General features: G+C 41.4%; 55 protein-coding genes, 1 pseudogene, 1 CRISPR repeat array and 1 riboswitch (2 of these 58 only partly in view). Of the genes and pseudogenes, 44 read left to right on the top strand and 12 right to left on the bottom strand.

The genetic code is table 11. The features are described 5' to 3' along the window. The 14 genes from atpA to FXF36_RS05895 form a co-directional block, all read left to right on the top strand. Positions 1–572 carry the end of a F0F1 ATP synthase subunit alpha gene (gene atpA / locus FXF36_RS05955; RefSeq protein ID WP_151622922.1) on the top strand. Its footprint begins 1,444 nt before the window's first position, so only the last 572 of its 2,016 coding nucleotides appear in the window; the start codon falls outside the window, past its left edge; it ends in the stop codon at positions 570–572. Positions 573–575: 3 nt separating this feature from the next. After that, positions 576–1,598 carry an ATP synthase F1 subunit gamma gene (gene atpG / locus FXF36_RS05950; protein WP_151622921.1) on the top strand — a complete coding sequence of 341 codons (1,023 nt, stop codon included), beginning with the start codon at positions 576–578 and terminating at the stop codon, positions 1,596–1,598. A gap of 3 nt (positions 1,599–1,601) precedes the next feature. Continuing rightward, positions 1,602–3,002 carry a F0F1 ATP synthase subunit beta gene (gene atpD / locus FXF36_RS05945; protein WP_151622920.1) on the top strand — a complete coding sequence of 467 codons (1,401 nt, stop codon included), beginning with the start codon at positions 1,602–1,604 and terminating at the stop codon, positions 3,000–3,002. Positions 3,003–3,005: 3 nt separating this feature from the next. Further along, entirely contained in the window at positions 3,006–3,431 is a 426-nt protein-coding gene (gene atpC, locus FXF36_RS05940; protein WP_151622919.1) for an ATP synthase F1 subunit epsilon, read from the top strand. Positions 3,432–3,739: 308 nt separating this feature from the next. Further along, positions 3,740–4,684 carry an alpha/beta fold hydrolase gene (locus FXF36_RS05935; protein WP_151622918.1) on the top strand — a complete coding sequence of 315 codons (945 nt, stop codon included), beginning with the start codon at positions 3,740–3,742 and terminating at the stop codon, positions 4,682–4,684. Between the two features lie 49 nt (positions 4,685–4,733). Next, a complete protein-coding gene (locus FXF36_RS05930; RefSeq protein WP_151622917.1) occupies positions 4,734–5,777 on the top strand; it encodes a DUF6709 family protein in 1,044 nt (347 codons plus the stop codon). A 3-nt stretch (positions 5,778–5,780) separates the two neighbouring features. Beyond that, positions 5,781–6,539, top strand: a complete 759-nt coding sequence (locus tag FXF36_RS05925) for a class I SAM-dependent DNA methyltransferase (protein ID WP_151622916.1) — start codon at positions 5,781–5,783, stop codon at positions 6,537–6,539. Then, positions 6,539–7,408, top strand: a complete 870-nt coding sequence (gene hslO, locus FXF36_RS05920) for an Hsp33 family molecular chaperone HslO (protein ID WP_151622915.1) — start codon at positions 6,539–6,541, stop codon at positions 7,406–7,408. The genes FXF36_RS05925 and hslO overlap by 1 nt, the downstream gene beginning before the upstream one ends. A 114-nt stretch (positions 7,409–7,522) precedes the next feature. Continuing rightward, positions 7,523–9,277 (top strand): L,D-transpeptidase family protein, encoded by a 1,755-nt coding sequence (locus FXF36_RS05915; RefSeq protein ID WP_167511303.1) that lies wholly within the window; start codon positions 7,523–7,525, stop codon positions 9,275–9,277. A gap of 131 nt (positions 9,278–9,408) precedes the next feature. Beyond that, positions 9,409–10,458: a histidinol-phosphate transaminase gene (gene hisC, locus FXF36_RS05910; RefSeq protein WP_151622913.1), complete on the top strand. Its 1,050-nt coding sequence runs from the start codon at positions 9,409–9,411 to the stop codon at positions 10,456–10,458. A 108-nt stretch (positions 10,459–10,566) separates the two neighbouring features. Next, on the top strand, positions 10,567–11,073 hold the full coding sequence (locus tag FXF36_RS05905; RefSeq protein ID WP_167511302.1) for a COG2426 family protein: 507 nt from the start codon (positions 10,567–10,569) through the stop codon (positions 11,071–11,073). Continuing rightward, on the top strand, positions 11,073–11,249 hold the full coding sequence (locus FXF36_RS16240; protein WP_167511301.1) for a hypothetical protein: 177 nt from the start codon (positions 11,073–11,075) through the stop codon (positions 11,247–11,249). The genes FXF36_RS05905 and FXF36_RS16240 overlap by 1 nt, the downstream gene beginning before the upstream one ends. Beyond that, a complete protein-coding gene (locus FXF36_RS05900; protein WP_151622912.1) occupies positions 11,237–11,431 on the top strand; it encodes a DUF6472 family protein in 195 nt (64 codons plus the stop codon). The genes FXF36_RS16240 and FXF36_RS05900 overlap by 13 nt, the downstream gene beginning before the upstream one ends. Before the next feature lie 192 nt (positions 11,432–11,623). Then, a complete protein-coding gene (locus FXF36_RS05895; protein ID WP_151622911.1) occupies positions 11,624–13,090 on the top strand; it encodes a GH25 family lysozyme in 1,467 nt (488 codons plus the stop codon). Positions 13,091–13,930: 840 nt separating this feature from the next. Here the strand turns inward: FXF36_RS05895 and guaB are convergent. Then, a complete protein-coding gene (gene guaB / locus FXF36_RS05890) occupies positions 13,931–15,388 on the bottom strand; it encodes an IMP dehydrogenase (protein ID WP_151622910.1) in 1,458 nt (485 codons plus the stop codon). A 295-nt stretch (positions 15,389–15,683) separates the two neighbouring features. Between guaB and nifJ the strand changes: the two genes are divergently transcribed. The 14 genes from nifJ (at position 15,684) to FXF36_RS05820 (ending at position 29,281) form a co-directional block, all read left to right on the top strand. Further along, positions 15,684–19,217, top strand: coding sequence for a pyruvate:ferredoxin (flavodoxin) oxidoreductase (nifJ, locus tag FXF36_RS05885; protein ID WP_151622909.1), 3,534 nt, complete (start codon positions 15,684–15,686; stop codon positions 19,215–19,217). A gap of 356 nt (positions 19,218–19,573) precedes the next feature. Further along, on the top strand, positions 19,574–20,026 hold the full coding sequence (nrdR, locus tag FXF36_RS05880) for a transcriptional regulator NrdR (protein WP_028248409.1): 453 nt from the start codon (positions 19,574–19,576) through the stop codon (positions 20,024–20,026). Positions 20,027–20,130: 104 nt separating this feature from the next. Continuing rightward, complete coding sequence (locus tag FXF36_RS05875) at positions 20,131–20,424, top strand: hypothetical protein (protein WP_151622908.1); 294 nt, start codon at positions 20,131–20,133, stop codon at positions 20,422–20,424. Between the two features lie 171 nt (positions 20,425–20,595). Next, complete coding sequence (locus FXF36_RS05870; RefSeq protein WP_151622907.1) at positions 20,596–20,805, top strand: hypothetical protein; 210 nt, start codon at positions 20,596–20,598, stop codon at positions 20,803–20,805. Between the two features lie 72 nt (positions 20,806–20,877). Then, positions 20,878–21,393 carry a YqeG family HAD IIIA-type phosphatase gene (locus tag FXF36_RS05865; RefSeq protein ID WP_151622906.1) on the top strand — a complete coding sequence of 172 codons (516 nt, stop codon included), beginning with the start codon at positions 20,878–20,880 and terminating at the stop codon, positions 21,391–21,393. Beyond that, positions 21,393–21,839 carry a ribose 5-phosphate isomerase B gene (gene rpiB / locus FXF36_RS05860; protein ID WP_151622905.1) on the top strand — a complete coding sequence of 149 codons (447 nt, stop codon included), beginning with the start codon at positions 21,393–21,395 and terminating at the stop codon, positions 21,837–21,839. The genes FXF36_RS05865 and rpiB overlap by 1 nt, the downstream gene beginning before the upstream one ends. A gap of 100 nt (positions 21,840–21,939) precedes the next feature. Next, a complete protein-coding gene (gene tig, locus FXF36_RS05855; RefSeq protein ID WP_151622904.1) occupies positions 21,940–23,274 on the top strand; it encodes a trigger factor in 1,335 nt (444 codons plus the stop codon). Between the two features lie 135 nt (positions 23,275–23,409). Further along, positions 23,410–23,997 carry an ATP-dependent Clp endopeptidase proteolytic subunit ClpP gene (clpP, locus tag FXF36_RS05850; protein WP_151622903.1) on the top strand — a complete coding sequence of 196 codons (588 nt, stop codon included), beginning with the start codon at positions 23,410–23,412 and terminating at the stop codon, positions 23,995–23,997. A gap of 43 nt (positions 23,998–24,040) precedes the next feature. Further along, on the top strand, positions 24,041–25,336 hold the full coding sequence (gene clpX, locus FXF36_RS05845) for an ATP-dependent Clp protease ATP-binding subunit ClpX (RefSeq protein WP_151622902.1): 1,296 nt from the start codon (positions 24,041–24,043) through the stop codon (positions 25,334–25,336). Between the two features lie 2 nt (positions 25,337–25,338). Further along, positions 25,339–25,959: a ribosome biogenesis GTP-binding protein YihA/YsxC gene (yihA, locus tag FXF36_RS05840; protein ID WP_151622901.1), complete on the top strand. Its 621-nt coding sequence runs from the start codon at positions 25,339–25,341 to the stop codon at positions 25,957–25,959. Between the two features lie 6 nt (positions 25,960–25,965). Further along, complete coding sequence (locus tag FXF36_RS05835; RefSeq protein ID WP_151622900.1) at positions 25,966–27,024, top strand: metal ABC transporter substrate-binding protein; 1,059 nt, start codon at positions 25,966–25,968, stop codon at positions 27,022–27,024. A 179-nt stretch (positions 27,025–27,203) separates the two neighbouring features. Continuing rightward, complete coding sequence (locus FXF36_RS05830) at positions 27,204–27,977, top strand: metal ABC transporter ATP-binding protein (RefSeq protein WP_151622899.1); 774 nt, start codon at positions 27,204–27,206, stop codon at positions 27,975–27,977. Next, on the top strand, positions 27,970–28,770 hold the full coding sequence (locus FXF36_RS05825; RefSeq protein WP_151622898.1) for a metal ABC transporter permease: 801 nt from the start codon (positions 27,970–27,972) through the stop codon (positions 28,768–28,770). Before FXF36_RS05830 ends, FXF36_RS05825 begins: the two co-directional genes overlap by 8 nt. Before the next feature lie 16 nt (positions 28,771–28,786). After that, the gene (locus FXF36_RS05820) at positions 28,787–29,281 is read left to right on the top strand and encodes a shikimate kinase (protein ID WP_151622897.1); all 495 of its coding nucleotides are present in this window, start codon (positions 28,787–28,789) and stop codon (positions 29,279–29,281) included. On the opposite strand, the gene FXF36_RS05815 is transcribed toward FXF36_RS05820, so the two are convergent. The 4 genes from FXF36_RS05815 to FXF36_RS05800 form a co-directional block, all read right to left on the bottom strand. Further along, positions 29,264–31,324 carry a transglutaminase-like domain-containing protein gene (locus tag FXF36_RS05815; protein ID WP_167511300.1) on the bottom strand — a complete coding sequence of 687 codons (2,061 nt, stop codon included), beginning with the start codon at positions 31,322–31,324 and terminating at the stop codon, positions 29,264–29,266. The genes FXF36_RS05820 and FXF36_RS05815 overlap by 18 nt on opposite strands. Before the next feature lie 139 nt (positions 31,325–31,463). Beyond that, positions 31,464–32,534 carry a DUF58 domain-containing protein gene (locus tag FXF36_RS05810; RefSeq protein ID WP_151622895.1) on the bottom strand — a complete coding sequence of 357 codons (1,071 nt, stop codon included), beginning with the start codon at positions 32,532–32,534 and terminating at the stop codon, positions 31,464–31,466. Next, complete coding sequence (locus tag FXF36_RS05805; protein ID WP_151622894.1) at positions 32,515–33,453, bottom strand: AAA family ATPase; 939 nt, start codon at positions 33,451–33,453, stop codon at positions 32,515–32,517. Before FXF36_RS05805 ends, FXF36_RS05810 begins: the two co-directional genes overlap by 20 nt. Positions 33,454–33,664: 211 nt before the next feature. Beyond that, a complete protein-coding gene (locus FXF36_RS05800; protein WP_243143584.1) occupies positions 33,665–34,369 on the bottom strand; it encodes a hypothetical protein in 705 nt (234 codons plus the stop codon). Between the two features lie 200 nt (positions 34,370–34,569). On the opposite strand from FXF36_RS05800, the gene FXF36_RS05795 reads away from it, so the two are divergent. The 10 genes and pseudogenes from FXF36_RS05795 to cas2 all read left to right on the top strand — a co-directional run bounded on the left by FXF36_RS05795 (position 34,570) and on the right by cas2 (position 44,345). Next, the gene (locus FXF36_RS05795; RefSeq protein WP_151622893.1) at positions 34,570–35,814 is read left to right on the top strand and encodes an Ig-like domain-containing protein; all 1,245 of its coding nucleotides are present in this window, start codon (positions 34,570–34,572) and stop codon (positions 35,812–35,814) included. Between the two features lie 145 nt (positions 35,815–35,959). Beyond that, positions 35,960–36,670 carry a zinc metallopeptidase gene (locus FXF36_RS05790; protein ID WP_151622892.1) on the top strand — a complete coding sequence of 237 codons (711 nt, stop codon included), beginning with the start codon at positions 35,960–35,962 and terminating at the stop codon, positions 36,668–36,670. 2 nt (positions 36,671–36,672) lie between these two features. After that, on the top strand, positions 36,673–37,419 hold the full coding sequence (locus FXF36_RS05785; protein WP_151622891.1) for a GNAT family N-acetyltransferase: 747 nt from the start codon (positions 36,673–36,675) through the stop codon (positions 37,417–37,419). Continuing rightward, entirely contained in the window at positions 37,410–38,237 is an 828-nt protein-coding gene (locus FXF36_RS05780; protein WP_151622890.1) for an AraC family transcriptional regulator, read from the top strand. Before FXF36_RS05785 ends, FXF36_RS05780 begins: the two co-directional genes overlap by 10 nt. A 270-nt stretch (positions 38,238–38,507) precedes the next feature. Continuing rightward, positions 38,508–38,642 (top strand): hypothetical protein, encoded by a 135-nt coding sequence (locus FXF36_RS16725; RefSeq protein ID WP_263008655.1) that lies wholly within the window; start codon positions 38,508–38,510, stop codon positions 38,640–38,642. A 114-nt stretch (positions 38,643–38,756) separates the two neighbouring features. Next, positions 38,757–39,116, top strand: coding sequence for a type II toxin-antitoxin system RelE/ParE family toxin (locus tag FXF36_RS05775; RefSeq protein ID WP_151622889.1), 360 nt, complete (start codon positions 38,757–38,759; stop codon positions 39,114–39,116). A gap of 5 nt (positions 39,117–39,121) precedes the next feature. Then, positions 39,122–39,403, top strand: coding sequence for a helix-turn-helix domain-containing protein (locus FXF36_RS05770; protein ID WP_151622888.1), 282 nt, complete (start codon positions 39,122–39,124; stop codon positions 39,401–39,403). Positions 39,404–39,427: 24 nt separating this feature from the next. Beyond that, positions 39,428–43,045 (top strand): type V CRISPR-associated protein Cas12a/Cpf1, encoded by a 3,618-nt coding sequence (gene cas12a, locus FXF36_RS05765; protein WP_151622887.1) that lies wholly within the window; start codon positions 39,428–39,430, stop codon positions 43,043–43,045. A gap of 115 nt (positions 43,046–43,160) precedes the next feature. Then, positions 43,161–44,066: pseudogene (cas1, locus tag FXF36_RS05760) on the top strand (type V CRISPR-associated endonuclease Cas1); the annotation flags it as partial. Positions 44,067–44,069: 3 nt separating this feature from the next. Next, complete coding sequence (gene cas2, locus FXF36_RS05755; protein WP_151622885.1) at positions 44,070–44,345, top strand: CRISPR-associated endonuclease Cas2; 276 nt, start codon at positions 44,070–44,072, stop codon at positions 44,343–44,345. A 128-nt stretch (positions 44,346–44,473) separates the two neighbouring features. Beyond that, a CRISPR array of direct repeats spans positions 44,474–45,010; the repeat unit is 36 nt; unit sequence GCTTAGAACCTTTAAATAATTTCTACTATTGTAGAT. A 78-nt stretch (positions 45,011–45,088) separates the two neighbouring features. Here the strand turns inward: cas2 and FXF36_RS05750 are convergent. Genes FXF36_RS05750 through FXF36_RS05730 form a run of 5 tightly spaced genes read right to left on the bottom strand, consistent with a single transcriptional unit; the run spans position 45,089 to position 49,930 of the window. Continuing rightward, on the bottom strand, positions 45,089–45,718 hold the full coding sequence (locus FXF36_RS05750) for a response regulator (protein ID WP_151622884.1): 630 nt from the start codon (positions 45,716–45,718) through the stop codon (positions 45,089–45,091). Then, positions 45,715–46,704, bottom strand: coding sequence for a sensor histidine kinase (locus tag FXF36_RS05745; RefSeq protein ID WP_151622883.1), 990 nt, complete (start codon positions 46,702–46,704; stop codon positions 45,715–45,717). Before FXF36_RS05745 ends, FXF36_RS05750 begins: the two co-directional genes overlap by 4 nt. Continuing rightward, positions 46,694–47,857, bottom strand: coding sequence for an ABC transporter permease (locus FXF36_RS05740; protein WP_151622882.1), 1,164 nt, complete (start codon positions 47,855–47,857; stop codon positions 46,694–46,696). The genes FXF36_RS05745 and FXF36_RS05740 overlap by 11 nt, the downstream gene beginning before the upstream one ends. Then, positions 47,844–48,989: an ABC transporter permease gene (locus FXF36_RS05735; protein WP_151622881.1), complete on the bottom strand. Its 1,146-nt coding sequence runs from the start codon at positions 48,987–48,989 to the stop codon at positions 47,844–47,846. The genes FXF36_RS05740 and FXF36_RS05735 overlap by 14 nt, the downstream gene beginning before the upstream one ends. Then, positions 48,989–49,930 carry an ABC transporter ATP-binding protein gene (locus tag FXF36_RS05730; RefSeq protein ID WP_151622880.1) on the bottom strand — a complete coding sequence of 314 codons (942 nt, stop codon included), beginning with the start codon at positions 49,928–49,930 and terminating at the stop codon, positions 48,989–48,991. Before FXF36_RS05730 ends, FXF36_RS05735 begins: the two co-directional genes overlap by 1 nt. A 184-nt stretch (positions 49,931–50,114) precedes the next feature. Further along, a riboswitch (FMN riboswitch) is annotated at positions 50,115–50,229 on the top strand. 137 nt (positions 50,230–50,366) lie between these two features. On the opposite strand from FXF36_RS05730, the gene ribD reads away from it, so the two are divergent. After that, positions 50,367–51,464: a bifunctional diaminohydroxyphosphoribosylaminopyrimidine deaminase/5-amino-6-(5-phosphoribosylamino)uracil reductase RibD gene (ribD, locus tag FXF36_RS05725; RefSeq protein ID WP_151622879.1), complete on the top strand. Its 1,098-nt coding sequence runs from the start codon at positions 50,367–50,369 to the stop codon at positions 51,462–51,464. After that, a complete protein-coding gene (locus FXF36_RS05720) occupies positions 51,464–52,066 on the top strand; it encodes a riboflavin synthase (protein WP_151622878.1) in 603 nt (200 codons plus the stop codon). The genes ribD and FXF36_RS05720 overlap by 1 nt, the downstream gene beginning before the upstream one ends. Here FXF36_RS05720 and FXF36_RS05715 read toward each other — a convergent pair. Together FXF36_RS05715 and FXF36_RS05710 are read right to left on the bottom strand one after the other, a co-directional pair. Further along, positions 52,063–52,956, bottom strand: coding sequence for an IS3 family transposase (locus FXF36_RS05715; protein ID WP_151622877.1), 894 nt, complete (start codon positions 52,954–52,956; stop codon positions 52,063–52,065). The genes FXF36_RS05720 and FXF36_RS05715 overlap by 4 nt on opposite strands. 8 nt (positions 52,957–52,964) lie before the next feature. Next, positions 52,965–53,264: a transposase gene (locus tag FXF36_RS05710; protein WP_151622876.1), complete on the bottom strand. Its 300-nt coding sequence runs from the start codon at positions 53,262–53,264 to the stop codon at positions 52,965–52,967. Positions 53,265–53,392: 128 nt separating this feature from the next. On the opposite strand from FXF36_RS05710, the gene FXF36_RS05700 reads away from it, so the two are divergent. The 4 genes from FXF36_RS05700 to xylB all read left to right on the top strand — a co-directional run. Beyond that, the gene (locus tag FXF36_RS05700; protein ID WP_151622875.1) at positions 53,393–54,589 is read left to right on the top strand and encodes a bifunctional 3,4-dihydroxy-2-butanone-4-phosphate synthase/GTP cyclohydrolase II; all 1,197 of its coding nucleotides are present in this window, start codon (positions 53,393–53,395) and stop codon (positions 54,587–54,589) included. 17 nt (positions 54,590–54,606) lie between these two features. Next, on the top strand, positions 54,607–55,071 hold the full coding sequence (gene ribH / locus FXF36_RS05695) for a 6,7-dimethyl-8-ribityllumazine synthase (RefSeq protein WP_151622874.1): 465 nt from the start codon (positions 54,607–54,609) through the stop codon (positions 55,069–55,071). A 168-nt stretch (positions 55,072–55,239) separates the two neighbouring features. Next, complete coding sequence (locus tag FXF36_RS05690; protein ID WP_151622873.1) at positions 55,240–56,724, top strand: L-fucose/L-arabinose isomerase family protein; 1,485 nt, start codon at positions 55,240–55,242, stop codon at positions 56,722–56,724. A 229-nt stretch (positions 56,725–56,953) separates the two neighbouring features. Continuing rightward, positions 56,954–57,671, top strand: the 5' end (the start) of a protein-coding gene (gene xylB / locus FXF36_RS05685) for a xylulokinase (protein ID WP_151622872.1). It continues 740 nt past the right edge of the window; 718 of the gene's 1,458 nt are visible here — the first part of the coding sequence; it begins with the start codon at positions 56,954–56,956; the stop codon falls past the right edge of the window.

Below are 57,671 nucleotides of genomic sequence, written 5' to 3'. Positions count from 1 at the left end.
CAATCACAGCTCTTCCTATTATTGAAACACAGGCAGGCGATTTGTCTGCATATATTCCTACAAACGTTATTTCAATCACTGATGGTCAGATATTCCTTGAGTCACAGCTTTTCAATGCCGGTCAGCGACCAGCCGTTAACGTTGGTCTTTCAGTATCCCGTGTAGGTGGTGCTGCCCAGACAAAGGCTATGAAGAAAGCAGCAGGCTCAATTCGTATCGACCTTGCACAGTATCGTGAGATGGAAGTTTTCACACAGTTCGCATCAGATCTTGATGAGGCAACAAAGAAGCAGCTGGCCCACGGTCGTGTTCTTATGGAGCTCTTAAAGCAGCCACTTAACCGTCCATTCACAATGGCAGAGCAGGTTGTAATTTTGGTTGTCGCTAATGCTCATATCTTCAGTGATTTAAAGGTAGAAGAGGTTAAGCAGTTCAGAGCTGACATGCTTGATTACTTTGCAGAGAGTCACGCATACATTTTGAATTCGCTTACTCAGTCAAAGGAATTGTCTGACGATCTTAAGGCAGCTATCATTGGTGCTGCAAATGATTTCAAGAAAAGTCGGGAGTAAAGTATGGCAAGTACAAAGGAAATCCAGAATAGAATAAATAGTATTCAGGATACCATGAAGATTACAAATGCCATGTACATGATGTCTTCCATGAAGCTTCGAAAGGCTAAGTCAAAGCTTCAGGCTACTGAGCCTTTCTTCGAAGCGGTTCAGCGAGGCCTTGCAGAGAACCTGGCACACTTCCCTGACATCAGACACCGTTACTTCGATAACAATGTTGAGGACGAAAAGTCACAGTTCAAAAAGCGTGGCTTCATCGTTTTCACAGGTGATAAGGGAATGGCTGGTGCCTACAACCACAACGCAATCAAGATGACGCTTGAGCGTATCTCAGACCTTAAAGATGATGAGTACGAGCTGTTTGTCGTAGGTGAGGTTGGACGAGCATTCTTTATAAATGGTGGATACAATGTGGATGAGGATTTCCATTTTTCTTCAAACAATCCATCAATGCATAGAGCTCGTGTAATTGCCGAATACATGATCCACAAGTACAATAATCGCGAGGTGGACAGAATTGATGTCATCTACACAAAGATGCTTAATTCAGTTACCGAGGAGACTTGCGTTGAACGACTTCTTCCATTGAGAACTCACAAGTTCATTAAGGATAAGGTTAAGGAAATTCAGGAGGACGTTGAGGGAACAGGAAAGGCAGCAGCAGAGATGAAGGCTGGTGTTAAGCACGTTCACTCAATCAACAGCTACGAGATGGAGGCCTTCGCACAGGGTGGTGATAAATGGTTCCCATTCTTCCCATCATTGAAGGAAGTTCTCGAGCAGCTGGTGCATAATAACTTCACAGGTTTCATGTATGGTGCGCTCGTTGAGTGCTCAGCCAGTGAGGAAAATGCCCGAATGATGGCCATGCAGGCCGCGACAGATAATGCAGAGGCAATTCTTCGTGAATTATCTATTGAATACAACAGAGTGCGTCAGGCACAGATTACTCAGGAAATCACTGAGGTAATCGGCGGTGCCAAGGCGCTTAAGAAGAAAAAAGCAAAGAAACAGGCAGTGAGGTAAAAAATGTCAAAGTTAAAAGGAAAAATCGTACAGGTTTCAGGACCTGTAGTCGATGTAGAATTCACAGATAATGACTTACCTGCCATTAGAGATGCCCTTTACGTTATGGTAGGGGAAGAAAAAAGAGTAATGGAGGTTTCTCAGCATATCGGTCTGGGCGTTGTGCGATGCATTTTGCTTGCGCCTTCTGAGGGACTTTGCCGAGATATGGAGGTTATCGCTACAGGCGAGAGTATCACTGTGCCAGTTGGCGAGGGAACTCTTGGAAGACTGTTCAATGTCCTGGGTGATACTCTTGATGGCGGAGAGTCTCTTGAGAACGAGGAGCATTGGAGCATTCATCGTGAGCCACCTACATTCGAGGATCAGAGCCCAGTTGTTGAGATGCTTGAGACAGGTATCAAGGTTATCGATCTTCTTGCCCCTTATGCAAAGGGTGGTAAGGTCGGACTTTTCGGTGGTGCCGGTGTTGGTAAGACAGTCCTTATTCAGGAGCTTATTCACAATATCGCTACTGAGAGTGGTGGTTATTCAATCTTCACAGGTGTTGGAGAGCGTTCCCGCGAGGGTAATGACCTCTGGACAGAAATGGCAGAGTCAGGCGTTCTTGATAAGACAGCCCTTGTGTTTGGTCAGATGAACGAGCCACCTGGAGCACGTATGCGTGTTGCTGAGACAGGACTTACAATGGCAGAATACTTCCGTGATGTTATGCATCAGGATGTGCTTCTTTTCATTGATAATATTTTCCGTTTCGTACAGGCAGGTTCTGAGGTTTCAGCCCTCCTTGGTCGTATGCCATCTGCTGTAGGTTATCAGCCTACACTTGCTAATGACCTTGGTGAGCTTCAGGAGCGAATCGCTTCTACAACTAGCGGTTCTATTACTTCTGTTCAGGCTGTTTATGTTCCAGCCGACGATTTAACAGACCCTGCTCCAGCTACAACATTCTCTCACTTGGATGCAACAACAGTTCTTTCACGTAAGATTGTTGAGCAAGGTATTTATCCAGCGGTTGATCCACTTGAGTCTACATCACGTATCCTCGAGCCAGATGTACTTGGTGAGGAGCACTATAGTGTAGCCCGTGGAGTTCAGGAAATCCTTCAGAAATATAAGGAGCTCCAGGATATCATCGCTATCCTTGGTATGGAAGAGCTTTCAGATGCAGATAAGCTTACAGTTTATCGTGCACGTAAGGTTCAGCGTTTCCTTTCACAACCATTCTCAGTTGCTGAGAACTTCACAGGTGTAAAGGGACAGTTCGTACCAGTTAAGGAGACAATCCGTGGCTTTAAGGCTATCCTTAATGGTGACATGGATCAGTATCCAGAGGCTGCTTTCTTTAACGTTGGAACTATCGAGGATGTTAAGGCAAAGGCTGAAACCCTTGCAAAGGAGTAGCTTATGGCATCATTATTTAATTTGAAAATTATTGCTTGTGATGGCGTCTTCTACGATGGTCCTTGCCAGTTTATCGTAATTCCTGGCCGTGATGGTGAGAAGGGTATTCTCAATCACCACGAGCAGTTTACAGGTATCGTTGAGATTGGTACAGTTCGTTACCAGCTTGAAAACGGTGCCTGGAAATATGGAATCATTTCCGATGGATTGGTTACAGTTTACCCAGGTGGAGATGTTAAAATCGTTGCTTACTCCTGCGAACGTCCGGAGGATATTGATACCTTCCGTGCACAGGAAGCTTTAGAGCGTGCTCAGGAGCAGCTCCAGCAGAAGCAGAGTCACATCGACTACCAGATTTCAAGCAGTAATCTTGCCCGCGCTATGGCTCGACTTAAGGGCGCCGGTGCGAAGAATATGTATAAAATATAACGTCGCGTAGCGTAATATTATACGACATATAAAAGCCTCAGTAGGCAGCAAGCTCTGAGGTGTCTCAGCGAAACATGAGTTGAGCAGAGATACCTCAGGCTTGTAGCCGTAACTGGGGCTTTTTGTAGGTATAGGCTTGTAGCCGTAACTGGGGGATTTTTTAGGTAAGGCTTGTAGCCGTAACTGGGGCTTTTTATGGGTAGAGTCTTGTAGCTGTAGCTGGGGCTTTTTGTTGTTGAATATGGGGATGAAATACTCTAAAATGTAGTTACTCAAAGGGAGTATTAAGTAATTTCGGAGGGAATATTTTGATAAGGCAAGAGGAGTATAATTTTAATTCGGCAGATGGTCATTCGGTGATTCACTGCAGGAAGTGGCTTCCAGAACAGGAGCCAATTGCAGTTTTGCAGATTGTTCATGGAATGGTTGATTATATTGAAAGATATGATGAGTTTGCTACATTTTTGGCTTCAAAAGGCTATGTAGTTGTGGCTCATGATCATATTGGTCATGGTCATTCAGTGGCAAGTGATGATGAGCTTGGAGTTATGACAGGTAAGCATCCTTCAGATGATATGGTGGAGGATATCTACACTCACTATTCCATGACAAGAAAGGCTTACCCAACAATAAAGTATTTTATTTTAGGGCATTCAATGGGCTCTTACATGCTCAGAAAGTTCCTTTCTGTAAAGGCGGCCTATATTGAGAATCTTAGCGGCGCTATCATTATGGGAACAGGCTGGGAGTCACAGGCTCTTTGCAACGCAGGCCTTGCGGTTGTAGCGGTTATTTCGTTCTTCAGAGGAAAGAATTACAGAAGCAAGCTTGTGCAGAGTATGACTTACAGCGCACCTTACAAGAATTACGATTGCTATGGCAAGGATTATGCTAATTCATGGCTTTCAAAGAATATTGAAGGTGTTGAGAAATATTACCATGATAAGTACTGCACATTTATGTTTACGGTAAATGCTTACAAGGGCCTTTCAGAGGCTGTAAAATATGTATGCTCTGAGGAGTGCATTGCAAAGATGCGCAAGAGCATGCCACTTTTAGTGGTTTCAGGTGATGCTGATCCTGTTGGAAATCTTGGACAGGGTACAAAGCAGACAACTGACGCATTCAAGAAGGCTGGCATAAAAGATGTTATTCTGAAATTATATCAGGGTGACCGCCACGAGATTTTACATGAGCTTGATAGACAGACAGTTTATGAGGATATCTATCAGTGGCTTGAAGCACATAGATAATTAGGCTTTTCCTATTTTGAGGAAGTGCGACTAGTACAATGGAGATAATATGGATTCACTGGAGCATTTAATTACAAGGTCAATAAAGACATATTACAAAAATAGGCTTTATGCTCCTATCATATTTCTTGTAATCCTTTTGGTTCTTTCATTTATTTTTCCTGTTTGGCACATGCTTTTTCCAAAGACCTATTCAGAGGACAGTGTGAGTCTTCACGATTTATATAATGATAAGGAAACCTACGCAAAGTTTGATCTATCAAATCTTTATTTTACAGGCTATACCAGTAAATGGCTGGATAATACCAGGGGCTACTATTATTACACCATGATTAATTCCGAGTGCGTAATCGTACTTTTGGATCCAGATACCTGCGAGCAGGGAGCTCCTAACATTGATGAGCTGAAGGTTACAGGAAAGATTCTCTATGAATCACAGGCTGCCAGGACATTGCTATCGAACCTTGCCCATGATTTGAACTGGAGCGAGGAGGGCATTCTGTCGACAGTTTCTTCCTATACTATTTCGGAACCGGACGCTACAGGTTTTGTCACAAGAGCTTTTGAGCTGTTCTTTGTGATTTTTGGAATCTACAGCCTCATTAATATCATTGTGTGTTGTGTTTTCATCGTTTTTCCTGTATTATCAATTCCTGTGCAAAAGACAAGAGCCTACGGAAAGCCTGCGGAGATACTGGCGGAGGCAGAGGAGGAGCTTGCTACATTGCCACAGTTAGCTACTGAGGATATGTTCATTACTGAGCATTATTTCATTGAGACCAGTAGTTATGGCGTGGCTATTGTACCTATTGATGCCATCATATGGATTTACAAATATTCCACAATGCACAAGTTCCTTTGGCATCACTTTTCAATCACCTATACTCTTTATATCACCGCTGGAAAGCGTCACTATATCAAGTGCCCAAAGAATATAAAGAGCGATATCGACGGTATTATGGACTACCTTGCAGAGGCAAACCACGATATATTGGTTGGCTTCTCCGAGGAGAATCGTCTGAAGGTGGAAGAAATTCAAAACGATTTTGCTATAGTTAGAAAGATTACCAGCTTTTTATCTCAGAGGGTTTAACAGATGGAAGCTTATACAGGTTTTGCAACTGTCTATGATATGTATATGGACAATGTTCCGTATGACACATGGACAGAAAATATTAAGACTTTATTCGAAAAATATAATATGCCTATGGAAATCGTGTGTGACCTGGGTTGTGGCACCGGACAGATTACAAGGCGCCTAAAGGCTGCAGGTTATGACATGATTGGCATAGATAACTCCTATGATATGCTTATGGAGGCACAGACACACGAGGATTCCCAGGGAATCCTTTATCTATGTCAGGATATGCGAGAGTTCGAGCTTTACGGCACTGTTGGAGCAGTGGTAAGCCTTTGCGACAGTATCAATTATCTTTGTGATTACGATGAATTGCTGACAGTTTGCAAGCTTGCCAACAATTATTTGGACCCTAAGGGGCTGTTTATTTTTGACGTAAAGACTGAACATTTCTATGAGACGCTTGGATGCAGCACAATTGCGGAAAATCGCGAGACTGGCAGCTTTATCTGGGAAAATGATTATGATGTTGAAACAAGAGACAACTCATATTTTTTGACCATTTATGATGAAAATGAAGAGGGAACCTTCGACAGATATGAGGAGGAGCATCTTCAGCATGCCTTTACAGTTGATGAAATCAAGAAGGCAATCAGTGAGAGTGGACTTGAGCTTCTTGAGGTTCTCGATGTGGCAAGTATGTCTCCGGTAAATGCGCCAGAGGATTTCAAGAATAGTGATAGATTGTATTTTATAGCAAGAGAGGTAACAAAGTAATGAGCGATTATATAGTTAGAGGAACAGCTGCAAATGACGCAATCAGAGCATTTGCAATTACAAGTCGTGAAATGGTTGAAGAGGCGCGAAGCCGTCACAACACATCCCCTGTAGTTACAGCAGCTTTGGGACGTATGCTTTCAGCAGGCTCAATGATGGGTGTTATGCTCAAGGGCGAGGATGACTTGGTTACTCTTCAGATCCAGGGCTCTGGTCCAATGAAGGGCATTACTGTCACAGCTAATAATAAGGGTGAGGTTAAGGGCTTCCCTAATGTTGCAGTTGTTGATTTGCCACCAAAGAACGGCAAGCTTGATGTTGGCGGTGCTATCGACCTTGGAATTCTTCGTGTCATTAAGGATATGGGCCTCAAGGATCCATATGTTGGGACAGTTGAGCTTCAGACAGGTGAAATCGCTGAGGACCTTACATACTACTATGCTGTTTCAGAACAGGTTCCATCATCAGTTGGCCTTGGTGTTCTCATGAACAAGGACAACACAGTTAACTGTGCGGGTGGTTTCATCATTCAGGTTATGCCTTTCACTCCTGACGAGGTTATTACCCAGATTGAGGAGAATCTTAAGACTCTTCCTTCAGTAACAGATATGCTTTCAAGCGGCAAGACTCCAGAGCAGATGCTTGAAACAGTTCTTGCTGGTCTTGATGTTACTTTCATGGAGACATATCCCGCTTCCTACAAGTGTGACTGCTCTAGGGAGCGCGTTATCCGTAGCCTTGCTTCTCTTGGAAAAGAGGATATGGATGATATTATCAATGATGGCAAGCCTGTAGAGGTTAAGTGCCAGTTCTGTAATGAAGCTTATGAGTTCACTATTGATGAGCTTAAGAGCTTTAGGAAAAATTAATGATATCAGGGCTTTTCTACCTAAAACTTTAGTTGTTTTTTAGACTGGATTTCCTGTAAACTATCACTCGGAGTAAGTATGGAGAAATATAGCTTATTTTTAGAGGAACAAAAGATGAGTGGATTAAAAAAGAAGAAAGCTCATAAGAAAAATAAATTTAAAAGATTTTACGTAGACAAAAAGACAATGCTTAAGCTTGAAATTACAGCTGGCATTGTTTTATTTGTGTATTTAGCCGGAAGTATTTATTTCGGAAGTCATTTCTACATCAGAAGCAAGGTCAACGGTGTTGGCGCATCTTTCAGAAATGCTCAGAGTACCTACGATAAAATCCTTACAGATGCTGATAAATATACAATCACCTTTGAAAATGCAGATGGTGATGTTGTCAATGAAGTTAGTGCAGCTGATCTTGGCGTTGGTGTAAATTACGATGTTTCAGAGGTTGAAGCCCTTTTACCACAGCAGTCAGGTTTCAATTGGATCGGTCGTATTTTTGTTCCAGCAGAGTACTACACCAAGACTGGTAATTCCTATGATGAGGCAAAGGTGAAGGCAGTTGCTGAAAGCCTTGATTTCTCTCATCAGAAGGCTACAAAAGAATCTGAGGATGCTTACATCAAGTTCGATGGTAGCGAGTTCGTTATCGTTCCTGAGGTTTATGGTGACAGAATCGATGTCGAAGGTGTTGAGGAAGCTATCATCTATGCAGTTGAGAATCTCCAGACTGTTATTAATCTCACAGATGGTACCTGCTACAACAAGCCTGATGTAAAGGAAGACGATGCAAATATCAAAGCAGCCTGTGAGCAGCTTAACAAATATATGAACACAGCTATTCATTATGACTTGGGTGAGGGCCTTACTGAGGAAATCCCTGCCGAGACTAAGGCTGGTTGGTTCACATGGGATGATTTCAAGGTAGATTTCAATAGAGATGCAATCGGTGAGTATGTTAATGCTATGGGTGACAAGTACAACACCTACGGCAAGAAGAAGGAATTCACCACATCTACGGGTGAGGAAATCACAGTTCCAGCAGGTTCATTTGGTTGGAGAATTGCCTACGAGGGCGAGATTGATGCCATCATTGCTGACTTAAAGGGAGGCAAGGATGTTACTCGTGATTTCACTTATCTTTATCGTGGAACAAGTCATGGCGAACATGATTATGGTACTTCATATGTTGAGGTAAATCTTACTACTCAGCATGTTTACGTTTATAAAGAGGGCGAGATGGTGTTTGATACATCTTGCGTTACTGGAAATGTTTCTAAGGGACATGGTACTCACACAGGTGTGTACCCAATCGCTTACAAGCAGAAGGATGCAACCCTTAAGGGTGACAACTACGAGTCACACGTTAATTTCTGGATGCCTTTCAATTTGGGTGAGGGCTTACATGATGCAACATGGCGTAACAAGTTCGGTGGCACTATCTACAAGACAGGTGGTAGTCACGGTTGTGTAAACCTTCCACTTTCAGCAGCTGAAAAGATTTACGATATTGTTGAGGCTGGCTGGCCAGTACTTGTTTTCTATACTGGTGATACAGAGGAGGAGAACTTCCGACTTCAGAATCCTCAGATTGAGGCTATGAATCTTATCGCAGATATCGAGTCAGTTTCTCTCGAGTCTGAGGCAAAGATTGTTGCAGCTAGACAGAAATATGATTCTCTTACAGAGGAGCAGAAGGCTCTTGTTACTAATTATCAGGATTTAGTTAATGCTGAGCAGGCACTTCAGATATTAAAGGAACAGGCAGCAGCTGCAGCAGCGGCTGCAGGCGAAGGACAGATACCAGCAGACGGAACTGTCCCAGTTACACCAGAAGTTCCAGTTACACCAGAAGTTCCAGTTACACCTTAAGGCTTCCCATTGACGGGGCTAGATGCCAGTGGCATCTGTTCAGCACCGACCGAGGCGGGAGCCGAGAAAAGCTGTCAGCGTTAGCTGACTGATGAGGTGTTAACTGCATGTAAAGACCGGAGGCTAATATAATGACTAGTTGGAAACAAAATGTACGCCAGGTGGTGCCATATACACCAGGTGAGCAGCCAAAGCAGCAAAATATCATCAAACTTAACACTAACGAGAACCCATATCCGCCAAGTCCACGTGTGAGCCAGGCAATCGCAAAGGTGAGTGCAGACTCCCTTCGTAGATATCCTGACCCAACATGTGCCAGCCTGGTGGATGCTATTGCCAAGTATCATGGAGTGGATGCTTCCAATGTTTTCGTGGGGGTTGGTTCTGATGACGTGCTTGCTATGAGCTTCCTGACATTTTTTAATTCCGACAGGCCAATTCTGTTTCCAGATATCACCTATTCATTTTATGATGTTTGGGCAGATTTGTTTAGAATTCCTTACAATCAGAAGCCACTTGATTCGGACTTTAAATTAGTAGCTTCTGACTACGAAGGACCATGCGGTGGAATTGTAATCCCAAATCCAAATGCGCCAACAGGTGTTGCTGAGCCAGTCGAGTTTTTTGAAAAGATTGTTGAATCTCATCCTGAATGTGTTGTAATAATCGACGAGGCTTATGTTGATTTTGGAGCTAAATCCTGCTTGGAATTAGTTCGTAAATACGATAATGTATTAGTTGTTCGTACTTTTTCTAAGTCGAGAGCTATGGCTGGAAATCGTATTGGTTATGCAATTGGAAACGCTGAGTTGATTAAGTATTTGTCTGATTGTAAATTCTCATTCAACTCATATACTATGGATACAATTACTCTTGCTGCAGGTGTTGCTTCAATAGAGGATGATTCATATTTTAAAGAGAAAGTAGATGCGGTAATCGCTACTCGTGAATGGACAAAGGAACAGCTCAAAGGGCTAGGCTTTACATTCCCTGACTCAAAGAGTAATTTCATCTTTGCTAAGCATGAATTCGTAAATGCAGTAAGTATCTTTGAAGAGCTTAAGAAACGAGGCATTTTTGTTCGTCACTTCAGCAAGCCAGAGAGAATTGCTAATTATCTTCGCATTAGCATCGGAACCGATGAGGAGATGTGTTCGTTTATTGAGAAATTAAAAAAATAGTAAACAGTTAGATGATCTGGTAGGTCACAAGCTCTTAAGTCTTTAAATGATGCATGTAGCAGAATGAAAAGACACTGAGGCTTGTGACTGTAACCAGAGGACTATAAAATGGGAGATTATTTAATGAAGAACTATTTCTACGTATTTTTTATTTCAATGGTGCCACTAATAGAGCTTAGAGGTGCCATTCCAGCTGCATATTTTATCAAAGCGAATGACCCTACATTTAATTTATTACTTGCTTATGTTGTTATTGCGATTGGAAATATGCTTCCAATGCCAATCATTTATTTCTTTGCCCGCAAAGTTCTTGAGTGGGGTAAGGATAAGCCTGTTATTGGTGGCTTTTTTACATTTTGCCTTGAAAAGGGTGAAAAGGGTGGTAAGAAGCTTCAGGAGAAAGCAGGACGTGGCCTTTTCGTAGCACTTATGCTTTTTGTTGGTATTCCACTCCCAGGTACAGGTGGATGGACTGGTACACTTGCTGCATCAATCCTTGATATGGATTTCAAATCCACAATACTTGCGGTTGTTTGTGGTATTGCACTTGCAGGATGCATCATTGGTCTGCTTTGCACTTTAGGACTTGGCGCTTACATAGGAGTGGCAGCTTAATGAACACAGCGAATATGCTTATTAATGTTGCGGCAATTCTTGCTGGACTTATGATTTACATTTTTATTTCGAATACAAAATGGGGCAAAGACCATGAGCAGTTTCAGTATGCAATCATGCTGATGGCTATCATGGCTGCTGTGCTCCTTGGAGGGCTGGCTAGATGGCTAATTTAAAGAAAGGCTCTACAGCCTGTGAATACTGCAATAACTTCGTCTGGGACGAAGAGGATGAGCAGTATTATTGTGAAATGGATATGGATGAGGATGACTACGTTAAGCTTGTCACTGGACACTATAGCGAGTGCCCATACTTTGTAAACGGAGATGAGTATCGTGTCGTACGTCATCAGATGTAATTAACTAATTATAGTGCTGGTAGGCTACAAGCCCTGATATTTCTCAAGTGAAGCTTTCTATGCTGAACAGAGAAATCATCAGGCTTGTAGCCGTAACCAGCTCTCTATATTTATAAAAATTTCTAAAATGTTAACAATTTGAGTATTATTATATGCTAAAATTGCTGTAGTATTTTTTGAGGAGGTAGTGTTGTGAAATCTAAAGTATTATCAAGAATTTTAAAATCAGTCACTGCTATTGCTCTTGCAACTGCAATGACTTTTTCTATGCCAATTTCAGCTGTTGCAGCTGGCATTCAGGGTGTTGATGTTTCAAAATATCAGGGTGCAATTAACTGGGCTGCAGTTGCTCAGTCAGGTATGAGCTATGCTTTCATCAAGGCGGGCAGTACCAAGAGCGGAATTGATCCTTATTTTGCAGCAAATGTTACAGGTGCTCAGGCTGCTGGTATTCGTACAGGTGTGTATATTTATTCTTATGCCACAACTGTCGAGGCAGCAGCACAGGAGGCAGCACTTGTTCTTCAGTGGATTGAGCCATACAATGTAAATTTCCCAGTTGCTTTTGATATAGAAGACGGAGTACAGAAGGGCTTGGATGCAAATACTTGTACAGCGATTGCAAACACCTTCTGCAGCGTTATTTCGGCAGCAGGCTATACTCCAATTGTATATACATATGCAAACTTCTATAAGTCACATTTCACTTCAGCACTTTTATATGACAAGTGGATTGCTCAGTATTCAGACCACAACGATATTGCTGGTTGGGCAATTTGGCAGTACTCATCAGGTGGTGCAGTAGCCGGAATTTCAGGACGTGTTGATATGAATATTGCGTCAAAGGATTTCGCAGCATATATTCCACAGGTTGGTCTTTTGGATCTTGGTGGAGGAAATGTATTCTTCTTCAACAATTTCCGTAGACAGTTTGGATGGGTAGATATCAACGGAGTTAAGTATCACACTGATCCAGCCACAGGTATTGTAACAACTGGCTGGTTTGCAGATGAGACAGGCACCTACTATTTCTTACCAGGTGCAGCAAACGCTGTTGTAGGACTTAATACTATCGACAAGGGAATCTACTACTTTAACGAGGCTGCTCAGCTTCAGGTTGGTTGGGTTACTCTTGGTGAAAATACCTTCCTTTTCAATCCAGCAGAGAATGGAAAGCTCTACACTGGATGGTGGAACGATACAGATGGCGTTCGTTATCTTGATACTACAGATGGTCATATGTTAAAAGGCCTTGCTATCGTAGGTGATGCAGTATACTACTTCAACGAGGCTGGACTTATGCAGGTAGGCATCGTTCAGGTAAATGGTGCAACATATTACTTCGGAGCTGATGGTAAGATGCAGACAGGTCTTCAGACCATTGGAGACGGCGTTTACTACTTCGGAGATGACGGTACAATGCAGACTGGAATCATCCAGGCTAAGGACGGCGTATACTACGCAGGCAAGGATGGTAAGCTCGTAGCAGGACAGCCAATCAAAATCGGAAACGACCAGTACCTATTCGGCACAGACGGCAAGCTTGTTGTTAATCAGGTCGTACAGGTTGGCGATATGCTCTATCAGACAAACGAGACAGGCATTATTGTAGCCACAGCGCCAGCTCCTACAGCTACTCCAGCTGCTCCAGCAAAATAAACAACGCAATGATGCGGCTCTTTGGATAAATCCGAGGGGCCGCTTTTATTTTGCCCTTTTATATTTATTGGTCCCACCCAGCCTCAGGACCCTGCCACGCCTCATCTATATGCCTAAGCCCCACCGCCGCCACCATTCGCTCGCCGCCCAGGGGCCCAGTCCAATTCTCAATTGCATCATTGGAGCAAAATTGCAGATTCTCTTAAGCTACAGGTTGAGCTTTCTGTGGGTGTCCTTTTATTGATTTTGCACTTCGAAGCCACTGTATTACACTACACAGACACTTTGTAGTTTATATAAGCTTCTCTGCACAAAGCTTAGGATAATTGCGTTCATACTCCATTCGCTAAGTGGGAAAACGAAATGTGTTTTGTAGATATAGGCACCACTCGGGATTCACGTCCATGTTCAGCCGCTCGTTCTCCTCGCCATCCGTGGCTCGTCGTGCCTATATCTATCAAAACAACATTTCTTTCCCACAAAGCTCATTTCAAAATCACGCTATTACTCCTAAGTTTGTTGCAGAGAAACTTTCTCTATAGTTTATTAGTGTCTGTGCTGTGTATACTGTGGCGTTAGAAGTGCAAAGAATGAAACGGACACCCACAAATAAAGAAAGCGAAACGTAGCTTTAGAGAATCAAATTTTGCGACTGTGCAATGAGAATGGACTGGGCCACCGGGCGGCGAGCGGATGGTGGCGGCGGTGGGGCTAATTGCAGTAAATAGCGGCGAGGCAGGGTCCTGAGGCTGGGTGGGACAGGTGAGAGAGTGGAAAGGGTAAAAGAAAAGCGGCTCCATACACGTAGTATAGAGCCGCATGAAATTGCGTAATTATTTATTAGCCTTCTACAGAGTAGTTAGGAGCTTCCTTGGTGATGTGGATATCGTGTGGATGTGACTCCTTGAGGGAAGCAGCAGAAATCTTTACGAACTTGCCGCGTTCCTGAAGCTCTGGAATAGTAGGGCAACCGCAGTAACCCATACCTGAGCGGATACCACCGATAAGCTGGAAGATAACGTCCTCAAGGCTTCCCTTGTAAGCAACACGTCCTTCGACACCCTCTGGAACGAGCTTCTTTGCACCTTCCTGGAAGTAGCGGTCCTTTGAACCGTTTTCCATAGCAGCAAGAGAACCCATACCACGGTATACCTTATACTTACGACCCTGGAAGAGCTCGAATGAACCAGGAGCTTCATCACAACCTGCAAACATTGAACCCATCATGCAGACAGAACCACCAGCTGCAAGAGCCTTTGTCATATCACCTGAGTACTTGATACCACCATCAGCAATAATTGGAACATTGTATTCCTTAGCTACAGCGTAGCAATCCATAATAGCGGAAATCTGTGGAACACCAATACCTGCAACGACACGAGTTGTACAGATAGAACCAGGTCCGATACCAACCTTAACTGCGTCAGCACCAGCCTCGATAAGAGCACGTGTAGCTTCGCCTGTAGCAATGTTTCCAGCGATAACCTGAAGGTCTGGATATGCAGCCTTAACCTTCTTAACAGCGTCGATGATGTTCTTTGAATGTCCGTGTGCAGAATCCATAACGATAACATCAACCTGCGCATTAACAAGAGCTTCAACACGCTCCATCATATTGCCAGTGATACCAACACCTGCACCACAGAGAAGACGACCCTGGTCATCCTTTGCAGCGTTTGGATATTTGATCTGCTTTTCAATATCTTTAATAGTAATAAGTCCCTTGAGAATGAAGTTGTCATCAACAATAGGAAGCTTTTCCTTGCGAGACTTTCCGAGAATTTCCTTTGCTTCCTCTAATGAAATTCCTTCCTTTGCAGTAACAAGACCTTCTGAAGTCATTGATTCGCTGATTTTCTTTGAGAAATCAGTTTCGAACTTAAGGTCACGATTAGTGATGATACCGATGAGTGTACCGTCCTCTCTAGTGATAGGAACACCTGAAATGCGGAACTTTGCCATAAGATCATTTGCCTCGGCAAGAGTGTTGTTTGGTCCAAGATAGAATGGGTCAGTAATAACGCCGTTCTCAGAACGCTTAACCTTGTCAACTTCCTCAGCCTGCTGAGCGATAGACATGTTCTTGTGGATGATACCAATACCACCCTGACGAGCCATAGCGATTGCCATGCGGGATTCTGTAACAGTATCCATAGCAGCACTCATCATAGGAATGTTAAGCTTAATTTTTGAAGTCAAATTTGTGTGAAGATCAATAAGATTTGGGGTTACTTCCGAATACTGTGGAACCAGTAAGACGTCGTCGAAAGTAATGCCATCACCGATAATCGATGCCATAAGGGGGGACCTCTCTTTCTTTCAATGAAAATCTATAAAAGTTTTTAAAATTATATTTAACAAAATGCCCAATGTCAATGATAGATTTTGTTAAATTTTTACCAATGAAATCAAGAACACATAAAGATTTAACATTTTTGTACCTTATAATGAACAGAATTGCGGCCTAACTTTATTGATTTTTTTTATCAATAGAACTATGATTATGATACGACATTATGGGGGTGGGCATCCGGTTATAAAAAGTCCCACTCTGGTAACTATAAATGTCCCATATAATAAGGAGGATTTAGAAATGCCAAGAGCAAAACAGTCTATGGATGGTAACCAGGCTGCAGCACATGTAGCTTATGCGTTTACAGATGTCGCTGCTATTTACCCTATTACACCATCCAGCCCAATGGCCGATTTCGTTGACCAGTGGTCAGCAGCAGGCCTTGAGAATATTTTTGGAAATCAGGTAAAGGTTGTAGAGATGGAGTCTGAGGCAGGTGCTGCAGGTGCCGTTCACGGTTCACTTGGTGCAGGTGCACTCACAACTACATTCACAGCTTCACAGGGTCTTCTTCTTATGATCCCTAATATGTACAAGATTGCTGCTGAGCAGCTTCCTTGTGTATTCGATGTATCAGCTCGTACAGTTGCTACACAGTCACTTAACATCTTTGGTGATCACTCAGATGTTTACGCTTGTCGTCAGACAGGTTTCGCTATGTTATGCGAGACAAATCCACAGGAAGTTATGGACCTCGCTCCAGTAGCTCACCTTGCAGCTATCGAGGGTAAGGTACCTGTACTTAACTTCTTCGATGGTTTCCGTACATCACACGAAATCCAGAAGATCGAGAAGTGGGATTATGCAGATCTTAAAGAGATGGTTAACATGGATGCTATCAACGAGTTCCGTGCTCGTGCACTTAATCCAGAGCATCCTACAATGCGTGGTTCTCATGAGAACGGTGACGTTTTCTTCCAGCACAGAGAAGCATGCAATACATACTATGATAACTTCCCAGCAGTTGTTCAGAAGTACATGGACAAGGTAAATGCTAAGCTTGGTACAGATTACAAGCTTTTCAACTACTATGGTGCTGCTGATGCTGATAGAATCATCATTGCTATGGGTTCTATCAACGACGTTGCAGAAGAGGTTATTGATTACCTCAACGCACACGGTGAGAAGGTTGGTGTACTTAAGGTACGTCTTTACAGACCTTGGTCTTCAGAGGCATTCCTTGCTGCACTTCCTAAGACAGTTAAGAAGATTGCTATCCTTGATAGAACAAAGGAGCCAGGTGCTCTTGCAGATCCTCTTTACCTTGATGTTGCTACAACACTTCGTGAGGCAGGTCTCAATGACATCACTATCTGCGGTGGTAGATATGGTCTTGGTTCTAAGGATACTCCTCCTTCATCAGTATTCGCTGTATACAAGGAACTTGAGAAGGACGCTCCAAAGGCTAGATTCACAATCGGTATCGTTGATGACGTTACTAACCTTTCACTTCCAGAGGTTAAGCCAGCTCCTATTACATCAGCTCCTGGTACAAAGGAGTGCAAGTTCTGGGGCCTCGGCGGTGATGGTACTGTAGGTGCTAACAAGAACTCTACAAAGATCATCGGTGACCACACAGATAAGTACATCCAGGCATACTTCCAGTATGATTCAAAGAAGACTGGTGGTGTTACTATTTCTCACCTTAGATTTGGTGACAACCCAATCAAGTCTCCATACTATATCAATCAGGCTGACTTCGTAGCTTGCCACAACCCAGCTTACGTTACACAGGGCATGAAGATGGTTCAGGACGTTAAGCCAGGCGGAGTATTCATGATCAACTGCCAGTGGTCAGACGAAGAGCTCGAGACAAAGCTCAACGCTGAGGCTAAGAAGTACATCGCTGATAACAACATCCAGCTTTACACAATCAATGCTATCGATAAGGCTATCGAAATTGGTATGGGTAAGCGTACAAACACAATCCTTCAGTCAGCATTCTTCAAGCTCGCTGATGTAATGCCTATCGATGAGGCTGTTGATTACATGAAGCAGGCTGCTAAGAAGTCATACGGCAAGAAGGGTGACGATGTTGTAAACATGAACTACAACGCTATCGACGCTGGTGTTGATGCTGTACATAAGGTTAACGTTCCAGATTCTTGGAAGAATCCAGCAGCTGATCCTGCTAAGCCAGCACTTGAGGGTCGTCCAGAGGTTGTTAAGATGGTTAAGAACCTCCTTGAGCCTATCTCTAAGATGGATGGAGATTCACTTCCAGTTTCTGCATTCTCAGAGAATCCAAACGGACAGTTCGAGCTTGGTGCTGCTGCTTACGAGAAGCGTGGTACAGCTGTAACAGTTCCTACATGGGATCCAGAGAAGTGTATCCAGTGTAACCAGTGTGCATTCGTATGTTCACACGCTACAATCCGTCCTTACATGCTTTCAGAGGATGAGGTTAAGGCAGCTCCAGCAAACATCAAGCTTGCTGATACAAAGCCAAAGGCTTCAGAGTACAAGTACACAATGTCAGTATCTCCACTTGATTGTATGGGATGCGGCGAGTGTACAACAGTTTGTCCAGTTGGTGCTATCACAATGGTTCCACAGGCAGACGAGGCAGACGAGCAGCCAGTATTCAACTACTTAGTTGCTAACGTTGGACGTAAGGAAGCAGCAGGTTCTGACCTTACAGTTAAGGGTTCTCAGTTCAATCAGCCACTCCTTGAGTTCTCAGGATCATGTGCAGGTTGTGCAGAGACTTCATACGCAAGACTTATTACACAGCTCTTTGGTGAGCATATGTATATTTCAAACGCTACAGGATGTTCTTCAATTTGGGGTGGTCCTGCAGCTACATCACCATTCACAGTTAACAAGGATTCTAAGAAGGGTCCAGCTTGGTGTAACTCACTCTTCGAGGACAACGCACAGCACGGTTTAGGTATGGAAGTTGGTCAGAAGTACCTCCGCGAGCGCGCTATCGAGTCTGCTAAGAAGGCAGCTGAGGCTGGTTCTGCAGAGCTTAAGGCAGCATTTGCTAAGTTCGAAGAGACAATGAACTCTACACGTGAGAACAGTGCAGCAACAGACGTACTCGTAGCTGAGCTCGAGAAGAACGGTTCTGAGGATGCTAAGGCAGCACTTGCTCTTAAGGATTACCTCGCTAAGAAGTCTGTATGGATCTTCGGTGGTGACGGTTGGGCATACGATATCGGATTCGGCGGTCTTGATCACGTACTTGCTTCTGGTGAGAACGTTAACGTTATGGTATTCGATACAGAGATGTACTCTAACACTGGTGGACAGGCTTCTAAGGCTTCTAACATCGGTGAGGTTTGCCAGTTCGCTGCATCAGGTAAGGAGATGTCTAAGAAGTCTCTTTCTGAGATCGCTATGTCTTACGGTTATGTATACGTAGCACAGATCGCTCTTGGTGCTAACATGGCACAGGCTGTTAAGGTTCTTGCTGAGGCTGAGGCTTACAACGGACCTTCACTTATCATCGGATACGCTCCATGTGAGCTTCACGGTGTTAAGGGTGGTATGAACCACTGCCAGGATGAGATGAAGAAGGCTGTTGAGGCTGGTTACTGGAACCTCTTCTCATTCAACCCAGACCTTAAGAAGGAAGGAAAGAATCCATTCACTCTTACTTCTAAGGAAGGTGACTACAGCAAGTATCAGGACTTCCTCAAGAACGAGACACGTTATGCTCGTCTTACAAAGGCATTCCCAGAGCGTGCTGATAGACTCTTCGCTCTTAACGAGGAGACAGCTAAGGAGCGTTACGCTCACCTCAAGAAGCTCGTAGATCTCTACAGCTAAAATAAAGGCTAAGTGACCATCTGGTTACGCTTTCAATCATATATATCCCTCCATCGCGAGATTGGCTCTTGGAGGGACATATATAGATTGACAGCTACCAGATGGTTTTTTTATGTTATGTTTAGCTGTATAAATCTGCTCCACGTGTTGCGTTCTTGTGGTTTAACTGTTAAAATGTTACTAGATGTTGTGGTGTGGCGTAACGAAGTATCAACTCCACATCAGTTGAGTAGAGGTAGCTCAGTAGGTATCAACCTCTGAGTGTTGCATAGCGAGACATTTAGTCGAGCAATGCAATATCTCAGGATTGAGACCGTAACTGAGCGAGATATAAACTACATTTTGTGGAGGAAGATATGAAGTGTCCTTTTTGTGGTAGTCAAGATACCAGTGTAATTGATTCAAGACCGGCAGATGATAATACTTCTATTAGACGTAGACGTTCTTGCCCAGAGTGTGGCAAGCGTTTCACTACCTATGAAAAGGTAGAAACCATTCCTTTGATTGTAATTAAGAAAGATAACAATCGTGAGCCATATGACAGAACCAAGATTGAGAAGGGCGTTCTCATTGCATGTCGCAAGCGCCCAGTTTCAGCCTCACAGATTTCAAAAGTCGTAGATGAAATTGAGACAGAGATTTTCTCACTTGAGGAGAAGGAGATTCCAAGTACTCGTATCGGTGAAATTGTTATGGAGCATCTTGAGAATGTGGATCCAGTTGCTTATGTTAGATTTGCTTCTGTTTATCGTGAGTTTAAGGATGTTAACACTTTCATGGATGAGCTTAAGAGGGTGCTCGACAAATAATAGTGGCGGCTATTTGAGCATTTGATAAAAGATACAAAGGGGAGTTAAGTATTTGTCTTAATGTACGATATATAGTATGTAAAGATTAAATACGAGGATGTTATATGAATATTTCAGGAATTCGCCCATCAGTTGGGTTCTATGAAAACAATCCAATAAAGAATATACCACCGGTCAATCAGGTACCTGTAGAAGAGAAGCAAGCGTCTTTCGGTAGCGAACCTGCGGCAGTGGTTGAGATAAGTGAGGTAGGTCTTGCAGCTTCAAAGCATCAGGTAGCAAAAGCAGTCAGCAATATGGAGCAGGATAAGGCTATCCATCGTTACCAGTATTTCGTTCAGAGCAAGCCAGCTGTTGAGAATACAACTGTCAGGGGCTCAGAAAACTTTGTATTATAATATTTGAATATAGGATTTCTAAAGACTCAGGGTCACCTGAGTCTTTATTTTTGCACGTTTTTGGTCGTTTTTATTAGGCCTTAATGTGAAGGGTAAAATTTTAAGATATTTGTGAACAAACTGTGAAAAATATTCTATTTACTTAACATAAATTTAAATTTAACATTTTCTTTGAGAACTTCTTCTAAGAAGCAGCCTGTAACAGAGGAGAAATCTGAGGAAGAGGTTGTTGATACTGAAGAGGAAGAAACACCAACCTCAGTATTTGAGCAGAAGGAAACTACATTTGCTCAGAAGGTTGCAGCTATCGTGGTTGTACTCGGTGCAATAGCAGCCATTGTTTGGACAACTATCTTAAGAAAGAAGAATTACAAAAAATAAGACAGTGATATAGGCAATAATATTCCAGGGGCGTGGTTTTCATGTCCCTGGTTTTGTGTTACAATCGAGCCTATGAGTAAAAGAAATTTATATCCAAAGGACTATGTCGATAGTACCTATTCTATCGATTTCAAAAAGCTTTATGAGCAGGGCTACAGGGGCGTTATCTTTGATGTTGATAATACTCTTGTTCCACACAATGCCCCTGCTGACGACAGAGCAATCGCTCTTTTCAAGGAGCTTCACGAGCTTGGCTTTCAGGCGTTGCTTCTATCTAATAACAAGGAGCCACGTGTAAAGACCTTCAAGGAGGCAGTTACCTATTGCTCCTATATTTACAAGGCAAACAAGCCTTCTGCCACAGGCTACAGAAAGGCCATGGAGCAGATGGGCACAGACACTACAAACACTATCTTTGTGGGAGATCAGATTCTTACTGATGTGTGGGGCGCCAACAGAGCTGGCATTCGTTCCATAATGGTAAAGCCAGTATTAAAGTGGAAGGAAGAGCCACAGATTATATTGAAACGATTCCTGGAAGCGATAATACTTCTAGGTTATAAAATATATAGAAAGAGGAACAAATAATGAAAATCGTAATCGCAAACGACCATGCAGCAACAGACCTTAAATTCGAAATCAAAGACTACATCGAGTCTTTAGGACATGAGGTTATTAACATCGGAACAGACGATAATGAGAGTTGCCACTATCCAGAGTATGGCGCAAAGGCAGCAAAGATGGTAGCCGCAGGCGAGGTTGATCTTGGTGTTCTCATCTGTGGAACTGGAGTAGGCATTTCACTTGCAGCAAACAAGGTAAAGGGCATTCGCTGTGGCGTATGTTCAGATACAGCAACAGCCCGTCTCATCCGTCAGCACAACAATGCAAACATGATTGCATTTGGTGCCAGAATAGTTGGTTCTGAGCTTGCAAAGGACATCGTAAAATCCTTCTTGGAAGCTGAGTTTGAGGGTGGTGGACGTCACCAGATTAGAATCGATATGATTTCAGCTATTGAAAATGAGCAGTAGTTCTGCTATAATTTTTTGGTCTATGTGAGACTATCACGTAAATAATGGGCCTACAACACAAGGCATACCTATACATAAGTTAGAGGAGGAATATTAGTAAATGAACGTACAGGTAGAAAATCTTGAGAAGAACATGGCAAAGCTTACAGTCACAGTTGACGCAGCTGAGCTCGATAAGGCTATTACAAAGGCATATAACAAGCAGAAGAACAGCATTTCTGTTCCTGGCTTTAGAAAGGGCAAGGTTCCTCAGCACATGGTCGAGAAGATGTACGGTGCAGGTATTTTCTATGAGGACGCTGCTAATATCCTTATGCAGGAGACATACCCACAGGCTTATGATGAGTCAAAGCTTGATATCGTTTCACAGCCACAGATTGACATCACACAGCTTGAGAAGGGTAAGGACTTCATTTATACAGCAGAAGTTGCAGTTAAGCCAGAAGTTAAGCTTGGTAAGTACAAGGGCGTTTCTGTAACAAAGGTTGATTCAAAGGTTACAGCTACAGAAGTTAACAACACAATCAAGGCTGAGCTTGAGCGTGCAGCTCGTACAGTTACAAAGACTGGCAAGGCTTCTAAGGGTGATACAGCAGTTATCGATTTCGAGGGCTTCGTTGATGGCGTTGCATTCGAAGGTGGTAAGGGTGAGAACTATGATCTTGAGCTTGGTTCAGGTTCATTTATCCCAGGTTTCGAGGAGCAGCTTATCGGTCACAAGGCTGGTGAGGATGTAGAGGTTGAGGTTACATTCCCAGAGGAGTATCACGCAGAGGATCTCGCTGGTAAGCCAGCAGTATTCAAGTGCCACATCCACGAGGTAAAGGGCAAGGATATTCCAAAGCTTGATGACGAGTATGTTGCAGATACAACAGAGTTCGAGACAGTAGAAGAGTACAAGGCATCTGTTAAGGAGCGTCTTGAGAACAATAAGAAGGCAGAAGGCCGTCGTGCACAGGAAGACGAAGCTATCGCAAAGATCGTTGAGGATTCAGAGATGGAAATCCCAGACGCTATGCTTGACTACCAGGTAGACAACATGATCAACGACTTCGCTAACAACATGGCACAGCAGGGCCTTTCACTTCAGCAGTACATGCAGTTTACAGGCATGACAATGGATGCATTCCGTGATCAGGTTCGTCCAGACGCACTTTCACGTACACAGTCTTCACTTGTTCTTGAAGCTATCGCAAAGGCTGAGAACATCGAGGCTACAGATGCTGACGTTGATGCTAAGCTTGAGGAGATGTCAAAGCAGTACGGCATGGAGCTTGAGCAGCTTAAGAACCTTGTTGGCGAGAACGAGAAGACTTCTATGAAGAAGGATATCGCTATCGAGAAGGCTATCGAGCTTATCATGGATAATGTTAAGGAGTCAGCTAGAAAGAAGGCTGCAAAGAAGACAGAAGAGGAAGCTAAGGACGCTGAGTAATTCTTTTTGATTCCTCAAAAAAGTATTAAAATTTTGTAAAATCCAACAATTAAGGTATGAAAACCTATATAATAGGCTTGTGCTGTTAATAAGCTAACTGCACAAGCTTATTCTACATTTAAAAGGAGGCATAATATGGCAACAATTCCTTATGTCATTGAACAGAATTCTCGAGGCGAGCGTTCTTATGATATTTACTCAAGATTATTAAAGGATAGAATTGTATTCCTTGGCGAGGAGGTAAACGAGACTACAGCTTCTCTTACAGTTGCTCAGCTTCTTTTCCTTGAGTCAGAGGACCCAAGCAAGGACATCCATCTTTATATCAACAGCCCAGGTGGAAGCGTTACAGCAGGTATGGCAATCTACGATACAATGCAGTACATTAAGTGTGATGTTTCTACAATCTGTATTGGTATGGCAGCTTCTATGGGTGCATTCCTTCTTGCAGGTGGACAGAAGGGCAAGCGTTTCGCTCTTCCAAATGCAGAGGTTATGATTCATCAGCCACTTGGCGGTGCAAAGGGACAGGCTACTGAAATCGAAATCGCTGCTAAGAATATTTTAAAGACTAGAGAAAAGCTCAACCGTATGCTTGCTGCCAACACTGGCAAGGATTACGAGCAGGTTTGCTTGGATACAGAGCGTGATCACTGGCTTGATGCTCAGGAAGCTCTTGATTATGGTCTTATTGATGAAATCATCACAAAGAAAGAGAAATAAGCCGATATATAATATAGGCATTGTTTATTAGATTTAAGAGGTTATTATGGCAAGAAACGATGATAGAATTCGCTGCTCATTCTGCGGCAAGACACAGAACCAGGTTCGCAAGCTTATTGCTGGACCAAACGGTGCTTTTATCTGCGATGAGTGCGTAGATATTTGTCAGGAGATCATTCTTGAAGAGCTTGATGATTTTGCACCAGCAGCTGATGCTGATTCAATCGAAATCAATCTTCAGAAGCCAGAGGACATGAAGGCTTTCCTAGACCAGTATGTTATCGGTCAGGACGAGGCAAAGAAGGTCCTTTCTGTTGCTGTTTACAATCATTACAAGCGCATTATGGCAAATCCTGATGATATCGATGTTGAGCTTCAGAAGAGTAATGTTCTTATGCTTGGCCCTACAGGTTCAGGCAAGACTCTTCTCGCACAGACATTAGCTAGAGTGCTTGGTGTTCCATTTGCCATCGCTGATGCAACTACTCTTACAGAGGCTGGTTACGTTGGTGAGGACGTTGAAAACATCTTACTCAAGCTTATTCAGGCAGCAGAGTTCGATATTAAAAAAGCAGAAATCGGTATTGTTTACATCGATGAGATAGATAAAATCACAAAGAAGTCTGAGAATGTTTCAATCACTCGTGATGTTTCTGGTGAGGGCGTTCAGCAGGCACTTCTTAAGATTATCGAGGGTACTGTTGCAAACGTTCCTCCACAGGGCGGACGTAAGCATCCACAGCAGGAGACAATCGCCATCGATACAAAGAACATCCTATTCATCTGCGGTGGCGCATTTGAGGGACTTGAGAAGATTATTTCTCAGCGTACAAATGTGTCAGCTATCGGTTTTGGAGCAGATGTTAAGGATAAGAACAATCAGAAGATAGATGAGCTTCTTCAGCAGGCTCTTCCACAGGATTTCATTAAGTACGGACTTATCCCTGAGTTCATCGGCCGTGTGCCAATCAATGTTTCATTGAAGCAGCTTACAGAGGATGATATGATTCGCATCCTTAAGGAGCCAAAGAACTCACTCACAAAGCAGTATCAGGCATTGTTCAAGATGGATGGTGTTAAGCTTAGCTTTGAGGATGATGCACTTCGTGAAATCGCAAAGAAGTCTATCGAGAGAAAGACAGGTGCTCGCGGTCTTCGTGCCATCGTTGAGTCTGTTATGATGGACCACATGTATCATGTGCCATCTGACGAGAGCATCACAGAAATCACAGTTACAAAAGACATGGTTGATAACAACCTTCTCCTTATTGACAAGGAAGAAGAGGGCGAGGACGCCAGCGTTGTATCAATCGAAGATAAACAGGAAAAGAGCGCATAGAAATGGTTATCCGTTCATGTAATCTTGAAACAGTGTGCGGGCCTACATCCAAGCTTCCAAAGAACGACCTCCCTGAGGTTGCATTTGCTGGTAAGTCAAATGTAGGCAAGTCATCACTCATAAATGCGGTTATGAACCGAAAATCTCTAGCAAGAGTATCAGCGCAGCCGGGCAAGACTCAGACTATAAATTTCTACAATATCAATGACGAAATTTATGTCGTGGACCTGCCGGGCTACGGCTTTGCTAAGGCATCTGAAAAGGAGCGCGACGCATGGGGCAAGATGATAGAGACCTATCTTAACACCTCAGACATGATTCGAGCAGTGTTCCTTTTGGTAGATATCAGGCATACGCCATCTGCCAACGACAAGCAGATGTTTGAATGGATGGATTATGTTGGTTACGACCCAATTGTCATCGCTACCAAGGCAGACAAGATTAAGCGTAGCCAGCTTGATAAGCAGATTAAAATCCTTCGCGAGGGACTTGGTGCTGGAAAGGATACCATCATTGTTCCTTTCTCATCACAGACCAAGCAGGGCCTTGACACCATCCAGGATTTCTTAGATCAGGTAATAGAGAACGAAGCATCTTTATCGGATGTAGATGATCTAGATTAGGTGTATATGAAAAAAAATAAACTTATATTTGTGCTGCTACTGCTTTGCTCCATTACGGTGGTGAGCAGTGTCGGCACTTTTTTTTATGTAAAACTGAATAATAACCATACAGCTGCGGAAGATGATATCCTTGTTATGACCAGCTGTAATCCAGTATACATTGCTACTTTAAATGTACTTGATGGTGTAGATGGGTACAGGGTTGAGAACCTTTCACAGCCAACTACAGGCTGTCTTCATGACTATACTCTCACAACAGAAGACATGAAGAAGCTTTCAAAAGCAGACATGCTTATTGTAAATGGCGGTGGAATGGAAGGCTATTTGGAGGATGTTATGGAGGCTTATCCAAATCTTCAGATTGTAGATACCTATGAAGATATAGAGCATTCCAATGGGTTCATAGGCATGGACACTTACCTCATTAAAGAAGAGGAAAAGGAACATGACCATGAAGAAGAGAAAGAAAGCCTTCCCCTTGAGGGGAAGGTGGCAGCGGAGCTGACGGATGAGGTGTCAAATGAGGTGTCAGATGAGCATGAGCATCACCATGACCATGGAGCAAACAGCCACATCTGGATGGATGATCGCCTCTTCAAGTGCCAGGTAACTTCTATAGCAAATGCACTGATGGAGCCAAATCGAAATCGTGAGGAGACTCCTATATCTAAGAACTTTTTAGAGTATAGTAACAAGCTTGAAAATGAAATAGATAAGCAAGGTTTGGATAAAACCTTAGCTGGCTCAAATGTAGCTATTCTCCATGAGGCTTTCGCCTACACAGCCCAGTCCCTTGGAGCAAATGTGGTAGCAACTATGGATTTGGATGAAGAGCGACAGGTCAGCGCCGGCGAGGTCAGCGAATTTCTCGATGCAATCCGCGACAACAACGTCGCTATCGTCTTCGCAGAATATGACTACGGTAAATCAATGGGTGACCTCATAGAAGAGCAGACCGACGCAAAAGTCGTCTATCTCGAGACATTGGTTCACGGTTCGTACGACGCCTCTTCGTATATTACAGTGCAGAACAGTAATTTTTCGAAGATAAGAGATATTTTATAAAGCATAAGTGAGCTGGTAGGCATCAAGCTCTTAGGTCTCTGTATGAGGCATGTAGCCGAAATCTGATCCCAAAAGGATGATTGCTTTAGCAATCAACTTTTGTGGTCTAGTAAGCTTTAGCTTACACCAAGGAAGAGACCTAAGGCTTGTAGACGTAACCAGCGGATTTAAGGATTAGAATGAAGAAAATTATTCCATGTGGCTTCCACTGTATTAAGTTTGTAAATTTAGGTGTTTCCTTTGGAGACCAAAAGGTCTTAGAAAACATCAACATGCATATCCACTGTGGCCAGATGACAGCTGTGGTGGGGCGCAACGGCGCAGGTAAATCAACCTTGGTCCGTGCAATTCTCGGTGAAGTCCCATACACAGGAGAAATCCAGTTCAAAAATAAAATGAATAACAACATGCCTAGCCTTAAAATAGGCTATGTGCCACAGACTGTAAACATAGACCGCACAACGCCATTGTCAGTTTATGATTTGTTTCAGTCATTTACTGGTAAGCTTCCAATTTTGTTTAACAGCAAAAAGGAGCATGCTCACGTTCGTGAAGCACTTGCAGAGTTTGATGTGGCAGAGCTTATTGATCAGCCTGTAGGTACACTTTCTGGAGGACAGCTTCAACGTGTTCTCCTTGCCATGGCAGTTCACGATACGCCAAATCTCCTTTTACTAGATGAGCCGGTCTCTGGCATCGATAAAAATGGTATGGATGCCTTTTATGAGAAAATGCGTTATCTGAAGGAGACACATGACCTTGCAATTATACTTGTGAGTCATGATTTGGACTATGTATACAAATACGCTGATAATGTTATACTTATCGATAAGACTGTTACAGCGGCAGGCCGTCCAAGGCTAGTGTATGAGACAGATGCGTTCAAGTCTGTATTTGGCAAGGGTGCAGATGGGAATCTCAACTCAGAAGTGGAGGTGAAAGCGAATGTTTAGTGAAATGTTTAGCTACGCCTTCATGGTACGTGCCACAATTGCAATTCTTCTTATATCACCACTCTTTGGAATGGTTGGCACAATGATAGTTCAGAAGAGAATGGCTTATTTCAGTGATGCTCTTGGACACTCAGCTCTTACTGGTATTGCAGCGGGCGTTATAATGGGAATTGCTAACACTACTATTTCCATGATTATATTTGGAATTTGCTTTGCACTTCTTTTGAATTATATCAGTAGAAAAGGGCTTAGCTCTTCTGATACACTGATATCAGTTTTTGCAAGCTGTGCCACAGCCTTAGGTCTTGCAATATTGTCCAGAGGAGGAAGCTTTAGCAACTATTCGGCGATTTTGGTAGGAGACATTCTTTCTATTACAGTTGCTGAAATAGTCCAGCTTATAGCACTCTTTGCGGTTATCCTTGTATTTTGGTGCATCAGCATCAACAGGCTTACTGCAATAAGCATCCATGCCACTCTGGCCAAGAGCCGAAGCATCTCTGTTCGTGTGATGGAGGATGCATTCGCTGTGCTTATAGCACTGCTTGTAATGCTTTCGATTAAGTGGGTAGGTATCCTGCTAATCAATGCGCTTTTGATTTTACCAGCAGCCAGCAGCCGCAATATCTCTGAGAACTTTAGAGAGTACACATATTTCTCTATCGTATTCAGTGTGTTCTCTGGTGTTTGTGGACTGTTTGTATCTTATTTCACCGACATGGCCACTGGACCTATGATTGTTATCATAGCATCGGTAATCTATTTTGCGACTTATATTTACGGGAAGAAATAAAAATGAGGTATTTGAAATGAATAACATCGTTTTAATCGGTATGCCAGGAGTAGGAAAGAGCACTCTTGGTGTTGTGCTTGCGAAGGAATTGGGCTATGAGTTTGTTGATGCCGATTTGCTCATTCAGAAGCGTGAGAAAAGGCTCTTAAAGGAAATAATTGCGCAGGAGGGAGTAGATGGCTTCCTCAAAATCGAAAACGATGTTAATGCTAGTATTTCAACCACAAAAACAGTTATCGCCACAGGAGGCAGTGTTATCTATGGTGAAGAGGCAATGGCTCATCTGAAAGAAATCGGCACCGTTGTATATCTCAAGCTTGATTACGATACCTTGGATAGCAGATTGGGCAGCCTTAAGGGACGTGGCGTTGTTTTGAAGGATGGTCAGAATCTGAAATCCCTCTACGAGGAGCGCATACCTCTTTATGAAAAATACGCAGATGTAATCGTGGATGAAAAGGGACTTGATTTGGAAGCTACCTTAGCTAAAGTATTAGAAGCACTTTTTTAATCTGTCTCTGACATCTTTTGTAAAGGCACTGTCATCGGCAGAAATGGCACCGCCAGTTTTAGTGCCATAAACCATTCTATAATACATATCAAAGGTCTTCTTTAAGTCAGGCTTAAGCTCCTCGGGAGCAATGGTAAGATAATCAAATAAAAGACCTCTATCGGGAATCTTTTCGGAGAACTTCTTCGAAAGGGTTCCTTTTATCATATCTACATCCATTTTCAGTTTCTGCTCAGGCGGTGCAAAATGATATCGCAATTTCCTGAAACTTATTGAGCCTAGAATAATAATTCCAAGCAAAATCAGTATGCTTACAAGTACCAGCCCAAAAATCTTGAGGAGCTGTAAGCCGCTGACTACAACAGTATCATCTGAAACAGAGGATACAGACACCTCTGGAATGCTAGGGACATAATGAGAAACCTGATGGCTGCTCTTTGAGGATGAGATAGCTGTTTCTTCAATTGTTCTGTGCCAGGTGTAGGCTTCTGCCGTTGAATAGGCGCTTGTCGGTTCAAATGGTACCCAACCTATATTTTTTATGTAGGCTTCTGGCCAAACATGGGCACAGGCACCGGTTACCAAATAGCTGTCCTGTTGGTCGAAAGGAAATGCATATCTGTAGCCCATGGAAGCCCTGGCAGGTATGCCTGAAAGTCGAAGGAGCATCACCATGGAAGCGGTGTAATGAACGCAGTATCCCTCGTTTGTCTCAAAGAGGAATCTGTCTGCTATATCAGCCATTCCATCAGGAGTGGCGATAGTTGAGTTGGCGTCATGACCGCCAGTTGCATCAGTATTATAGGTGTACTGACGCAAATAGGTCTCTATCTGCTTGCATTTATCGAAGTCTGTGCTTGCAGCTGAAGTGATTTCGTTAGCCAGCTTAGTCATTCTTTCACTGGCGTTACCAGCATCAAGATATGAATTCACGTCGCCATTATTCCAAATAGCGAAAGCATATTCATCATATTCCTCCTGGCTAATAATCTCACGTAAATCCACACTATAAAGACTAAACATATAGGAAGCTGCGTCTTTATACGACAGTGGACTTTGGTTATTCACGCTAGTATCATCACAAATCATATCAATCAAATACTGACTGCCATAATCAATATCAAGATAAATGGTTTCAAGCTTGTAGCCCTTCTTATGAGCTCTATCGCTTACGCCTTCAGTAAAGGACTGTTCTCCATCAGACATGGTGATAACACCTGCTGGAGCAATCTCATCAGGTGTGTTTAAGTATACGTATTCAATATTAAGCTTGGAAATTTGTGAGAACAGTGAAGCAGTGTTTCTGTCAATGTAATGGCTATGGAGAAATTGAAGGAAGGCCACCAGTTGTCTGCCATCAACACCCTTGCCACCTGCCAGATATATATTTCTGCGAATTTTACGCTTGCTGTGAGAATCTTCATCCGTATATACGAAGTAAGGTTTTTCAGAAGTGGTGAGTATTAGCTGTGGCTTGTCGGAACGCTCAACCTTTCCACCGGTGACATTAAAGGACCCATAGCCTGTGCTGTAGGTGTTGCTTTTGAAAACATTTTCAAGGAAGTAGTAAGCGCTCTTTGATGAGTCTGCAACCTTTACAAAAACATCCTGCACAGGAGCCCAGTTGATAGGTGTTAATCGAACGGGTATGAATACAATAACGATAGCAAGAACCATGAAAAAGTGAAAAGGGAATGAACTTTGTCCCCGCTCGTAAACCAACTGCTGAAGGGCAGCAAGAGTTAAAGCGATAAGTGCTATGAGCAGTAGCTTGTCACTTAAATAGTTTCCGATGAAGCAGTCGTAGGCACACCACAGGAAAATAGTCAAAGCATCAAGTGGAAAGCAGCCGAAAACAAGCACCTTACTCTTGAATGGAACAAAGGAGAAGAATAATCTGATTACCAAAGCTACCAGCGCAGCCCATGCCAGAATACTCCAATCCTCAATATCTTTAAGTCTAAAGAAAATCAGTAATCCTGGTAGAATCGAAAGTAGTGGAGCAAATCTTGAATCAATAAAAAGACGAATAATTCTTTCCAACAGGCAAAATAGGAAAAACAACAGCATGACCTGCAACACAAAAGAACCCCTCTTTAATTCCAAGGGATTATTCCAAAACATCAGAAGAAGTTCCAATCCAACTACAACTGTAGCCAAGGCATATAGATGAATTTTCGCCTCAGTCACAAATATAGTAGAATGCTTCTCCTGGCTGAGGATCTTCTTTAATGATAATCCAGGTGTCGTTTTCATAAACACTGTCCCTCCGGGTGGTGGCGTATTTCTGGAGCTGATCAAAAATGTTATCGGTACTGTAGAATATTCCGTCAGCTATCATACTGTAAAACTCCATGAAGCTGTTGTAATCATTGACGATGGATTCCTTAATCTGTCCTGAAGGATAAATAAGACGCACTGGAACAGACTGTTTGCCAAAGTGCCATGCGGCAGATATGATGAATTCAAGGAAAAAGTCACGTTTTTTCAGGAAGGTGATGTCGTATTTATCATCAGGATTCTGAGCAGCCTGAAGCAGTATGGTGACTGTGCGTTTTTCCATGCGTTCAGGTAGTCGAACCACAAGCTCTGAAAGTCTGGCGGAAACCTTCCAATTGATAGAATGGAGCGAGTCGCCAGTTTGATAAGGGCGTACGTCACTTCCAGGAATATCTTCTAATAGATGGTCACTTTTCAGACCAGAGTTATTTACAAGATTTTCAATTTCCAAAACTGAATTGGCCGCATCAGTAATAGGAGGATTTACAATAGCTCTGAAGGAGTAAGGGATATCCAAATGCACGGTGTACATACCGAAAGGATCTGACAGGGAAATCTTTTCTATTCCGATGTTGTAAGCACCGGCGTATTTGCAGGTGATGTCGGAGGTGAGCTCCTGCTTCTGAAAGCTGGTCAGGGAAACCTCGATACCATCTGAAATATCATAAAGTGTACATCTGTCATTCAAGAGAAAGATTCCCATTTTATAGATTGGCAGAAAGCCGGAGTTCTCAAGCAAAACGCGGTAATGATGAATTTCACCTCGAGTAAGCTTGTGAACCTCGATTTCCTGATAAATTCGAAGAAAATGATAGTTTAAAAGAGTGTATAAAATAGAAAGTGGAAGAATCAGCAAAAGGGCGTAAAGAACCACAAAAGGTACCGGACCGCCGTAGAAACTGGCGAAAATTAGGCACAGTACCAGAATAAAAAGGTATGCAATTATCCATCGTTTATGAAGAAACAGCTTCATTGCATTGCACCTGCTCAAGTATCCTTCTGACTAAATAATCCTTGGTGGTTCCGTTGATTTTTGCCTCTGTGGTGAGAATCAGGCGGTGAGGCAGGGTGAGATTTGAAGCATGTGCAATATCCTCTGGGATGCAGTAGCTACGTCCACTCATATAAGCTAACGCCTGAGCACATCTGAGAAGTGAAAGCAGAGCTCGAGGTGAAGCACCGCAGGATATTTCAGAATTAGAACGTGTGCCTTCTACAATATTTACAGCATAGGACTGAAGGTTTTCTTTTATTGTGACTGCGTTGACTTCCTTTCGCATAGAAAGAATATCATCACTAGCCAAAACAGGCGCTGTTTTCTCGTGGAGACTTCCAGAGAGGAATCGTTTTGCCATATCCTCAGAGGCTTTTGCATCAGGATACCCCACGCTTAGCTTCATCATAAATCTGTCTAGCTGTGCCTCTGGAAGAGGATAGGTGCCGGCCATCTCGGTTGGATTCTGGGTACCGATTACCATGAATGGTCTTGGAACGGGAATTTCCTTTCCGTCTATTGTAACCTTTTGCTCTTCCATGACTTCCAAAAGGGCAGACTGAGTCTTTGGCGATGTTCTGTTTAGCTCGTCCACAAGGACAATGTTGCTGACTACCGGGCCGGGAACGACCTGAAAAATCTGTTCTTTAGAATTGTAGATAGAAACACCGGTGATATCTGATGGAGTAGTGTCCGGTGTACACTGAACTCGTGCAAATGAAAGGGACATTGAATCTGCCAGTGCCTTTGCAAGGGAGGTTTTGCCAACGCCTGGAACGTCCTCTAAAAGTACGTGTCCTTCCGCTAGAAGAGCAGCGATGACTTTGTCAATCAAATCCCCTTTGCCTACAATACGCTGTTCAATACTGTCCTTTAACTGTCTAACCTTCTCACTCATAATTCCCCCTAAGTACGAAATGACATAAAACCCCTAAAATGTAATTATGAGGATATTATACAATAATCATTTATATAAAAAAAGAGTTCTCTCGGACCTTCCAAATTAATGAAAGGCGAGAGAACGTTATCAATCGTTTATTATAATAACAAATATTTTGCCCAAGGACATTGCTATGGCATAATCTGTCAATTTTCTGGCATAAATGGTGTTATCTCTCAGAAACCTTGCTGTAGCCTGTCTTAACAAGCCATTTCTGATCGATGATTTTAACCTCGTCACCAAAAGCGATATGAAGTCGTACTGAAGAAGGCTGCTGCTCGATTTCCTTAACAGTGCCCTCACCGAACTTAGGATGAGAAACAGTGTCACCAACCTCGTACTTCACCTTTGCGTTTTCCATGTTCTTGTACATGCGCTGAGTGCGGTATGTATCAAGCATCTGAACCTGCTTGTGGTCTACGTTTGGACGAGTGAGAACTGAATCGTAATCTATCTTTTTAATATTTGCATCCTCGATGTAATAATCAGAAGGAATTGCGCCAATAAGTGAACAGCAGTATTTCCATGCACTGCCGTGAACACCTGGCTGCCAATTGTACTTCTCAGGGATGCTGATGTGATGTGCCATGTAATGAGCATATTCGTGCTTGTAGAGGTTAACTCTGTCATTCTTTGAAAGCTGCTCGTTCATGCAAAAACCGATGAAAAATAATGAAAACTGGAATTGCTCCTCGTTATCATAAGATGCTGGAAGATAAGAACCCAAAGCTTTTTCGTCCATGCCGAAGGTGATAGGAACCTCGGCGCCGTGAAGGCCAAGCTTGTGGTCCAAAACAGAATAAAGAGCGGTGATTTCAGCGCGAAGAACTGGTTCCTCTTTGCGCAATAAATTAAGCATATCTTTTTTAGTCATGTGGTACTCCTTAAAAAAACGAAAAACTGTCTTTCAGTATAGCAAGGCAAGGGGGATTATACAATTACCAAACTTTTGAATTCGTGACAAAAAATTTTCACAGGGGTGTTATATATTTAATAAAAATGTCGAAATAGAATTTAAGGGCAGTATTAGCTTTTATTTGAGTGTCTAAATTCAAAAAATAGATGGGGTAGAGTATGAAAAAAAGATTTCGTGTTGGTAGAAAAATTATGGTAGTCGTTCTGGCAGCGGTATTGTGCCTGCCAGTGATTTTAAATCCAATGGAGGCAGAGGCTGCAAAGAAAAAAGGAAACTCTGGGGCCGCAACTTATGCAGTTGGTGATGATGTTGCCTTTGGTTTCTTCGATGGAACAATTCTCAGCTGGACAATTCTCACTTATGATGACACAACAAAGCAGGCTTTGGTGGTAAGTAGAAAGCCACTGAATTCCCGCTCGGTAACAGCATATCGTTTGGCCATCGACCAAATGTATCGCGATAAAAAGACAGAGGCGGGCTATGTACGCTGGTCTGAAAATTATTGGAGAGGATGGCTTAACAAGACCTTCTATGAGACCTGCTTCAATGATGCAGAGCGAGCTATGATTCTGCGTACCACTCTTTCAGAGACTGACGCTAAAAATAGTATCATGAATTATTATCATGACACATCCATGGATGCATACGTGGTTCAGGGAAACAAGAAGAACTCGTTGAACATGGCAATTTATAATTCTCAGACGACGACCAAGGATTATATTTTCTTCCTATCAAGTGATGAATATACAGCGCATAAGGATACTATGAAGAACGAGACAAAGCTTATATTCCCACTTAGAACAAATGCTTATGATGATCCGACACAGGGACTTTTTGGAAATGACACGGACAAGCTTATCTATAGAATGTATTACTACGCAGGCGATTCCATTCGCCCTGCAATGAATATTCAGCTTGGTGAGCCTGAAGCAACAACTGATGATAGCAGCTCCACAACCAAGAGCACAACGAATTCAGCTAACAGCAAAATATCAACTAGTGATACTTCAAAAAGCACCACTAATACAGCAAGTACATCAAACACAAAGGCTACTGCAACGGCCACAAGTGCTACTACAAGCACCGCCACCGCAAGCACAGCTTCAAACTCAAAGAAGTACGCTAATAATGGAACCAACACTGGTGATTTGACTCTTCCGGATGATTCCGAGTACACGACCTCAGTTGGTGCAACAGCCCAGGTGGCAATTGACTTGGAGTACTTAAACAGCACGGAAAAGAACTATACCATCACCTACAAATCATCTGATGCAAGCGTATTCACAGTGGATTCCAGCGGAGTTATTACAGCTGTAGGGAAGGGTAGTGGAACAATTACCGCAAGGATGAAAAAATCAAATGGCAAGACATATACAATGTCCTGTCGTGTGGATGTAAATTAAAACTAAAGACTTAGTTACGACCCTGAGCTATAAATTGGCTCAGGGTTTTTCTTTATTTAATAAATCTTTTAGACTTTTTTATTAGTATTATTGCTCCAAGAGTTTTATACTATTCTCATAGATTTATAAGCGTAGGAGGTGCGCCATGTATTACGGAATGGGATATGGCTATGGTTACGATTGGACAATAATTCTTGTGCTGATAGGAGCAGCGATTAGCGGACTTGCTTCTCTTAATGTGCGTAGGACATACAGCAGATTTAGCAAGATTAGAAATTACAGAGGACTTACATCAAATCAGGTGGCAGAGCAGATTCTTCATTCAGCAGGTATTTACGATGTTCGTATTGAAAGAATCAGAGGAAATCTGACAGACCATTATTCACCAAATGAAAAGGTGCTTCGTCTTTCAGATGCAACTTATGGACAGACAAGCGTTGCTGCCATCGGCGTTGCAGCTCACGAGTGTGGACACGCCATTCAGCATCAGGAGAATTATGCACCACTTAAGCTTCGCGCTGCATCGGTGCCACTTGCAAATATTGGTTCTTGGGTTTCATGGCCGGTTATTTTGATTGGACTTTTAATCGGTTCGACACCGCTTGCTCAGCTTGGAATCATTCTTTTCACATTTGTAGTTGCATTCCAGCTTATTACTCTCCCAGTAGAGTTTGATGCAAGCTCAAGGGCTCTTCGAATCTTGGACCAGTCACACATCCTTGATGGAGATGAGCATGATGGAGCAGCAAAGGTATTAAAGGCAGCTGCCCTTACTTATGTTGCAGCATTGTTCACAACAATTCTTCAGCTTGCAAGACTTATCCTCATTGTAAACGGCAGAAGCAGAAGGGATTAAGCGTGAATTATCTTAAGAGCATTCTTAAAGTTAATAACCTTGCAGATTTACAGCCTGACTATCCAGAGGGCACTTTGGTGCTTTCGGACAGCCAGGCTGTTATTGATGAGTGCGTTTCTAAAGGAATACCAGTGGCAGCCTATGAGCATGATGGAATTAGTGGATTAAAGTGCGACCATGTGCTTATAGATGTGGATGATGTGGATGATGAGGTCTTTGAAAATATCTATCGCAGATGTGTGGATGTGCCATGGGATATTTCAAAAACTGAGCGTACTTATATTAGGGAGTTTTCCATGGACGATTTGGATGACCTCTTTGAATTGTATGCCAAGCCTGGCATGACTCAGTACATGGAACCATTGTTTGAATATGAGGAAGAACGTAAATACGAACTGAATTATATCCAGTATATATATAAACTTTATGGGTTTGGAATGTGGCTTATATATGATAAAATAACGAAGGATTTGATTGGTAGGGCAGGAATTGAGATTCGTGACACCTGCGATGAAAATAATCAGGCAGAGCTTGGCTTTTGCATTGCCTCAGACAGATGGGGGCAGGGGCTAGCCTTTGAGGTCTGCTCTGAAATCATTCGACTGGCAAAGGATGAGTATGGATTATCAAGCTTAATCGCAAGATGTGATCCAGAAAATTTAGCCAGCCGAAGGCTTCTTGAGAAACTAGGATTTCAGTTTAAATGTCATCAAGAAGACGGTGATTGGAGATATATGTTATGGATTTAAAAGATTATCAACACGAAGTAGTAGTGACCGATGCAGGTCTTCCCTTCAAGCTTTTTTCTTTCGAAGGCGCAAACGGCAACTATGTACGTGACAAGCATTGGCACAGAAGTATAGAGATTTTTGCAGTGTGGGAGGGCAAGCTGGACTTCACACTTCACGATAAAAGGATGCCTCTTTCAGCAGGCGAATTTGTTATTGTAAACAGCAACGAGGTTCACAGCATTGTTGCACCAAACCCAAACAGGACAGTGGTGCTTCAGATTCCACAGGATACCTTTGCGGAGTATTTCACAGACGACCAGTTCATCTGGTTCTCCCACGGAGACCGTGAAACTGACCACCGTGTGTTCACGCTCTTGCAAGAAATGTATTTGATTTACACAAATGGGGAAGAGGGCAACAAGCTTCAGGTTCTAAGCCTTTACTACGAGCTTTTGTACATCCTTGTTACCAAGTATCGAAAGTTCAATGTCAATGAAGATATTTTAAAGAGCAATAAGCAGCTGAAGAAGCTTTCAAGTATCACCAGATACATGAAGGATCACTACGCTGAGCCACTTTCACTTGAGATGATGGCAGAGCAGTTTAATTACTCACCATCATACCTATCACGCATGTTCCAGAAGCATGCAGGCATCAATTTCAAGGACTACCTCCTTGGTATTCGTCTCGAGCATGCTGTTCGTGAGCTTGAGGAAACAGGCGGCCAAATTGTGGATATTGCACTAGGCAATGGATTCCCAAACTCTAAGGCTTTCTCCAACGCCTTCCGCGAGAAGTATGGAATGCTACCAAGTGAATATAGGAAGACTAATTAGTATCTGAAATGAAATGACTACATCCCAATGGCTGTAGTCATTTTTTATTTGAAGTCAGCTTCGCTGACGATGCTTACCTCTTTTGGAGGATAAATGCTTGTTCTCATAAGATATCCTTATCGATTATCGCATAATGGCCTGTTAAGCCAATAAAAGCATTTATTTGTGAGAAAGTGCCTCCTTTAAATAAGTCTTTAAATATGGACACCTCCATGGGTTATCATATACACAGTAAAGGCTGTGTAAATGATAACCCATGGAGGTGTTTTTATGAAAGGATATGTTGTTTCAGATGGTTATATGGGATTAGTCGATGGTAAATATGAGCTTTTTGCTACAGAAGATGAGTATTGTGAGGAATATTATGAGTATGTTGCTAACATAAATGACTTAGATGTCCAATAATCCGCAACATGATTTGATATTATCACAAATAAACAAATTGAGGCGCCAATATTGTGGATAATTGATTCTTGAACGCATTGGTGCTATCATAATTTTAAGAAACGAGGTTCTATTATGTTTCAAATTGATTTCTATCGCACGGCTCGAGGTGAGTGCGATATTGAGGAGTTTTTAGAAGGGCTAGAGAAGAAAGCAGACAAGAATAAGGATGCGAGAATCCAGTATAAACAAGCAATACAATATATACAGTTTTTAGAGGATTATGGAACGCAGCTTGGCGAAAATGTGACAAAACATCTTGAGGAAGATATTTGGGAATTGAGACCTGGAAACAACCGAGTGCTATTCTTTTATTTCAGGGACAACACATTTGTTTTATTGCATCATTTTAGGAAGAAAACGCAAAAAACTCCGCGCAGAGAAATAGAAAAAGCAAAAGCTGAACGAAATGATTGGATTTCTAGAAAGGGGTAATTTAAATGAGTGATTGGTCTAATTATAAAGAAAAGGTAAGAAAAACAAATCCTAAGTTAAGCAGGGACATTGATGAAGCAGAGGAAATATCCGCTATCGTGGGGGCAATGATTCAGCAGAGACATAATCTTCATCTGTCACAGAGAGATTTAGCTGCATTATGTGGAATCCCACACTCTTCGGTAGCCAGAATAGAATCAGGGGCAAGCATTCCGAATCTGGCTACCATGCTAAAGATATTTAAGCAGTTGGAATTATCGTTTACTGTTCAACCGATGAGAAAATAAAAATATTAGTAGGAGGAACTATTTATGTATTATCAGGGTTTAACAAAGCTATATCCAATTAGTAAAACTATTAGAAACGAATTAATTCCTGTAGGAAAGACTTTAGAACATATTAGAATGAATAATATTCTTGAGGCTGATATTCAGAGAAAATCAGATTATGAACGTGTAAAGAAGCTAATGGATGACTATCATAAGCAATTAATAAATGAGTCTTTGCAAGATGTCCATTTGTCTTATGTTGAGGAGGCAGCTGATCTATATCTAAATGCTTCTAAGGATAAAGATATTGTAGATAAGTTTAGTAAGTGTCAGGATAAATTGCGAAAAGAGATAGTTAATCTCTTGAAGAGTCATGAAAACTTTCCAAAGATAGGAAACAAGGAAATAATAAAATTACTACAGAGTCTTTCTGATACTGAAAAAGACTATAACGCGTTGGATTCATTTAGCAAGTTTTATACATATTTTACTAGCTACAATGAGGTTAGAAAGAATTTGTATTCCGATGAAGAAAAATCATCCACAGCGGCATATCGATTGATAAATGAAAATTTGCCTAAATTTCTAGATAATATTAAGGCTTATTCTATTGCTAAATCTGCAGGTGTGCGAGCTAAAGAACTGACCGAAGAAGAACAGGATTGTCTTTTTATGACTGAAACTTTTGAAAGGACACTTACTCAGGATGGAATTGATAATTATAACGAATTGATTGGAAAGCTTAATTTTGCGATTAATCTATATAATCAGCAAAATAATAAACTCAAGGGATTTCGTAAAGTACCTAAGATGAAAGAACTGTATAAACAGATTTTGTCGGAAAGAGAGGCATCATTTGTTGATGAATTTGTTGATGATGAAGCATTGCTAACTAACGTAGAGTCTTTTTCTGCACATATTAAAGAGTTTTTGGAATCGGATTCTCTTTCAAGATTTGCGGAAGTCCTTGAAGAATCTGGTGGGGAAATGGTTTATATAAAAAATGATACTTCAAAGACAACATTTTCAAATATAGTATTTGGCTCTTGGAACGTAATTGATGAAAGATTGGCAGAGGAATATGATTCTGCTAATTCTAAGAAAAAGAAGGACGAAAAATATTACGATAAGCGTCATAAAGAACTGAAAAAGAACAAGAGCTATTCTGTGGAGAAGATAGTTTCATTATCAACGGAAACAGAGGATGTGATTGGAAAATATATAGAGAAGCTTCAAGCGGACATTATTGCTATAAAAGAGACGCGAGAAGTTTTTGAGAAAGTTGTTCTTAAGGAGCATGATAAGAATAAATCTCTTAGAAAGAATACTAAAGCCATCGAGGCAATTAAATCATTTTTAGATACAATAAAAGATTTTGAGCGAGATATAAAACTTATTAGCGGTAGCGAGCATGAGATGGAGAAGAATCTTGCCGTTTATGCAGAGCAAGAGAATATTTTATCTTCAATTAGAAATGTGGATTCTCTATACAATATGTCAAGAAATTATCTCACCCAAAAGCCTTTTTCAACAGAAAAGTTTAAGTTGAATTTTAATAGGGCAACATTATTAAATGGGTGGGATAAAAATAAAGAAACTGATAATCTAGGTATTCTTTTGGTAAAAGAAGGAAAATATTACTTAGGAATTATGAATACTAAAGCTAATAAAAGTTTTGTAAATCCACCTAAGCCGAAGACAGACAATGTATATCATAAAGTGAATTATAAGCTATTACCAGGACCAAATAAGATGTTGCCTAAGGTCTTTTTTGCAAAGTCAAATCTTGAATATTACAAACCATCAGAAGACTTGCTAGCAAAATATCAAGCGGGTACACATAAGAAAGGAGAGAATTTTTCTTTAGAAGATTGCCATTCATTGATTTCTTTCTTTAAAGACTCTCTAGAAAAGCATCCAGACTGGTCAGAATTTGGATTTAAGTTTTCTGATACAAAAAAATATGATGATTTGAGTGGATTTTATAGAGAGGTAGAGAAGCAAGGATATAAGATAACATATACGGATATTGATGTAGAGTATATTGATAGTTTGGTTGAAAAAGATGAGTTGTATCTTTTCCAAATCTACAATAAGGATTTCTCGCCATATAGTAAGGGGAATTATAATCTCCACACGCTATATCTGACGATGTTATTTGATGAGCGTAATTTACGTAATGTGGTTTATAAATTAAATGGTGAGGCTGAAGTTTTTTATAGACCTGCTTCAATTGGAAAGGATGAACTAATTATTCATAAATCTGGAGAGGAAATAAAGAATAAGAATCCAAAGAGGGCTATTGATAAACCAACAAGTACATTCGAATATGATATCGTCAAAGATCGAAGATATACTAAGGATAAATTTATGTTACATATTCCAGTAACTATGAATTTTGGCGTGGATGAAACTAGAAGATTCAATGAGGTCGTTAATGATGCTATAAGGGGAGATGATAAAGTTAGAGTCATTGGAATTGATAGAGGCGAGAGAAATTTATTATATGTAGTAGTTGTTGATTCTGATGGAACTATTTTGGAGCAGATTTCTCTTAATTCTATTATTAATAATGAGTATTCGATAGAAACAGATTATCACAAATTGCTGGATGAGAAAGAAGGGGATAGAGACAGAGCACGCAAAAATTGGACTACTATAGAAAATATTAAAGAACTTAAAGAGGGGTATCTAAGTCAGGTAGTTAATGTTATAGCAAAATTGGTTTTGAAATATGATGCTATTATCTGCCTTGAAGATTTGAATTTTGGATTTAAGCGTGGACGTCAAAAAGTTGAAAAACAGGTATATCAGAAATTCGAAAAAATGCTTATTGATAAATTGAATTATTTAGTTATTGATAAGAGTAGAAGCCAAGAGAATCCTGAAGAAGTTGGACATGTCTTGAATGCGTTACAGTTAACTTCAAAATTTACTAGTTTTAAGGAATTAGGTAAACAGACAGGTATTATTTATTACGTTCCTGCGTATTTAACTAGTAAAATTGATCCGACAACAGGTTTCGCAAATCTCTTTTACGTAAAATATGAGAGTGTTGAAAAGTCCAAAGATTTCTTTAATAGATTTGATAGCATTTGTTTTAACAAAGTAGCAGGTTATTTTGAGTTTAGCTTTGATTATAAAAACTTTACTGATAGAGCCTGTGGTATGAGAAGTAAATGGAAAGTATGTACCAATGGTGAACGAATCATTAAATATAGAAATGAAGAAAAGAACAGTTCTTTTGATGATAAGGTGATAGTTTTAACGGAAGAATTTAAGAAGTTGTTCAATGAGTATGGCATTGCTTTTAATGATTGTATGGACCTGACTGATGCAATAAATGCTATTGATGATGCTAGTTTCTTCAGAAAGTTGACTAAATTGTTCCAACAGACATTGCAGATGCGAAATAGTTCGGCTGATGGTTCCAGAGATTATATTATCTCGCCAGTTGAGAATGATAACGGGGAGTTTTTTAACTCCGAAAAATGCGATAAATCAAAACCAAAAGATGCTGATGCTAATGGAGCATTTAATATTGCCAGAAAGGGATTATGGGTGTTAGAACAACTTTATAATTCATCATCAGGAGAAAAGCTTAATTTAGCAATGACAAATGCTGAATGGTTAGAGTATGCACAGCAACATACGATTTAAAAGGAGAGCATATGGATGATGCAATCCTTATTACAGAACTAAATGATTTTATTTTTTGCCCAGTCTCCATTTATTTTCATAAGATGTATAGAGAAATGGATAGAATGACAATCTTGTAATATCAGATTCAGACGGGAAAGTTAAATATCAGCACACGTGCTACAGAATTTTCTGTGTAATTGTTATAGGCGATTGTACTATTACAACAGGTTTACTGCGCCGAGCGAAGAAGTATGCCTTTTCAATTTGCTTTATGACTTATAGCCTGAGAATGTATTCCGTTATTAAGGCTGGACTTGAAGGGAATAACCTACTTCATAAAAAGCAGTACGAGTATAATGGCTTAGGGTTGGCTAGACTCATAATTTATAATAAAATTTTGAACCAGCGCAACACTCTTAATCAAATAAGGAAGAAGACAGATTATCTCAAAGAGGGAATTGCTTTACTTGATGAATATCTTGAAAGATTATCTGCGACTGATGACTGGAATAGAAATACTTTGTTGGGAATAGAAGGGAATGCTGCAAAAGTTTATTTTCCAAGAGTATTTGAAAATACAAAGTGGAAGAGTCGTAAACCTAGAATTAAATTTGATTACATAAATAGTTTGTTGGACATTGGATATACCATCTTGTTTAATTTTATCGATTGTATCCTGAATGTTTATGATTTTGATGTTTATCAAGGTGTTTTACATACCAACTTTTATATGCGTAAATCTTTGGTTTGTGATTTAATGGAACCTTTCAGACCAATTATTGATTGGAGAGTGAGAAAAGGGATCAATTTAGGGCAATTTAAAGAAGAGGATTTTCTTGTAGTAAGTAATCAGTGGCAGTTGGAATATAAAAAATCTAATGTATATTCTATGATTTTTTTGGAAGATTTATTAGAAAACAAGGAATGTATTTTTTTATATTTAAGAAGTTATTATCGGGCGTTCATGAAGGGGAAAGATGCCTCAGAATTTCCAATCTTTGATATTAATTCCAATGATGTTGTTTTAATGGAAGGATAAAAGATGATTATTATTAGCTATGACATTTCAAATGATAAGCTTCGAACTAGATTATCAAAGTATCTTAGTAAATTTGGTCATAGAATTCAGTACTCGGTTTTTGAAATAGATAATAGTGAAAAAATCCTTAATAACATTATGGCTGATATATCAAATAAATATGAAAAGCGCTTTTCACAAGAGGATAGCGTGATTATATTTGTTCTTTCAAGTTCTTGCAAAACTGTCAGATATGGTTATGCTAAAAATGTGGAAAAGGATCTAGTCATGATAACATAATTGCAAACCTGTAATTGAATTTTGATATTAGAGGTTCTAGGTGTAGGATATTGGCAAATTATTGTTAATAAATTATAATAAAATCATAAATCAAGGGACTAAGAATTGTGCATAATAATGACATACGAGCTTAGAACCTTTAAATAATTTCTACTATTGTAGATACCGCGCAATGAATGATTGCAAAAAGCTTAGAACCTTTAAATAATTTCTACTATTGTAGATACATCTACCCAGACGGTAACAGAACAGCTTAGAACCTTTAAATAATTTCTACTATTGTAGATACAGGCTCGCCTTTGCTGTTCTTCCAGGCTTAGAACCTTTAAATAATTTCTACTATTGTAGATGATTGAAATACTCCAATTCGCTATCCGCTTAGAACCTTTAAATAATTTCTACTATTGTAGATCCTGTGTATTTTGCTATTTATAACGATGCTTAGAACCTTTAAATAATTTCTACTATTGTAGATGTTGCCCTCAGCTCTGCTTGGTATTCGCTTAGAACCTTTAAATAATTTCTACTATTGTAGATATTGACGATATCGGTGGATTTTTGCGCGGCTTAGAACCTTTAAATAATTTCTACTATTGTAGATTTGTGCAGGTTCCAAGGGCACAGCCTTTGCTTAGAACCTTTAAATAATTTCTAATATTGTAGATGTTAGTGAGGTAAATTCAAGTTTAACGGATTAGTCATTTACAGTTGCATTAGAACGTTTTAAGACGACAAGCTTATAATTAATGTTTCAAGTAAAATATAGCCAATTGAGTACGATCTCTCAGATTCAGTTTTTCCAGGATGGTGGACAGGTAATTACGCACTGTGCCTTCTGATAGGAAAAGCTTCTGAGAGATTTCTTTGTTTGAGAAGCCATCAGCTACAAGCTGGATGACCTCGTATTCTTTTTCGGAGATATCGTATTTACGATAATCAAATTCATCACTAGCGGAGCCTGCAGACATAAGGTTTGGAAGCTTGTCTATTACAGCACCTCCGAATACACTTTGTCCGTCAATTGCAGCGTGGAGTGCAGCAGGAAGAGATTTGTAGTCCTGCTTTAAAAGGTAGCCTTTTACGCCAAGCTTCAGGGCTTTTACGATATACTCATCATCGGAAAAGGTTGTGAGGAAGAGGATAGTAGCATCGCGGTGCTTGCCTAAGATTTCCTCTGCAGCCTCAAGTCCATTCATGTCTGCCATACGGATGTCCATAAGTAAAAGGTCTGGCTTAAGCTCATCAAAAAGAGCTACGGCTTCACGTCCGCTGCAACCTTTGCCTACTATTTCAAAGTCTGAGTCTGCTGAGATAATCATCTCAAGAGACATTGTAATTAGTTCGTCGTCATCTACTAGTAATATAGATTTCATAGTGGTAACCTCGCAAATATTGTAAATCCATTATCTGTATAGAAATAGGCATCTCCTCCGAGGGAGGTTGCTCTGTTTTTTATATTGGAAAGGCCAATGCCTTCGTAACTGTCGGTGGACAACTTTTCTTTTATACTGTCAGATATTGAACCGTTGTCTGTAATGGAAAGGGTGCAGAAGCTGTAGTTTCGCTGCATGATAATTGAGACCGAATCTCCATTGGAGTGCTTCAAAATATTTGTTACGGCTTCCTTTAAAATTCCAATCAAGGAAAGCTTTACATTTGTAGGAATTGCTTCATCCAAATCTAAATCCGTATTTACGGTAAAACTCTTAAGTTCACCGATTATTTCATCAAAGTTCTTCTGTAAATCAATTGAATCATCATGCAGGTCGTGAACTGAGGCACGCATCTTTGCCATTGATTCATCCAATGTGTCCGCCAACATCTTGAGCTGAGGCTCCAGCCTATCATCTGTATTAACAGTTGAAATTGCTCCAAGCAAAAGGATGGCGCGAGATAGGAGATGCCCTACATTGTCGTGGATTTCTCTTGCGATTCTGTTTCGCTCACCAAGGGTGGCAAGGTGAACCTGCTGGTCCTGTTCAGACATAAGTCTGCGGTTTTTATCCTGCAGGATTTCCTCCAACTCCTTGCTGTCATCCCTGGTACGATGAAGAAGATTTTTATATTTCATCATCTGCTCATAAAGGATGCTGGATACTACTGTAAAGCCAGCCAAAACTAGGATTGCAAATAGTCGAAGCGCAATCCTGTCCTGATTCAAGGTGTAGCAGGTGGAAATAACAAATGGTATGGCTGTAAGCGTGCCGTACACCCATTTATTATCAAACAGCAAACTGACTTCGAGAATCAAAAAAATGTAAATAGACATTACAACCGTAGAGGTTGTAATGCCACTTGCATTTATAATTACTGTTAATCCTGCTGCCGCTAAGAAGCGGATGATTACATCATAAAGCATACTGTTCCTTTTTCCTTGAAATGACCATCCCTGCTGCAAAGAACATTAATGCAAAGAGGATTTCAATCAATAAATATGTGCCGAACTGGCGACTCCAGATGTTATTAATTGGAGTATCATTTATAAATTTGAGTGCTGTGGTGTACCAGTACAATGGCATAAAGTGTGCTGCCTTAACGATAGAATCTGATAAGTACTGAGTATCAACAAATACGCCACATAAGAAGCTCATTGAAAGTACAAACATGTTTGCCACCATGTTTATCAGGTTTTCGTTTGAGGTAATTGAGCAGATGAAATATGCCATTCCAAGTCCTACAAACATTAGGGTGTAGGTATCAATTGCATAGTAAAGGAGCTTATCGTTTGCATATTCCAGTCCCATCAGCTGAATTACCATAATTACAACTGTTGTAATCACAAAACCAATAAAGAATACCGCTGAAATAGTTGCTACGTTTCTAGTGAAGAAATGCATTCCACTAACGGAAATACGGTTGCTAACATCTCTATTCTTCATGAAAGTCAATGTGCAGGCTCCGCAGATGCAAAGGAGCATCATCATTGTATATCCGTTAAAGGTGAACATTCCTGTGTAGAAGGAACGGTGGTTTTCCTCATGCTCATCTATTACGGTGGCCTGTGTCTTGCTAAGCTCTACCATCTGGCCATGTGTAAGAGCAATGGCTTCTTCCTCTGAATAACCACTATTTAAATATACCACAACATCCTGTAAATAGTCATTAAGCTTCTCTGTGAGCAAAAACTGCGATGCTGTTGTTCCTGGAGCAATGTAGGTGAGTGCATTCTCTACATCACCGGACATAATCTGTTCCTCAAATCCTTCTGGAATAATAAGGGCATACTCGTAAATTAAGAATCGCACATTATCATTCATCACCTGAGGATCGTCTGTCTGTGGGTCAACCACTTCCTGAGTTTCGGTAAGATAATCCACCAATGCTTGGCTAAGCTTGGAATCATCATTATCTGTTACTGCTACTTTCACTGTCATTTCTTCAAAGGCATCCTCCTGGGTAGAAACTGTAGCCTTAGCCTGCATATTTCCAAATACTGTGAAAATCGCTAAGTAAACGATGATGGTTGTAATATTTGCTTTTAATGATTTTAGAATTGCATTAAAGACTGACATATTTTCTCCTCCTTAAAAGGATTGCGCTTATGAAAAGACTAACAACAATCATGATGCTCATAAGCATAATATCCTGATAGTACATATCTGTTTTGCCGTAGGTTGCTCTGGTGTAGAGGCAGTCAACTAAAAGTGATGCTGGATTGATTCGATTGAGAATTGGCACTCTGCTTTCAATGTACTGTCTAATCTGATGCCACATAAGACCACTGAAGAATGAACAGGTCATTGTAAAGCAAAGAGGAACCACAATTAATAGTCTTGAATTTTTGATGAATGAACCCATTAATACACCAGCTGAAACACCAAGAACACTTCCAAGTGTTGTGATAGCAATAATGTTTACAAGTGGGGCACCAAAGCTTATCTTTAAAATCTCCTGAACATATATAACAACTACTGCATTCGAGAATGCCTGCATTACCATGGCTGCACATATGCCGGCTACTATTGCCATAAGCTTGTTGGTTGGAGAACACTCAAAACGTTTTCCCTGCTCTGTCATGTTTGCACATATTCCTTCAAGGATAGCGGTGCTAATCCAAGAACTGAAAAGTGATGACATTGCAATCAAAGCGAAGAAGTACTGCACGTATGGCGATGTGTTATTTCCAAAATCATGCTCCTTCATTACCTCGACGTTTTCTGTAATCATATCCAGAGCAGTCTGGATGTTTTCTGGATGATCCTTTGCGATAGTCTCAACCACTGTCTTTTTGTTTTCATATTCCCTAACAATCTGGTTCATTGTTGTAGCATGGTAGCCATTCTTAGGAACGATGGTTTCGATTTCATCACCATCTTCAACATAGAATCCAAATACCTCATCTGAATTCATGGCATCCATGGCAGCTTGCCTGGTATCGTATTTACGAAGTGTAAGGATTGGTACATTGCCATCGGTTTCATCTTCCAGTTGCTCTAGTATCTTTTCAAAATCAGATTCTTCATGATTCGTATTTACGTAGCCTGCCTCGATGGTATGGAAGTTATCAGGATCATCTTTTATAAGATTGCCGAAGCCCATGTAGAATACTGTGGCAAGTACGATTGGGAAGAGGAAATTCCAGCCAACCATATATCGGTTTCGGATTATCTCCTTAAATTTATATACAAAAATTCGTCCGAACATTAGTCTCTGAGCTCCTTTCCTGTGATTTCAAGGAATACATCATTTAATGTAGGAAGTTCTGTTGATACGTGTCCAAATGGAATGTTGTTATCTGTCAGATAACTAAGTACGTGAACCAGATTGTGGTCACCGCCGTCACACTTAATAACCAAATCATCTCCATCTTCCTTCACTTTATAAACGTGATTGATTTCCTTTAGTCCATTGATTACTTCATCAGATTTATTAGGAAGATTTACTCGGATTGTCTCACGGCTCATAAGTGATGCCTTAAGCTCATTTGCTGTTCCGTTTGCAATGTTCTTGCCGTGGTCCATGATTACCACTCGTGAGCAAAGCTCCTCAACCTCTTCCATGTAGTGTGAGGTGTAGATGATTGTTGCTCCATCTCGGTTCATTTTTTTGATTCCCTCGAGGATTGCATTTCGGCTCTGTGGATCTACAGCAACTGTTGGCTCGTCGAAGATGATAAGCTTTGGCTTGTGAGCGATTCCGCAGGCAATGTTAAGTCTGCGAAGAAGACCTCCTGAAAGCTTCTTTGGCTTATACTTCTTGTACTCTGTGAGGCCAGTGAACTCTAATGCTTCCTCAACATACTGCTTACGAAGCTTCTTATCCCTGATGTAGAGGCCACAGAAGAAATCTACGTTTTCATAAACATTCAATGTATCAATAACTGCCACATTCTGAAGTACCACACCAATCTGAGATTTGATATCGTAGGCCTCTGGCTTCATCTCCTTATTGAAGATTGTTACTGTTCCCTTGTCGTACTGGAGAAGTGAGAGAAGACAATTGATTGTAGTTGTCTTGCCTGAGCCATTTGGTCCAAGGAGTCCAAGAATTTCTCCTTCATTTACATTTAATGAAAAGTGATCAACTGCCACCTTATCACCGTATCTTTTTACCAAGTTTTCGATTGATACTACATTTGTACTCATATATCTTTCCCCTTTCGGTTTTGTTTTTGATGTGATTTCCTTATTTCTGAGATTATAATACCCAAATCAATTGTCATGTTACAGTGAAGGGAGTCATTTGGTGATGTGACAAATGTCATGTTGTATGGAGGAAGTTTATTGTTGACAATATACTTCAAGTCATTTAGTATCAAGTCAATTGAATAGTTATCTTCAGGGCAGGGTGCAATTCCCTACCGGTGGTACAGCCCACGAGCCGCAAGGCATGATTCGGTGTAATTCCGAAGCCGACAGTATAGTCTGGATGAAAGAAGATGGTGGATGTTTTTTAGCATCCGGTTTATTTGTAGAATTAATTGGGCTCTGAGATTTTTATATCTCAGAGCCTGTTTTGGTTTTAGGAATGAACTGTTTTTTGCCTTGGAGAAATCCAAGGCTTTTTTATTTGGGAGGAAATATGGAAGACAAATATTATATGGAAAGGGCGCTAGCTCTTGCGGAGCAGGGTGCCGGATTCGTAAATCCGAATCCAATGGTGGGCGCAGTAATAGTAAAAGATAGTCAGATTATTGGCGAAGGCTACCATGAAAAATATGGTGGACTTCATGCAGAGCGCAATGCTCTAAAGGACTGCAAAGAAAAGGGAAATAATCCAAAGGGGGCCACAATGTATGTAACACTAGAGCCCTGCTGCCACTATGGAAAAACACCACCATGCACAGAGGCAATAATTGAAAGTGGCATCGAACGAGTGGTGATTGGAACCCTTGATGTGAATCCCGTAGTAGCAGGGAAAGGCGCCCAGATTCTTAGGGACAACGGAATCAGGGTAGAGGTTGGCATGCTTGAAAATGAATGCAAAAAGCTGAATCGTGTTTTCAACAAATATATGTCGACCAAGCTCCCTTATGTGGTGATGAAATACGCTATGACTGCAGATGGAAAGATAGCAACAGCAAGTGGTGAGTCCAAGTGGATAACCGGCGATGCGGCAAGGGAAAATGTTCACAGACTAAGGAAGAATCTGTCGGGAATAATGGTAGGAGTTTCTACTGTAATCATCGATAATCCATCACTGGATTGCAGACTTGATGAACCATCAAATAATCCGGTACGAATTATCTGCGATTCGTATTTACGAACTCCGATCAATTCCAAAATCGTCGAGACTGCCAGTGAGATTAAGACCATAATTGCGACCTCATCGGAAAATGAAAGTAGAATTGCTGAATACGAAAAGGCGGGATGTACTGTACTTAAGCTGCCACGGACTGAAAATGGAATAGACTTGAATTCTCTGATGGTGGAGCTTGGAAATATGGGAATAGACAGCATCCTGCTGGAGGGTGGTGGAACTATTAACTTCAGTGCGCTGGAAAGCAAAATAGTGGATGAAATTCATATTCATATGGCACCAAAGATTTTCGGCGGAAACAGCAAATCACCTGTGGAGGGGCTTGGAATTTCGGATATTAATGATGCAATTAAGCTAAATCCAATAAATACCACTTGGGCTGGAGATGACCTGATTATAGAAAACGAGGTGATCTACTAATGTTTACCGGGATTATTGAAGAACTTGGAAAGGTTCAAAGAATCACCAGAGGTGGAAAGCAGCAGCGTATTACCATCAGCTGCAGCAAGGTACTTGAGGATATCCATATGGGTGACAGCATAGCTGTTAATGGCGTGTGCCTCACGGTGGTTGAGCATAACGCTAATGGGTTTTCTGCTGATGTTATGAACGAGACCTTTTCACGTTCTAGCTTAGGAGCACTTGGTGTTGGAAGTCCAGTGGATTTGGAAAGGGCAATGGCTGCAAATGGTCGCTTTGGCGGACACATTGTAAGCGGACATATTGATGGCACAGGCATTATAAAAAGCATAAGACAAGATGGCAATGCAGTCTGGTTCGAGATAAGAACTGATGGAAAAATCATGGAAGGTATCGTGGAAAAGGGCTCCATCACTATAGATGGAATCAGCCTGACTGTAGCGGTAGTGAGTTATGACAGTTTTAAGGTTAGTATCATACCCCACACATTAAAGGAGACAGTTTTGGGTCATAAAAAGATAGGGGATGTAGTTAATCTGGAAAATGATGTGGTCCTGTGTCAAGATTTAGTACAAATTAAAATGAGAGGTTCTGCCAGTTAAGCAACTGACGGAGACTTCACCCTTTCATACAACCTTTCATATTCATCAGGAGACATATAGTTACAATGACTATGAATCCTGACGGTGTTATAGAATGCTTCAATGTATTCAAAAACAAGCATGTATGCATGCCTGTAATCGGTAATGGTAAATCTGTTAAGCCATTCTCTTTTTATTAGTGAATGGAAGGATTCGATGCAGGCGTTATCATAAGGATAGCCACTATGAGAGTAGCTACGCTGCATCTTTGCAGTAGCTTCTTGCCAGGCCTTTGAAACATACTGACTACCACGGTCAGAGTGGATAATCAAAGGTAAATCAGTGTCTCGATTAGCCTTAGCTTTTTCAATAGTTTCAATAACAGTAGAAACCTCCATGGTTTCTGCGAGGGTCCAGGCAATGATTTTCCTGGCAAATAAGTCCATGACGCAGTTCAGATAAACAAATCCGTTCTGAGTCCAAATATATGTGATATCAGTACACCAAACAGCATTTGGTCTATCTGGATTGAATTGTTCATCAAGGATGTTGTGAAGCTCTTTGCTAAAATCAGAGTCTCTGGTTGTGGTAGTCCAAGGCTTCACCCACTGGGCTTTAATGCCCATTTCACGCATGTATAAACCTACAGTGCGGTCGGATATAGTTTCTCCAGAATTGCGAAGAGTCTGTGCTATTTTAGGGGCTCCGTAGTTCTGTTTAGAATCATCATAGATGGTCTGGATTTTCTTTTTAACCGCTTCTTTACGTTGCTTAGTAGCAGAAACCTTGCGATTAAGAAAAGAGCGATATCCAGAGCGAGAAACACCTAAAAATTTCAGCATTCCAGAAGTAGAAACACGGTGTCCAGTAACTTTAGATGCCTCTACCTTTGCGGAAACTTCAGTATAGATAGCTTCCGTTAATTTTTCCCCAGAATGCTGATGGCTTTTTTTAACACATCAAGTGCATCCTGAGCATCGCGTAACTCACGTTTCAATCTAGCGATTTCCTTCGCTTCATCTGATTCGTAATTACCCGAACCACGAACAGGAATATCGCCATCGTGGTCTCTGTACTGAGATTCCCAACGGGCCAAGGTGCTGACACCTATTCCTAGGTTCTTGGCACACTCTGATTGAGTGAGATCAGGATGCTCCTTACGATAGTTGATGGCATCCAACTTGAATTGCTTGCTGTGTTGTTTTCTTTGACGTGACATAATGAGTTCCTCCATTTGTTGATTATACAATACTTGAAGGGAATATCTCATTTTGTTTTGTACTATTTAGATGCTAACACTAATGTAGTTGGAAAATATATAAAGAAGTTCATAGGAAGGGAAGAAAAATGCGAAGAGAGTCGATTGAAAGAGCTATTGATGATTTGAAAAATGGTAAGGTCATCATGGTTATGGATGATGAAGGACGTGAGAATGAAGGAGATTTCATCTGTGCAGCAGAGTTTGCTACCACAGAAAATGTAAATCTTATGGCATCAGTTGGAAGAGGTCTTATCTGTATGCCAATGAGTGAGGAGCTTGCATTTAAGCTGGCGCTTCCACCAATGGTAAGCCATAACACAGATAACCATGAAACCGCATTTACGATATCCATTGACCATGTGGATACAACCACAGGTATATCTGCAGCAGAACGAGGAATGACAGCCCGAAACAGTGTTAGGGATGATGTGAGCCCTTTGGACTTCAGACGCCCGGGCCATATGTTTCCACTGGTTGCTAAAGCAGGTGGCGTCATAGAACGTCCAGGGCATACTGAGGCAACAGTGGATTTAATGAAGCTGGCTGGTCTTAAGGAATGTGGCCTTTGCTGTGAAATCATGGCGGAGGATGGAACCATGATGCGAGGCGAGGCACTGCGCAAGCTTGCTGAGGATATGGGAATAACCTTTATTACAATCCCTGAGCTTGTGGAATACAGAAAGGTGTATGACAAGCTTGTGGAGTGTGTATCTATTGCAAAGATGCCAACACGCTACGGCGAGTTCATGGCGCATTGCTATATCAATAAATTGAATGGTGAGCATCACGTGGCGCTTGTAAAGGGAGATATTACAGATGGAAAGGATGTGCTTTGTCGTGTTCATTCTGAATGTCTCACAGGAGATGTGTTTGGTTCCATGAGATGTGACTGTGGACAGCAGTTTGATGCAGCGATGAAGGCGATTGAGGGTGAAGGTCGCGGAGTTCTTCTTTATATGAGACAGGAGGGACGAGGAATCGGTCTTGTAAACAAGCTGAAGGCATACAAGCTTCAGGATGAAGGTATGGATACGCTTGATGCAAATATAGCCCTTGGCTTCCCAGGAGATTTAAGAGAGTATTACACAGGTGCACAGATTTTACGTGACCTAGGAATTCATTCGCTAAATCTTCTTACAAACAACCCAGACAAGGTGTACCAGTTGTCTGATTACGGCATGGAGATAAATTGTCGTGTGCCAATTGAAATACAAGCAAATAAATATGATGTGTTCTATTTAAAAACAAAAAAAGCTCGCATGGGGCATATATTAGCGGTTTAAAAGGAGGATAATAAAAAATGAAAGTTTATGAAGGAAAATTAGTATCAGAAGGTGTAAAGATAGGCATTGTCGTTGCTCGTTTCAATGAGTTCATCACTTCAAAATTATTAGGTGGAGCCATTGATGGGCTTAAGCGAGAGAACGTAAAGGAAGAGGATATCGAAGTGGCATGGGTGCCAGGTGCATTTGAGATTCCTCTTATTGCAAAGAAGATGGCAGAAAGTAAAAAATATGACGCTGTAATTTGTCTTGGTGCAGTGATTCGCGGTGCTACATCACATTATGATTATGTATGTGCGGAGGTTTCAAAGGGAGTTGCACAGGTGAGCATGAGCGCTGGAATACCTGTAATGTTTGGCGTGCTTACTACCGATACTATTGAACAGGCTGTGGAGCGTGCTGGCACAAAAGCAGGCAATAAAGGCTTCGAATGTGCTCAGGGAGCTATCGAAATGGTAAATCTAATTCGAGAAATGAAGTAACTTTTTTGACATAATTAACAAAAGAAAGTCAAAAATAAACCATCACGTAGTAAATTTTTAAAAGTCTCCAAAACGTTTTGTCTGATATTATCATATCATCAAAGAAAACGTTTTAGAGGCTTTATTTTTTTGTGAAAGGGAGCCGGTATTTTAAGGAGGGTAATAACTATGACAAACATGCCAAATGTAAAAATTGGTGTAGTAGCAGTTTCTCGTGACTGCTTTCCAGAAAGCTTATCAGTAGACAGAAGAAAGGCACTTATCGCTGCATATACAAAGAAGTACGGCGCTGAGCATATCTATGAGTGTCCAGTATGTATCGTTGAGAGCGAGATCCATATGGTACAGGCTCTTGAGGATATCAAGAAGGCTGGATGTAACGCACTTTGCGTATACCTTGGAAACTTTGGTCCAGAAATCTCTGAGACACTTCTTGCAAAGCACTTCGATGGACCTAAGATGTTCTGTGCTGCAGCTGAGGAGTCAGGCAACAGCCTTCTCGATGGTAGAGGAGATGCTTACTGCGGTATGCTTAACGCATCTTACAACCTTCAGCTTCGCAATGTAAAGGCTTGGATCCCAGAGTATCCAGTAGGTGATGCTGAGGATTGTGCAGATATGATTCACGACTTCGAGGGGGTAGCTCGTGCCGTAATCGCACTTTCAGATCTTAAGATTATCAGCTTTGGTCCAAGACCAATGAACTTCCTTGCTTGTAACGCACCAATCAAGCAGCTTTACAACCTTGGTGTTGAAATCGAGGAGAACTCAGAGCTTGATCTTTTCGAAGCATTCAATAAGCACGCTGGTGATAGCCGTATTCCAGAAGTTGTTGCAGATATGGAGAAGGAGCTTGGCGCTGGTAACAAGAAGCCAGAGGTTCTTGAGAAGCTTGCTCAGTATGAGCTTACACTTAAGGATTGGGTTCGCGATCACAAGGGATATCGTAAATACGTAGCAATCGCTGGTAAGTGCTGGCCTGCATTCCAGACACAGTTTGGTTTCGTTCCTTGCTATGTTAACTCACGTCTTACAGGCGAAGGAATCCCTGTATCATGCGAGGTTGATATCTACGGATGTCTTTCAGAGTTCATCGGTACAGTTGTATCAGAGGATGTTGTAACACTTCTCGATATCAACAACTCAGTACCAAAGGATATGTACAATGAGGAAATCAAGGGTAAGACAGATTACACACTTGAGGATACATTCATGGGATTCCACTGCGGAAATACATGCTCTAGAAAGCTTGCATTCTGCGAGATGAGAAACCAGAAGATTATGGCTCGTGCACTTCCTGTAGAGGTTACAAACGGAACACTTGAAGGTGATATCGCTCCAGGTGAGATCACATTCTACAGACTCCAGTCTACAGCTGACAACAAGCTTCGCGCTTACATTGCACAGGGGGAAGTTCTTGATGTTCGCACAAAGTCATTCGGTTCAATCGGTGTATTCGCTATTCCAGAGATGGGACGCTTCTACCGTCACTGGTTAATCGAGAAGGGATTCCCACATCACGGAGCTGTTGCATTCGGACACTATGGAAAGGCACTCTTCGAGGTATTCAAGTACATCGGAGTAGAGGTTGATGAGATCGGATACAACCAGCCAGCAGGTGTAAGATACCCTACAGAGAATCCATGGAGATAATTTAAACTGAGATGTGACTGACTTGGAGATTTTCATGCTCCCGCAGGGCACCCCTCATACCTTCGCTAGGCAACTTTCCGCTACGCTATCGCTTCGCGGCGCCCTCCTAGTTCGGTATGATACTTCCCTGCTCGCGCTTGCCGAGGCTTTGAGTCAGTCACTTTTTATTTTACTAGAATATGTGTAATATACGCCCTTTGGGCGTGGTTTACGAAAAGGAGAATAGAAAATGTATTACATTGGTGTAGATCTTGGTACATCAGCTGTTAAGCTTCTTCTTATGGAAGGCAACGGCGATATCAAGAAAATCGTATCAAAAGAATATGCCCTCAGCTTCCCTCATCCAGGTTGGTCTGAGCAGAAGCCAGAGGATTGGTGGACTCAGGTAGTAGCTGGTATCAAGGAGCTTACTTCAGAGGTTGATAAGAGCCAGGTTGCTGGTATTTCATTTGGTGGACAGATGCACGGTCTTGTAACACTTGATGCTGATGATAATGTTATCCGTCCAGCTATCCTTTGGAATGACGGACGTACAGGAAAAGAGACAGAATATCTTAACAACGTTATTGGAAAGGAAAAGCTCTCTGAGTACACAGCAAATATCGCTTTCGCAGGTTTCACAGCTCCAAAGATTCTTTGGATGCAGGAGAACGAGCCAGAGCTTTGGGCAAAGGTTGCAAAGATTATGCTTCCTAAGGATTACATTGCTTACAAGCTTTCTGGAAGCTTCTGCACAGATTATTCAGATGCCAGTGGTATGCTCCTTCTTGATGTTAAGAATCGTTGCTGGAGCAAAGAGATGATGGATATCTGCAAGGTATCAGAGTCTCAGCTTCCAAAGCTTTATGAGAGCTACGAAGTAGTTGGAACAATCAAGCCAGAGGTTGCTTCAGAGCTTGGCTTCACAAACGATGTTAAGATTATTGCTGGTGCTGGTGATAACGCAG

Origin of the sequence: Pseudobutyrivibrio xylanivorans (assembly GCF_008935055.1) — a bacterium.
In the GTDB taxonomy this organism is placed as follows: domain Bacteria; phylum Bacillota; class Clostridia; order Lachnospirales; family Lachnospiraceae; genus Pseudobutyrivibrio; species Pseudobutyrivibrio xylanivorans_A.
Note: the sequence above shows the minus strand (reverse complement) of the source record. Positions and strands in the feature narration are given on the sequence as shown.

What these genes read in the sequence shown, in the direction of transcription:
- FXF36_RS05780 (WP_151622890.1), top strand. Translation starts at nt 37,410, where the DNA reads ATGGATTTAAAAGATTATCAACACGAAGTAGTAGTGACCGATGCAGGT.
- FXF36_RS05720 (WP_151622878.1), top strand. Translation starts at nt 51,464, where the DNA reads ATGTTTACCGGGATTATTGAAGAACTTGGAAAGGTTCAAAGAATCACC.
- FXF36_RS16725 (WP_263008655.1), top strand. Translation starts at nt 38,508, where the DNA reads ATGAAAGGATATGTTGTTTCAGATGGTTATATGGGATTAGTCGATGGT.
- FXF36_RS05730 (WP_151622880.1), bottom strand. Translation starts at nt 49,930, where the DNA reads ATGAGTACAAATGTAGTATCAATCGAAAACTTGGTAAAAAGATACGGT.
- FXF36_RS05900 (WP_151622912.1), top strand. Translation starts at nt 11,237, where the DNA reads ATGGCTAATTTAAAGAAAGGCTCTACAGCCTGTGAATACTGCAATAAC.
- FXF36_RS05790 (WP_151622892.1), top strand. Translation starts at nt 35,960, where the DNA reads ATGTATTACGGAATGGGATATGGCTATGGTTACGATTGGACAATAATT.
- FXF36_RS05925 (WP_151622916.1), top strand. Translation starts at nt 5,781, where the DNA reads ATGGAAGCTTATACAGGTTTTGCAACTGTCTATGATATGTATATGGAC.
- clpP (WP_151622903.1), top strand. Translation starts at nt 23,410, where the DNA reads ATGGCAACAATTCCTTATGTCATTGAACAGAATTCTCGAGGCGAGCGT.
- FXF36_RS05690 (WP_151622873.1), top strand. Translation starts at nt 55,240, where the DNA reads ATGACAAACATGCCAAATGTAAAAATTGGTGTAGTAGCAGTTTCTCGT.
- yihA (WP_151622901.1), top strand. Translation starts at nt 25,339, where the DNA reads ATGGTTATCCGTTCATGTAATCTTGAAACAGTGTGCGGGCCTACATCC.
- FXF36_RS05820 (WP_151622897.1), top strand. Translation starts at nt 28,787, where the DNA reads ATGAATAACATCGTTTTAATCGGTATGCCAGGAGTAGGAAAGAGCACT.
- FXF36_RS05905 (WP_167511302.1), top strand. Translation starts at nt 10,567, where the DNA reads ATGGGAGATTATTTAATGAAGAACTATTTCTACGTATTTTTTATTTCA.
- FXF36_RS05825 (WP_151622898.1), top strand. Translation starts at nt 27,970, where the DNA reads ATGTTTAGTGAAATGTTTAGCTACGCCTTCATGGTACGTGCCACAATT.
- hslO (WP_151622915.1), top strand. Translation starts at nt 6,539, where the DNA reads ATGAGCGATTATATAGTTAGAGGAACAGCTGCAAATGACGCAATCAGA.
- FXF36_RS05710 (WP_151622876.1), bottom strand. Translation starts at nt 53,264, where the DNA reads ATGTCACGTCAAAGAAAACAACACAGCAAGCAATTCAAGTTGGATGCC.
- FXF36_RS05800 (WP_243143584.1), bottom strand. Translation starts at nt 34,369, where the DNA reads ATGACTAAAAAAGATATGCTTAATTTATTGCGCAAAGAGGAACCAGTT.
- rpiB (WP_151622905.1), top strand. Translation starts at nt 21,393, where the DNA reads ATGAAAATCGTAATCGCAAACGACCATGCAGCAACAGACCTTAAATTC.
- FXF36_RS05700 (WP_151622875.1), top strand. Translation starts at nt 53,393, where the DNA reads ATGCGAAGAGAGTCGATTGAAAGAGCTATTGATGATTTGAAAAATGGT.
- FXF36_RS05915 (WP_167511303.1), top strand. Translation starts at nt 7,523, where the DNA reads ATGAGTGGATTAAAAAAGAAGAAAGCTCATAAGAAAAATAAATTTAAA.
- atpC (WP_151622919.1), top strand. Translation starts at nt 3,006, where the DNA reads ATGGCATCATTATTTAATTTGAAAATTATTGCTTGTGATGGCGTCTTC.
- FXF36_RS05875 (WP_151622908.1), top strand. Translation starts at nt 20,131, where the DNA reads ATGAATATTTCAGGAATTCGCCCATCAGTTGGGTTCTATGAAAACAAT.
- cas2 (WP_151622885.1), top strand. Translation starts at nt 44,070, where the DNA reads ATGATTATTATTAGCTATGACATTTCAAATGATAAGCTTCGAACTAGA.
- FXF36_RS05770 (WP_151622888.1), top strand. Translation starts at nt 39,122, where the DNA reads ATGAGTGATTGGTCTAATTATAAAGAAAAGGTAAGAAAAACAAATCCT.
- FXF36_RS05805 (WP_151622894.1), bottom strand. Translation starts at nt 33,453, where the DNA reads ATGAGTGAGAAGGTTAGACAGTTAAAGGACAGTATTGAACAGCGTATT.
- atpG (WP_151622921.1), top strand. Translation starts at nt 576, where the DNA reads ATGGCAAGTACAAAGGAAATCCAGAATAGAATAAATAGTATTCAGGAT.
- FXF36_RS05810 (WP_151622895.1), bottom strand. Translation starts at nt 32,534, where the DNA reads ATGAAGCTGTTTCTTCATAAACGATGGATAATTGCATACCTTTTTATT.
- atpD (WP_151622920.1), top strand. Translation starts at nt 1,602, where the DNA reads ATGTCAAAGTTAAAAGGAAAAATCGTACAGGTTTCAGGACCTGTAGTC.
- nifJ (WP_151622909.1), top strand. Translation starts at nt 15,684, where the DNA reads ATGCCAAGAGCAAAACAGTCTATGGATGGTAACCAGGCTGCAGCACAT.
- hisC (WP_151622913.1), top strand. Translation starts at nt 9,409, where the DNA reads ATGACTAGTTGGAAACAAAATGTACGCCAGGTGGTGCCATATACACCA.
- nrdR (WP_028248409.1), top strand. Translation starts at nt 19,574, where the DNA reads ATGAAGTGTCCTTTTTGTGGTAGTCAAGATACCAGTGTAATTGATTCA.
- FXF36_RS16240 (WP_167511301.1), top strand. Translation starts at nt 11,073, where the DNA reads ATGAACACAGCGAATATGCTTATTAATGTTGCGGCAATTCTTGCTGGA.
- FXF36_RS05740 (WP_151622882.1), bottom strand. Translation starts at nt 47,857, where the DNA reads ATGTCAGTCTTTAATGCAATTCTAAAATCATTAAAAGCAAATATTACA.
- FXF36_RS05735 (WP_151622881.1), bottom strand. Translation starts at nt 48,989, where the DNA reads ATGTTCGGACGAATTTTTGTATATAAATTTAAGGAGATAATCCGAAAC.
- FXF36_RS05830 (WP_151622899.1), top strand. Translation starts at nt 27,204, where the DNA reads ATGAAGAAAATTATTCCATGTGGCTTCCACTGTATTAAGTTTGTAAAT.
- FXF36_RS05745 (WP_151622883.1), bottom strand. Translation starts at nt 46,704, where the DNA reads ATGCTTTATGATGTAATCATCCGCTTCTTAGCGGCAGCAGGATTAACA.
- FXF36_RS05750 (WP_151622884.1), bottom strand. Translation starts at nt 45,718, where the DNA reads ATGAAATCTATATTACTAGTAGATGACGACGAACTAATTACAATGTCT.
- FXF36_RS05795 (WP_151622893.1), top strand. Translation starts at nt 34,570, where the DNA reads ATGAAAAAAAGATTTCGTGTTGGTAGAAAAATTATGGTAGTCGTTCTG.
- ribH (WP_151622874.1), top strand. Translation starts at nt 54,607, where the DNA reads ATGAAAGTTTATGAAGGAAAATTAGTATCAGAAGGTGTAAAGATAGGC.
- FXF36_RS05775 (WP_151622889.1), top strand. Translation starts at nt 38,757, where the DNA reads ATGTTTCAAATTGATTTCTATCGCACGGCTCGAGGTGAGTGCGATATT.
- cas12a (WP_151622887.1), top strand. Translation starts at nt 39,428, where the DNA reads ATGTATTATCAGGGTTTAACAAAGCTATATCCAATTAGTAAAACTATT.
- FXF36_RS05865 (WP_151622906.1), top strand. Translation starts at nt 20,878, where the DNA reads ATGAGTAAAAGAAATTTATATCCAAAGGACTATGTCGATAGTACCTAT.
- tig (WP_151622904.1), top strand. Translation starts at nt 21,940, where the DNA reads ATGAACGTACAGGTAGAAAATCTTGAGAAGAACATGGCAAAGCTTACA.
- FXF36_RS05930 (WP_151622917.1), top strand. Translation starts at nt 4,734, where the DNA reads ATGGATTCACTGGAGCATTTAATTACAAGGTCAATAAAGACATATTAC.
- guaB (WP_151622910.1), bottom strand. Translation starts at nt 15,388, where the DNA reads ATGGCATCGATTATCGGTGATGGCATTACTTTCGACGACGTCTTACTG.
- FXF36_RS05835 (WP_151622900.1), top strand. Translation starts at nt 25,966, where the DNA reads ATGAAAAAAAATAAACTTATATTTGTGCTGCTACTGCTTTGCTCCATT.
- ribD (WP_151622879.1), top strand. Translation starts at nt 50,367, where the DNA reads ATGGAAGACAAATATTATATGGAAAGGGCGCTAGCTCTTGCGGAGCAG.